Annotated in this window: 55 protein-coding genes, 4 pseudogenes and 1 riboswitch (1 of these 60 running past the window's edge); of the genes and pseudogenes, 30 read left to right on the plus strand and 29 right to left on the minus strand. The window is 68.3% G+C overall.

Annotated features, from left to right (window positions below):
• A partial coding sequence (locus J7I98_RS37125) for a helix-turn-helix transcriptional regulator (protein WP_214929487.1) occupies nt 1–300 on the plus strand: 300 nt, incomplete at its 5' end.
• A 66-nt stretch (nt 301–366) separates the two neighbouring features.
• Here J7I98_RS37125 and J7I98_RS37130 read toward each other — a convergent pair.
• The 3 genes from J7I98_RS37130 to J7I98_RS37140 all read right to left on the minus strand — a co-directional run bounded on the left by J7I98_RS37130 (nt 367) and on the right by J7I98_RS37140 (nt 2833).
• Nucleotides 367–873, minus strand: coding sequence for an SRPBCC family protein (locus J7I98_RS37130; protein ID WP_214929488.1), 507 nt, complete (start codon nt 871–873; stop codon nt 367–369).
• Entirely contained in the window at nt 861–1760 is a 900-nt protein-coding gene (locus J7I98_RS37135) for an RNA polymerase sigma-70 factor (RefSeq protein WP_214929489.1), read from the minus strand. Before J7I98_RS37135 ends, J7I98_RS37130 begins: the two co-directional genes overlap by 13 nt.
• Before the next feature lie 749 nt (nt 1761–2509).
• Entirely contained in the window at nt 2510–2833 is a 324-nt protein-coding gene (locus tag J7I98_RS37140) for a hypothetical protein (protein ID WP_214929490.1), read from the minus strand.
• Between the two features lie 203 nt (nt 2834–3036).
• On the opposite strand from J7I98_RS37140, the gene J7I98_RS37145 reads away from it, so the two are divergent.
• From J7I98_RS37145 to J7I98_RS37155, 3 genes are all read left to right on the plus strand, one after another.
• Complete coding sequence (locus tag J7I98_RS37145; protein ID WP_214929491.1) at nt 3037–3987, plus strand: zinc metalloprotease; 951 nt, start codon at nt 3037–3039, stop codon at nt 3985–3987.
• Between the two features lie 332 nt (nt 3988–4319).
• Nucleotides 4320–5738 (plus strand): hypothetical protein, encoded by a 1419-nt coding sequence (locus J7I98_RS37150; protein ID WP_214929492.1) that lies wholly within the window; start codon nt 4320–4322, stop codon nt 5736–5738.
• 371 nt (nt 5739–6109) lie between these two features.
• Entirely contained in the window at nt 6110–6766 is a 657-nt protein-coding gene (locus J7I98_RS37155; protein ID WP_214929493.1) for a bifunctional 2-polyprenyl-6-hydroxyphenol methylase/3-demethylubiquinol 3-O-methyltransferase UbiG, read from the plus strand.
• Nucleotides 6767–7068: 302 nt separating this feature from the next.
• Here the strand turns inward: J7I98_RS37155 and J7I98_RS37160 are convergent, their stop codons facing one another.
• From J7I98_RS37160 to J7I98_RS37180, 5 genes are all read right to left on the minus strand, one after another.
• A complete protein-coding gene (locus tag J7I98_RS37160) occupies nt 7069–7278 on the minus strand; it encodes a hypothetical protein (protein ID WP_214929494.1) in 210 nt (69 codons plus the stop codon).
• Between the two features lie 39 nt (nt 7279–7317).
• Nucleotides 7318–7977 carry an HNH endonuclease family protein gene (locus tag J7I98_RS37165; RefSeq protein WP_374225213.1) on the minus strand — a complete coding sequence of 220 codons (660 nt, stop codon included), beginning with the start codon at nt 7975–7977 and terminating at the stop codon, nt 7318–7320.
• Between the two features lie 87 nt (nt 7978–8064).
• Nucleotides 8065–8361 (minus strand): hypothetical protein, encoded by a 297-nt coding sequence (locus J7I98_RS37170; RefSeq protein WP_214929495.1) that lies wholly within the window; start codon nt 8359–8361, stop codon nt 8065–8067.
• A 69-nt stretch (nt 8362–8430) separates the two neighbouring features.
• Nucleotides 8431–9579, minus strand: coding sequence for an alkaline phosphatase PhoX (locus J7I98_RS37175; RefSeq protein ID WP_214929496.1), 1149 nt, complete (start codon nt 9577–9579; stop codon nt 8431–8433).
• Nucleotides 9580–10403: 824 nt separating this feature from the next.
• Nucleotides 10404–11138: a TioE family transcriptional regulator gene (locus J7I98_RS37180; protein ID WP_214929497.1), complete on the minus strand. Its 735-nt coding sequence runs from the start codon at nt 11136–11138 to the stop codon at nt 10404–10406.
• A gap of 58 nt (nt 11139–11196) precedes the next feature.
• Here J7I98_RS37180 and J7I98_RS37185 point away from each other — a divergent pair, with 58 nt between their 5' ends.
• Nucleotides 11197–12399, plus strand: a complete 1203-nt coding sequence (locus J7I98_RS37185) for an erythromycin esterase family protein (RefSeq protein WP_214929498.1) — start codon at nt 11197–11199, stop codon at nt 12397–12399.
• An 81-nt stretch (nt 12400–12480) separates the two neighbouring features.
• Here J7I98_RS37185 and J7I98_RS41810 read toward each other — a convergent pair.
• The 4 genes and pseudogenes from J7I98_RS41810 to J7I98_RS37200 form a co-directional block, all read right to left on the minus strand.
• A pseudogene (locus tag J7I98_RS41810) lies at nt 12481–12588 on the minus strand (site-specific integrase); the annotation flags it as partial.
• Nucleotides 12589–13234: 646 nt separating this feature from the next.
• Nucleotides 13235–14158 (minus strand): RNA polymerase sigma-70 factor, encoded by a 924-nt coding sequence (locus tag J7I98_RS37190; RefSeq protein ID WP_214929499.1) that lies wholly within the window; start codon nt 14156–14158, stop codon nt 13235–13237.
• 155 nt (nt 14159–14313) lie between these two features.
• Nucleotides 14314–14787: a carboxymuconolactone decarboxylase family protein gene (locus tag J7I98_RS37195; protein ID WP_214929500.1), complete on the minus strand. Its 474-nt coding sequence runs from the start codon at nt 14785–14787 to the stop codon at nt 14314–14316.
• 107 nt (nt 14788–14894) lie between these two features.
• The gene (locus tag J7I98_RS37200; RefSeq protein WP_214929501.1) at nt 14895–15230 is read right to left on the minus strand and encodes a hypothetical protein; all 336 of its coding nucleotides are present in this window, start codon (nt 15228–15230) and stop codon (nt 14895–14897) included.
• A gap of 442 nt (nt 15231–15672) precedes the next feature.
• On the opposite strand from J7I98_RS37200, the gene J7I98_RS37205 reads away from it, so the two are divergent.
• From J7I98_RS37205 to J7I98_RS37220, 4 genes and pseudogenes are all read left to right on the plus strand, one after another.
• Nucleotides 15673–16455, plus strand: a complete 783-nt coding sequence (locus tag J7I98_RS37205) for a calcium-binding protein (RefSeq protein ID WP_214929502.1) — start codon at nt 15673–15675, stop codon at nt 16453–16455.
• 67 nt (nt 16456–16522) lie between these two features.
• On the plus strand, nt 16523–17305 hold the full coding sequence (locus J7I98_RS37210; protein ID WP_214929503.1) for a calcium-binding protein: 783 nt from the start codon (nt 16523–16525) through the stop codon (nt 17303–17305).
• A gap of 202 nt (nt 17306–17507) precedes the next feature.
• Nucleotides 17508–17624 (plus strand): annotated as a pseudogene (locus tag J7I98_RS37215) (IS5/IS1182 family transposase); the annotation flags it as partial.
• 77 nt (nt 17625–17701) lie between these two features.
• A complete protein-coding gene (locus J7I98_RS37220) occupies nt 17702–18253 on the plus strand; it encodes a YciI family protein (RefSeq protein ID WP_214929536.1) in 552 nt (183 codons plus the stop codon).
• Between the two features lie 106 nt (nt 18254–18359).
• Here the strand turns inward: J7I98_RS37220 and J7I98_RS37225 are convergent, their stop codons facing one another.
• From J7I98_RS37225 to J7I98_RS37240, 4 genes are all read right to left on the minus strand, one after another.
• A complete protein-coding gene (locus J7I98_RS37225; protein WP_251021747.1) occupies nt 18360–18668 on the minus strand; it encodes a hypothetical protein in 309 nt (102 codons plus the stop codon).
• A gap of 271 nt (nt 18669–18939) precedes the next feature.
• Nucleotides 18940–20655 carry an ABC transporter ATP-binding protein gene (locus tag J7I98_RS37230; protein ID WP_214929504.1) on the minus strand — a complete coding sequence of 572 codons (1716 nt, stop codon included), beginning with the start codon at nt 20653–20655 and terminating at the stop codon, nt 18940–18942.
• A complete protein-coding gene (locus J7I98_RS37235) occupies nt 20652–22484 on the minus strand; it encodes an ABC transporter ATP-binding protein (protein WP_214929505.1) in 1833 nt (610 codons plus the stop codon). The genes J7I98_RS37230 and J7I98_RS37235 overlap by 4 nt, the downstream gene beginning before the upstream one ends.
• A 108-nt stretch (nt 22485–22592) precedes the next feature.
• Nucleotides 22593–23489, minus strand: a complete 897-nt coding sequence (locus J7I98_RS37240) for an alpha/beta hydrolase (RefSeq protein WP_214929537.1) — start codon at nt 23487–23489, stop codon at nt 22593–22595.
• Between the two features lie 107 nt (nt 23490–23596).
• On the opposite strand from J7I98_RS37240, the gene J7I98_RS37245 reads away from it, so the two are divergent.
• The 5 genes from J7I98_RS37245 (at nt 23597) to J7I98_RS37265 (ending at nt 28733) form a co-directional block, all read left to right on the plus strand.
• Nucleotides 23597–24649 carry a CdaR family transcriptional regulator gene (locus tag J7I98_RS37245; RefSeq protein ID WP_214929506.1) on the plus strand — a complete coding sequence of 351 codons (1053 nt, stop codon included), beginning with the start codon at nt 23597–23599 and terminating at the stop codon, nt 24647–24649.
• Nucleotides 24650–24993: 344 nt separating this feature from the next.
• Nucleotides 24994–25299: a hypothetical protein gene (locus J7I98_RS37250; protein WP_214929507.1), complete on the plus strand. Its 306-nt coding sequence runs from the start codon at nt 24994–24996 to the stop codon at nt 25297–25299.
• Nucleotides 25300–25404: 105 nt separating this feature from the next.
• Complete coding sequence (locus tag J7I98_RS41815; RefSeq protein WP_214929508.1) at nt 25405–25764, plus strand: helix-turn-helix transcriptional regulator; 360 nt, start codon at nt 25405–25407, stop codon at nt 25762–25764.
• A gap of 79 nt (nt 25765–25843) precedes the next feature.
• Nucleotides 25844–26737 (plus strand): sterol desaturase family protein, encoded by an 894-nt coding sequence (locus tag J7I98_RS37260; protein WP_214929509.1) that lies wholly within the window; start codon nt 25844–25846, stop codon nt 26735–26737.
• A gap of 289 nt (nt 26738–27026) precedes the next feature.
• Entirely contained in the window at nt 27027–28733 is a 1707-nt protein-coding gene (locus tag J7I98_RS37265; protein WP_214929510.1) for an RICIN domain-containing protein, read from the plus strand.
• 59 nt (nt 28734–28792) lie between these two features.
• Here J7I98_RS37265 and J7I98_RS41820 read toward each other — a convergent pair whose 3' ends face one another.
• A complete protein-coding gene (locus J7I98_RS41820; RefSeq protein ID WP_374225214.1) occupies nt 28793–29071 on the minus strand; it encodes a hypothetical protein in 279 nt (92 codons plus the stop codon).
• A gap of 106 nt (nt 29072–29177) precedes the next feature.
• Nucleotides 29178–29367: riboswitch (cobalamin riboswitch) on the plus strand.
• Nucleotides 29368–29617: 250 nt separating this feature from the next.
• Here J7I98_RS41820 and J7I98_RS41825 point away from each other — a divergent pair.
• The 7 genes from J7I98_RS41825 (at nt 29618) to J7I98_RS37300 (ending at nt 36670) form a co-directional block, all read left to right on the plus strand.
• Complete coding sequence (locus tag J7I98_RS41825; RefSeq protein WP_251021748.1) at nt 29618–30031, plus strand: hypothetical protein; 414 nt, start codon at nt 29618–29620, stop codon at nt 30029–30031.
• Between the two features lie 32 nt (nt 30032–30063).
• Nucleotides 30064–30861 carry an ABC transporter substrate-binding protein gene (locus tag J7I98_RS37275; RefSeq protein ID WP_308378067.1) on the plus strand — a complete coding sequence of 266 codons (798 nt, stop codon included), beginning with the start codon at nt 30064–30066 and terminating at the stop codon, nt 30859–30861.
• Nucleotides 30858–31952: an iron ABC transporter permease gene (locus tag J7I98_RS37280; protein WP_308378068.1), complete on the plus strand. Its 1095-nt coding sequence runs from the start codon at nt 30858–30860 to the stop codon at nt 31950–31952. Before J7I98_RS37275 ends, J7I98_RS37280 begins: the two co-directional genes overlap by 4 nt.
• Entirely contained in the window at nt 31949–33022 is a 1074-nt protein-coding gene (locus tag J7I98_RS37285; RefSeq protein WP_251021749.1) for an ABC transporter ATP-binding protein, read from the plus strand. The genes J7I98_RS37280 and J7I98_RS37285 overlap by 4 nt, the downstream gene beginning before the upstream one ends.
• Complete coding sequence (locus tag J7I98_RS37290; protein ID WP_214929511.1) at nt 33016–33729, plus strand: (2Fe-2S)-binding protein; 714 nt, start codon at nt 33016–33018, stop codon at nt 33727–33729. The genes J7I98_RS37285 and J7I98_RS37290 overlap by 7 nt, the downstream gene beginning before the upstream one ends.
• Nucleotides 33726–34286: a hypothetical protein gene (locus J7I98_RS37295; protein ID WP_214929512.1), complete on the plus strand. Its 561-nt coding sequence runs from the start codon at nt 33726–33728 to the stop codon at nt 34284–34286. Before J7I98_RS37290 ends, J7I98_RS37295 begins: the two co-directional genes overlap by 4 nt.
• A 437-nt stretch (nt 34287–34723) precedes the next feature.
• On the plus strand, nt 34724–36670 hold the full coding sequence (locus J7I98_RS37300) for a collagenase (protein WP_214929513.1): 1947 nt from the start codon (nt 34724–34726) through the stop codon (nt 36668–36670).
• Between the two features lie 124 nt (nt 36671–36794).
• Here J7I98_RS37300 and J7I98_RS37305 read toward each other — a convergent pair.
• The 3 genes and pseudogenes from J7I98_RS37305 to J7I98_RS41835 all read right to left on the minus strand — a co-directional run.
• Nucleotides 36795–36986: pseudogene (locus tag J7I98_RS37305) on the minus strand (DUF418 domain-containing protein); the annotation flags it as partial.
• A 477-nt stretch (nt 36987–37463) separates the two neighbouring features.
• Nucleotides 37464–37901, minus strand: coding sequence for a hypothetical protein (locus J7I98_RS41830; RefSeq protein WP_251021750.1), 438 nt, complete (start codon nt 37899–37901; stop codon nt 37464–37466).
• Entirely contained in the window at nt 37844–38368 is a 525-nt protein-coding gene (locus J7I98_RS41835) for a hypothetical protein (protein ID WP_251021751.1), read from the minus strand. The genes J7I98_RS41830 and J7I98_RS41835 overlap by 58 nt, the downstream gene beginning before the upstream one ends.
• 241 nt (nt 38369–38609) lie before the next feature.
• On the opposite strand from J7I98_RS41835, the gene J7I98_RS37315 reads away from it, so the two are divergent.
• The gene (locus J7I98_RS37315; RefSeq protein ID WP_214929540.1) at nt 38610–39143 is read left to right on the plus strand and encodes a hypothetical protein; all 534 of its coding nucleotides are present in this window, start codon (nt 38610–38612) and stop codon (nt 39141–39143) included.
• Nucleotides 39144–39251: 108 nt separating this feature from the next.
• Here J7I98_RS37315 and J7I98_RS37320 read toward each other — a convergent pair whose 3' ends face one another.
• The 4 genes from J7I98_RS37320 to J7I98_RS37335 all read right to left on the minus strand — a co-directional run bounded on the left by J7I98_RS37320 (nt 39252) and on the right by J7I98_RS37335 (nt 42434).
• A complete protein-coding gene (locus J7I98_RS37320; RefSeq protein WP_214929514.1) occupies nt 39252–39896 on the minus strand; it encodes a CBS domain-containing protein in 645 nt (214 codons plus the stop codon).
• A 607-nt stretch (nt 39897–40503) separates the two neighbouring features.
• On the minus strand, nt 40504–41007 hold the full coding sequence (locus J7I98_RS37325; protein WP_214929515.1) for a DUF4265 domain-containing protein: 504 nt from the start codon (nt 41005–41007) through the stop codon (nt 40504–40506).
• A 922-nt stretch (nt 41008–41929) separates the two neighbouring features.
• A complete protein-coding gene (locus J7I98_RS43170) occupies nt 41930–42115 on the minus strand; it encodes a transposase (RefSeq protein WP_214929516.1) in 186 nt (61 codons plus the stop codon).
• Between the two features lie 115 nt (nt 42116–42230).
• Entirely contained in the window at nt 42231–42434 is a 204-nt protein-coding gene (locus J7I98_RS37335; protein ID WP_100105551.1) for a cold-shock protein, read from the minus strand.
• An 811-nt stretch (nt 42435–43245) separates the two neighbouring features.
• Between J7I98_RS37335 and J7I98_RS37340 the strand changes: the two genes are divergently transcribed.
• The 3 genes from J7I98_RS37340 to J7I98_RS43175 are packed head-to-tail and all read left to right on the plus strand — an operon-like array spanning nt 43246 to nt 45562.
• The gene (locus tag J7I98_RS37340) at nt 43246–44994 is read left to right on the plus strand and encodes a hypothetical protein (RefSeq protein ID WP_214929517.1); all 1749 of its coding nucleotides are present in this window, start codon (nt 43246–43248) and stop codon (nt 44992–44994) included.
• Nucleotides 44939–45121, plus strand: a complete 183-nt coding sequence (locus J7I98_RS37345) for a hypothetical protein (protein WP_214929518.1) — start codon at nt 44939–44941, stop codon at nt 45119–45121. The genes J7I98_RS37340 and J7I98_RS37345 overlap by 56 nt, the downstream gene beginning before the upstream one ends.
• Before the next feature lie 33 nt (nt 45122–45154).
• Complete coding sequence (locus J7I98_RS43175) at nt 45155–45562, plus strand: dihydrodipicolinate synthase family protein (protein WP_374225215.1); 408 nt, start codon at nt 45155–45157, stop codon at nt 45560–45562.
• Between the two features lie 10 nt (nt 45563–45572).
• Here J7I98_RS43175 and J7I98_RS37355 read toward each other — a convergent pair whose 3' ends face one another.
• Both J7I98_RS37355 and J7I98_RS37360 read right to left on the minus strand, forming a co-directional pair.
• Nucleotides 45573–46988, minus strand: coding sequence for a polysaccharide pyruvyl transferase family protein (locus tag J7I98_RS37355; RefSeq protein WP_251021752.1), 1416 nt, complete (start codon nt 46986–46988; stop codon nt 45573–45575).
• A gap of 526 nt (nt 46989–47514) precedes the next feature.
• On the minus strand, nt 47515–48753 hold the full coding sequence (locus J7I98_RS37360; protein WP_214929521.1) for a glycosyltransferase: 1239 nt from the start codon (nt 48751–48753) through the stop codon (nt 47515–47517).
• Between the two features lie 759 nt (nt 48754–49512).
• Between J7I98_RS37360 and J7I98_RS37365 the strand changes: the two genes are divergently transcribed.
• Nucleotides 49513–50844 carry a cytochrome P450 gene (locus J7I98_RS37365; RefSeq protein WP_214929522.1) on the plus strand — a complete coding sequence of 444 codons (1332 nt, stop codon included), beginning with the start codon at nt 49513–49515 and terminating at the stop codon, nt 50842–50844.
• A gap of 59 nt (nt 50845–50903) precedes the next feature.
• Nucleotides 50904–51032, plus strand: a pseudogene (locus J7I98_RS41845) (transposase); the annotation flags it as partial.
• 56 nt (nt 51033–51088) lie between these two features.
• Here J7I98_RS41845 and J7I98_RS37370 read toward each other — a convergent pair.
• Entirely contained in the window at nt 51089–52165 is a 1077-nt protein-coding gene (locus J7I98_RS37370; RefSeq protein WP_214929523.1) for a PLP-dependent aminotransferase family protein, read from the minus strand.
• A 351-nt stretch (nt 52166–52516) separates the two neighbouring features.
• Between J7I98_RS37370 and J7I98_RS37375 the strand changes: the two genes are divergently transcribed.
• Both J7I98_RS37375 and J7I98_RS41850 read left to right on the plus strand, forming a co-directional pair.
• The gene (locus J7I98_RS37375; protein WP_214929524.1) at nt 52517–53383 is read left to right on the plus strand and encodes a GyrI-like domain-containing protein; all 867 of its coding nucleotides are present in this window, start codon (nt 52517–52519) and stop codon (nt 53381–53383) included.
• 86 nt (nt 53384–53469) lie between these two features.
• On the plus strand, nt 53470–53676 hold the full coding sequence (locus J7I98_RS41850; RefSeq protein WP_285438137.1) for a transposase: 207 nt from the start codon (nt 53470–53472) through the stop codon (nt 53674–53676).
• Between the two features lie 599 nt (nt 53677–54275).
• On the opposite strand, the gene J7I98_RS41855 is transcribed toward J7I98_RS41850, so the two are convergent.
• Nucleotides 54276–54833 carry a hypothetical protein gene (locus J7I98_RS41855; protein ID WP_251021754.1) on the minus strand — a complete coding sequence of 186 codons (558 nt, stop codon included), beginning with the start codon at nt 54831–54833 and terminating at the stop codon, nt 54276–54278.
• 332 nt (nt 54834–55165) lie between these two features.
• Here J7I98_RS41855 and J7I98_RS41860 point away from each other — a divergent pair, with 332 nt between their 5' ends.
• Complete coding sequence (locus J7I98_RS41860) at nt 55166–55465, plus strand: hypothetical protein (RefSeq protein ID WP_308378069.1); 300 nt, start codon at nt 55166–55168, stop codon at nt 55463–55465.
• 16 nt (nt 55466–55481) lie between these two features.
• Here J7I98_RS41860 and J7I98_RS37390 read toward each other — a convergent pair whose 3' ends face one another.
• Nucleotides 55482–55715 carry the end of a hypothetical protein gene (locus J7I98_RS37390; RefSeq protein WP_214929525.1) on the minus strand. The gene runs 240 nt beyond the window's last position, so only the last 234 of its 474 coding nucleotides appear in the window; its start codon lies beyond the right edge, outside the window — the gene reads right to left on this strand; the stop codon is at nt 55482–55484.

The following is a 55715-nucleotide window of genomic DNA, read 5'->3' on the forward strand; positions in this document are numbered from 1 at the left end:
CCCGAGAACTGGCCGCCACTCGTCCACTATCCGCTGACACCACCGTCGTCCCCCGCGTACACCGCATCCCCTGAACTCGCCCGCCTCCTCGGCCCCACACGGGCCGGCCTGCTCACAGCCCTGGCCACTCCTGCCAGCACCTCCGAACTGGCCGCACGCCACTACCTCAGCCCCGCAACCGTCTCGTACCACCTCGGCGTTCTACGCCGGTCCGGGCTCGTCACCCCCATCCGCGACGGACGCTACGTGCTGTATCGACGTACCGCACAGGGCACCCACCTCACCACCGACCGCCAGTAGACGGGCAAGCCCCCGTCGGTCGCCTTGCTCGATCCCGTTCTGAATGGTCGGTTCCGCCGGAGGCGGTCAACGGGACTCGTTTCCGCTCGTTGGCGCGTGCGCGGTCGGCTTGCTCGGTCCCGAGTGGGGGTGTTGGGCCAGTGCGGTGTTGGCGGCGTCGAGGATGCTTCCGAAGGAACGGGTGATCATCGGCCGCACGACGTGCCGGGTGAGGAGGGCACCGAGCAACGGCATGCGCATCTCGGCGCGGGTGGTCCAGCGCACCTGGGTGGCGCCGTCGGCCTCGGTGAACGTCATGCGGCCGAGTTCGTGCCGGGACGGCGGCAGACTGCGCTCGACGACGTACTCGGTGGCGTACGGCGGGTCGTAGTGGGTGATGCGTTCCCTGAGCCAACCGATCAGCCAGAGGTGACTGCGCACCGCGCCGACGCTGTAGGGCGCGGTCTCGCCGTGCCGGGTCAGGCGGCAGCGCAGCACCAGGGGTGAGCGCGTGTAGTTGGTGGTCGTGGTGAGCCAGGCGAACACCTCGTCGATCGGGGCGTTGATGGTGCGCTCGACGGTCATGGTTTCCATGGCTGGTGTTCTCCTCTGTCGAGTGGGCGCACCGCATCGGCGCGGTGCAGCTTGTCCGGGTTGCGCATGGCGTAGAGGCCGGTGATCCGTCCGCTGTGGATCTCGAAGGCGAGCAGCCAGTCGAGTTCACCGCCTGTGAGGCAGCGTGCCGCGGGCATGCCGTTGTAGGTGGCGTGCTCGATGTGGGTCGTAGCGGTGATGCTGGTGCGGGCCACGCCGAGGACGAACCGGGCGACGTCGTCGCGGCCGGTGATCGGGCGACGGGCGGCGGCCGCTTTCCCGCCGCCGTCGGAGATCTGTACGACATCGGGCGCCAGCAGGTCCATCAGCGCCTGGATTTCGCCGGTCGCCGTTGCGAGCAGGAACCGCTGGACGATCTCTCGGGCGGCGTCGGAGTCGGGCTCGAAGCGGCGACGCCGCGCGTGGACGTGCCGGCGTGCGCGGTGGGCGATCTGCCGGACGGTGACCTCGGTCTTGCCGATCGAGGCGGCAATCTCGCCGTGGGTGTAGCCGAACACGTCGTGCAGCACGAACACCGCGCGTTCGGTCGGGTTCAGCGTCTCCAGGACGAGCATCATGGCCATCGACACCGACTCGGCCAGGATCGCGTCCTCGCTCACCTCTGGTGCGGTGCGGATCGGCTCGGGCAGCCACGTGCCGACGTATTCCTCGCGCCGCGCCCTGACCGCGCGCAGGTGGTTGAGGGCCTGCCGCGTCACCACGCGGACCAGGTAGGCGCGCGGATGCTCGACCGCAGCCGGATCGACCGCGCTCCACCGCAGGTAGCTCTCCTGCAGCACGTCCTCGGCGTCGGTCGCGCTGCCCAGCATCTCGTAGGCGATGGTGAACAGCAGTGGACGGTGTTCGGTGAAGGCGTCCTCAGCCATGGCCGACCCCCACCCGTTCCCTGGTGCGGTGACCGGTGCGCAGTCGCCACACCGTGGACCGGCAGACCGGCTCCTTGGTCACCGCCGCGGTGCGTCCGGTGACTGGGCGCCCGACCGGAGTGTCGTTGGGCCACGAAGGCCGGATCGCACCGGCTCGGCGCCCCAGGCTGATGGCCTGTCCGACGCGTCGACACCCCGACACCACACCCGGCTCCTCTCCTTGGATGCCCATCGAGACACCCCACACCAGCAAACCGTGACAGTCCGCCACTGTGATTCACTTCACAAGGCGGTTGGGAAAGAGGCTGGAGCACTGGACCCTCCGACCCGACCCGGCCGACCGCTACCCGGCCCGTCGGCTGAAGCGTAGTTGGCGGGCGCTGACCAGGGAGGACGTCCATCGGATGTGGGCAGGTCGACGCGGCGGCGGCCAGCACGCGCAGCTCCCAGCAGTGCGCAGTCTGCGCGGCTGGTGGGGAACTGACGGAGCATGGGCTACGTTCCTTGGCCCATGAACCGTCAAGGGCACACCGCGCGTTCCACGCTTAAGCACGGCTTGAGGGTGAGCGGTGATGGCTGAACGGCAGGGATCGCGCCCGCGGGCGCCGCGCATCCGCACACGGCGTACCGCGCACCCTCGCCTTCCCCCTCGCCCACCGGCAGCGTCGGCGCGGGGACCGGCCTCCGGCTGCGGTTCGTAAGATCGATGACGACGAGGGACGGCGCCTGCTGCGGTTACGTCTGCGCGGTCATGCCGGCGCCGAGCGGATCTCCAGAACATCCTCGTCGCAGCGCAGGATCTCCAGTCCGCGATCCGGACGATCGTTCTCGGGAAACGAGACTGCCAGACGACGGTCCTCCGCCAGCCGCCATTGACCAGGCACCGCATCCGGGGCATCTCCGCGCCCCACTGGGTGGTCGATGAAGGTACCGTCCGGAGCGAACTCCAGCCCGCGACGACCGCGCGCTGGTGGGAACGGATAGTCGGCCGGCCGATAGACCGTCACTCCCTCGGTGTCGTCCTCGAAGGAATGCACCCAGTTTCGGAACAGACTGGGGGGGAGCTCGCTCATGGCCCGACCACCTCGCTTGTCACGCGCGTGCACCGTATTGCCCGATTCCTTACGTCTGCCTACGCTTATCAGTGTATGGGTCCTTGGCCAGTGCGCAGCGTCTGCACCGGGCCTGCGCCTCCCACCCCAGCAGCGCGATCCTCTTGCGTAAACCACACGCCGCATGAGGGGCATTCCGTAGACACCCCCGAGGAGGCACAGCCATGTCCGACGCGCAGTCATTCCTCCGCAGCACCTCTGCCGACTACAGCCGCTGGTGTGGAGCGATGGAGGTTCACCGCAGACTCCTCGACAGGAATCCCGAGTACGCCGGGAATCGCGCACTGATCGAGAACACGGCGTTCGCCTACGAACGAAGGGAGCGGATAGCGGCAAGGCAAGGCGTGATCGACATTCCCGTCGTCGTGCACGTCGTGCACAACACACCCCAACAGAACATCAGCGACGCCCAGATCCACAGTCAGATCGACGTCCTCAACCAGGACTTCCGCAGTCAGAACCCGGATGTCGGCAATGTGCCCGGGGTATGGCAGGAGCTCGTCGCCGATCCGCGCATCGAGTTCCATCTCGCCAGGACGGATCCGCTCGGGCGGCCCACGGACGGCATCACCCGCTCCCAGACCTCGAACGCGGACTTCGATACCGACGACATGGTCAAGTTCACGCTGAGCGGGGGCATGGACGCCTGGCCTGCGGACACCTACCTCAACGTCTGGGTATGCCTGCTGCGCCGCGGTCTGCTCGGCTACGCCCAGTTCCCGGGCGGCGCCGCCTCCACGGACGGCGTGGTCATCACCCATACCGGCTTCGGCACCAACGGCACCGCCACCGCGCCGTTCGACGGAGGCCGCACGACCACGCACGAGGTCGGGCACTGGCTCAACCTGCGGCACATCTGGGGCGACGACGACGAGGGGTGCAGCGGCAGCGACTTCGTGGCGGACACGCCCAACCAGGCCGGTCCCAATCTTGGAGCTCCCCGCTTCCCCCATGTGACATGTGGCAACGCACCGGACGGCGACATGTTCATGAACTACATGGACTACACCGATGACGCGGCCATGTTCATGTTCACGGAGGGTCAGGTGGCACGCATGGACGCCGCCCTCGACAACGCCCGCCAGTCGCTGACACGTCAAGCCGTTTCGGTGTGACAACTCCGAGTCCGTCGGTGTGACAACTCCGAGTCCGCTTGTCGGGCTCGGAGAAGGAAGAGGCCTGCAGGCGCCTGCATGTCGATGGCGAGCTCAGTGGGATTGATCAGCCCGTCGCACCACAGGCAGCCGGATCCCGGCAGTATGTCCAGCGCGGCGAAGGGTAAGTCCCGTACCGCGCGGGGTGCGTTGTGGTGGGGCGGTAAGGGATTCCCAGGGCTCCTTGGCCGGTGGCCGCATCGTGCGTCTATTGCTTCCGTCGCACCACTCGCAAGATCGACTTGTGGTCACGACGCACACGCCATGCCCAGCAGGGGCGGAACAACGGGGACATGAACAAGTACACAGTGATGGCCGCCGGCCTGGTCCTGTCGCTCGGACTCGTCACGGGCTGCGGCTCGTCCGAGGACAAGCAGCCCAACGATCGTACGGCCAAGGGCAGTTCGGCGCCCGGGCCCACGGAGGGCGAGAAGACGAAGGAGGGGCCGGCCTACGACGGTCCCGCGATACCCGGGCTGGCCGCGAAGCCGGCGTGGAGCGTGCCGGCCCGCGGCGCCGTCGACCTGGGCGAGACTCTGCTCTTCGTCAAGGACGCCAAGGGCACGTACGTCGGCGGAGGGCCCTTCGAGAACGATCCGGTCGACGGCACCACCGGCATCCTCCACACGGCCGACCAACCGGAGCCCCTTACGCTGGAGTTCCGCGATGTGAAGACCGGTGAGGTACGCAAGACGCTCAAGGTGACGGCGCAGCGGATCGCCGCCACCACCTGGCGCGACGGCGTGCGCGCCCTCGAAGTGCGTACCAGCGCCACCACGGAGTCCGACGGGCTGAGCGCGGAGAAGACCGCGGTGACGGTCACGGTCTACGGAAGCGACGGCGCGGAGCTGGGGACGGCCGAGCACGCGGCCGGCACCTTCCACGTCCACGAGGGTCATCTCGTCGAGCAGGACGGCGAGGCCGGACTGAAGCTCACGCCCGTCGGCGACGGCCAGGCTCGCACCGTGACCTGCACCGGTCCCCAGGCGATGTGCTCGTACGACCCGCGCAACAAGGACATCGACGGCGGGCAGCTGCACGCCCCACTGATCACCGGCGCCTACGCCTTCCACATGGCGAACGACTCCACCTACGCGGTCGAGCCCGCGGAGTTGGTCATGTCCGAGCTCGCCACCGGCAAGAAGGTGTGGTCAAGCGCGGACGTCACCGCGCCCAAGGGTGTGAAGCTCGACGACAAGGGGCAGCCGGCCAGCGGTGCGCTGCGGGTGCTGGACGTGCGCGAGGGCCGGATCCTCACCGCGTGGAACAGCAGCCCCGGGTCGGACACCTGGATCACCGCCACCTACGAGCTCGCCGGCGGCAAGCAGGTCGGCGGCTCCACCGCGTACTCCTACGACGACTACCCCGGTGACACGGTCAACACCGAGGGCTCGTCCGTGTTTTCCCCCGACCATGAGCTGGCCGCGGCCACCACGAAGACCGGCACCGCCGTCTGGCAGCTCGCCGACGGCAAGGAGGTGTGGGCGCAGCAGGAGGGTGAGAAGGCGATGACTCCGCTGCGGTTCTCGCCGGAGGGTGTGCTGTACGGCACCACCGGCGGGGAGGAGGCCCTCGCGGTCGACGCGCGGACGAAGAAGGTGCTCAGCAAGAGTCTGCCTATGGAGCAGCTGCCGCTGTTCTCCAAGCCGTCCGGCTACGGCATGGTCACCACGGACACGGGTTTCTTCGTGTTCGCCCCGTCGGCGCCCTGACGCACGGAGAAGGCGCCCCACGTGCGGCCCCGCTCCGCCCGATCGCGGGCGGGACGGGGCCGTCCTCGTGCCGGACGCCCGCTAGGAACCCGACATAGCCACCGGATCCAACGACAGCCCCGCAACCTTCTTCGGGCTCGTCGCACTCGTCCTCGGCACGGTCGCCCTGATCGCTGCAGTGTTCGCCGGCTGCATCGAAATCGCGATGCCGCTCCTGGCCGGCAGCCTCGCCGTCACCTTCGCCCATTCTCGGCCTGCCCCTCAGGCTCAACCGAGGCCAGTGCGCCATCGGCTTCGCCACCGGACCCCTGGGTGAGTGTTTGAGAACATACGGTGGGTCGCAGGGCGACCGAAGATGATGGGCTCCTGCCATGACGACACTGCTGTCCCGCGTTCTGCAGGCCCTTGACCGCTTCCACGCCGTCCACCCGTGGGACCACAACGCCCACTACCACCGGTGGATCCTGCGCCAGCTCCCCGGGCGCTTCGACAGGGCACTGGACGTCGGATCCGGCAGTGGTGATCTGGCCCGGCTCCTGGCCTCACGAGCCAAATCAGTTGAGGGTCTCGACGCCGATCCCATGATTGTTGCTCGGGCACGGGAGCTCACCGCGCCAGGTGTCCCCGTGACCTTCACCGTCGGGGACGCGCTGACCGAGATACCTCCTGGTTCCTACGACGTCATCACGTGCGTCGCCACCATCCACCATCTGGCGTTTTCCGAGGCTCTTACCCGCTTCCGCCAGCTCCTGGCGCCAGGCGGGACCCTGGTCGTCGTCGGCCTTGCCCGGGCCGAGTCACCCGGCGATCACCTCCTCGGGGCCGCCGCGATTCCGATGAATGTCGCCATGGCTTGGATCAAGAACAAGGGGCGCAAGGCATCACGGCCGGCGTCGATGACCGCCCCCACCCGACCAGCGACCATGAGCTTCACCGACATCGTGCATGATGCTCGCAGTGTTGTGCCCGGTGTCCGGCTGCGACGCCGTCTGTTCTGGCGCTACACGCTGGTCTGGCAGCAAAGCTGACGGGGTTCCACGAGCAGGCCATGCGAGGTTTCGCCCGCCGGTTGCGGGCTTCTTCGACCAGTCGGTACGAGGGCCTTTGCGGGTGAGTCGCCTGGTCATGAGGGTGATGAGGGCCCAGGTCAGATGAGCTTCGGAGTGCTGGGGCAAGCACTCGTAGCCGCGGACGTTGCGGCGGCTACCTCGCGGCCCAGGTGGATACGGACCTGCTCCCCCGCGCCGCGGAAACGCTCGACCGGGACGTGGTGGCACCCACGCCTGGCTGATCAGGGGAACCAGCCGGGCGTGGGTGTTGGTGGAATTGCTCAGATGCCTGGGTAGTGGAGCACGTTCACCAGCAACTCGTGCACGGGGTGGTGATCGCGCGGGTCGTGTAGTTGGGCGTGGCCCCCGCGGACGGTGTACCACTCCAGCGCGCCGGCGTAACGCACCCGCACGATGAGCAGTCCATCGTCGGCATAGATGGTGCGTAGTTCCAGCTCGCCGGTGATCGTGCCGACTTCGCCGGTCCACACCCCATCAGGCGGAGCGGTGCGGGGTGGACTGGAGTTCGGTCATGACGAGCAGGTGTTGAGCATGCTCTGCAGCTCAGTCTTCTCGGTGGACTGGAGGGTCAGGCCCCAGTGGTACTTGGACCGTATCCACATTTTGGAGTAGGTGCAGTAGTAGGAGGACAGCGGCGGCTTCCAGGCAGTCGGGTCCTTGTCGCCCTTGGAGGAGTTGACGTTGTCGGTCACCGCGATCAGTTGGGGGTAGGCGAGGTCGTTGGCGAAGTCCTCACGCTTACTGGTCGTCCACGAGCTGGCTCCGGAGCGCCACGCTTCGGCCAGCGGGACGACGTGGTCGATGTCGATGTCGGACGCGGCGTACTCGGTGATGCCGTCATACGGGCTGTACCAGCTGCCCGAGTCCGGGTAGCAGTCACTGCCGACCACCACGTTCGTCCCGTCCCGCTTGAGCACCGTCTCGCGGGTGTTGCAGGTTCCGGAGATGGTGATCCAATGAGGGAACAGGTCCCGTGAGTAGCCGGTCATGCTGCCTTCGGCCGTGACAGTCAGCGCGTTGAGCTCGGACTGGGCGGTGGATTTGCTGGGAATGTTGGGCGGGGTCGCCTGAGCTGGGGTTGTAGCCGTCGTCGACAGCGCGACGGCGGCCAGTGTCGCCGCGGTCAGGCCGAACCAGTGGCGGCGGGACAGGGCACGGGAATGAGACACGAGTCCTCCTGGGACAGGGGTGGTTGGGTCCTCTGGTGGCCCCGGCGAGGTGGGGCCACCAGAGGTCGTTGCTGCCTGAAATGCGGCTCAGGGAATGGTCAGGCGCGCGATCTGGGGAACGTGGTCCGTGGGGCGGGTGGTGAACTCGCTGTTGGTGTGCGCGACGTCGAAGGCGTAGCCGGCGGTGACCAGGGCCCGGGAGATCAGCCGGTGGTCGAGGACCTGGGAGTTGCCTTCGTAGATGTAGGTGTGGGTGTAGAGGTCGGAGTCGGCCAGGGTGGCCGGCAGGTCGGTCAGGCCGGCGGCGGCGAACTCGGCTTTGGCGTGCCTCGACAGGTGTGGGGGTGTGCTCGTCGTGCTGAGTGTGTGGTGGGGGCAGGGCAAGCTGCGGTGGAGTGTGGAGTATGGACTGCTCGCGATGCCCCGGTCACTGATCGATGTGGACGGTGTTGGTCACAGAGACGTGCGGAACGGGCCGGTGACCTCGTAGGTGATGCCGCCGCTTATGGAGCCGGAAGTGCCGCGCTGGGAGGAGAAGTACAGCCGGTTTCCTGCGGGGTTGAACGCCGGCCCGCAGATCTCCGACGAGCTTTGGCCGGTCACCCGCAGGAATGGGGCGACGATGTCGTCGGGGGTGATGATGCAGATCTCCATGTTGCCGCCGTCCTCGGCCACGTACAGGTCGCCGACGGTGGCTGCGATGACGTTGTCCACACCGGTCAGCGGGGCGCCGGAGACGTTGTCGTCGTACACCACGGCCAGGGTGTTGTTGGCGGCGTTGTAGGCCCAGACCCGGTTGTCGCCCTTGGTGGTGAAGTAGCAGATGTCGGACCGGTAGTAGCAGCCCTCCCCGCCGTTGAAGAGCTTGGCGCCCGAAACCTGGTCGCGGGTGGGGGTGGGCGAGCCGTCCGGGTCGGGCACGTTCGCCCAGGACAGCACGCCGGAGACCTCCTTGAGTACCTGCAAGGTGCCCGACGACAGGTCGCCCCAGGTGGTGGGCACGAACCGGTAGAAGCATCCGTCGGACTGATCCTCGGTCAGGTAGACAACGTTGCGGACCGGGTCGGTGGCTGCGGCCTCGTGGTTGAACCGGCCCATCGCATCCCGCCGGACCGCGGCATTCACCCCCCACGGGTCGGTCTCGTAGACGTAGCCGGTGCTGACCTCCTCGCAGGACAGCCAGGTGTTCCACGGGGTCGAGCCGCCGGCACAGTTGCGGTTGGTGCCGGACAGGATGGTGTATGCCCCGGTGATGGCGGCGCTGCTGTTGAACTTCACGGCGCTGACCCCGCCCCCGCCGCTGCCGACCTCGGCGTTGGAGACGTAGATCCAGCCGGTTCCGTCGGCGAAGCACTCGCCGCCGTCCGGGGCCTTGTGCCAGGCGTGGTTGGTGCCGGACACGGTCTGGGTGGAGCGTGCGATCACCCGGCTGGTGAAGTTCGCCGGGAGCATGATGCCGTTGGCATCAGCCGACTGCAGGTCTCCGTACGGGCTGGGGCCGGCCAGAGCGGGATAGGCGGCGGCCTGCCGCCACAGCGAACCGGAGAAGGCTGCCGCGCCGACGCCTACTGCGGCGGCGCGAAGAAGACTACGGCGTTCCATAGCTGCTCCCTTGTCGATGAAGAGCGAATGGTTCGTGTTGAGCGCCGCCGACTGGTCACCAGGGACAGTAGGACCGGCCTGGTCGGCCGGTAAGGCTCCCCAAAGCGAACTGTTGCCGGCCAACCGGTGAGTAGATTTCATGCAGAAACGATCAGGCACGTCACAACTGAACGAGAGTGGAATTTCCTCACATCATGTGATGGACGCCTGATCGGGCTCCTCGGCCGTTCCAGTGCAGGCTGCCAACTGCCAGGTACCGTAGGTCGTTTGAGAGTTCGAAATCCGGCACGACCAAGGTCTGGCGTTTGAGCATCTTTGATCCGGCCAGGCCAGCGCCTCCGCAATCTTGGGATCGCTCAGGAGAGAGAGCCGTAGCCCTATGGCGGCCGAACCGGTCCGGTTGTCGCGCACCTCGACTGACATGCTCACCTGACCCCCAGCCGGCTGTTGGTTTCCCTGACTGCGTACCTCACGGCTGAATCTCCAGCTGCACTCTGCCTCCAGCTCGCTGAAGCCCCTCGGGCGTCAGGCAGGCCGTCGGAAGCGAGCTGGGCAAAACAGCGATGGTACGGCTGGCTTCGCTGCCCTTGGCGCGTCCCTCGATGACCGTGCCGCGCAGTGTGACGATGCTGACCCCGGCGACCCGGACTGCGGATGCGCTGGTGTAGGAGATCTCCGATTGCCTGCCGTCCCCGCTGGTAGGAGCTGCGGGATACCTTGCCCTCTACCTTCGGCAGGACCCGGCGACCGGACCGGAAGAAACGTGGCATCGGTACGGCGTACGCCGTCCGTGTCCCGCCGCCCGGCCAGCAGCGGCCGAAGTCTCATCCGCGCTCGCGGAGGTACGCCTCCAGCTCGGCGGCCCCGGTCAGCATCGCCCGCCCGCGGGCGGACAGCCGGCCACGCCAGTCGCACAGTGCGGCCTCCAGCGGCTCCAGTCCGCCGGCCGCCCGCACCTGGGCGATCAGCGGGGCGATCTGCTCCAGCAAGTAGCCGCCCCGCCTGAGCTGGTGGGCCAGCCGGGCGTCCCGTACGTCGGCCTCGTCGTAGACGCGGTACCCGGTCAGCGGGTCGCGGCGCGGGCGCACCAGCCCGGCGCGCTCCCATTTGCGCAGCGTCGCGGGCCGGATTCCGAGCTCTCTTGCCATCGGCCCGATGAACGTGCCGCCCGGCCCGGTCACCGTCGCGTCGGGTTCGGACGCCGTAGTGGGCGCCAGGTCGCGGAGGGCGCTCTCCACGGCCTGGAGTGTCCGCCGGTCGTCTAGCAACTGGGCGTGGCTCTCGTCGATGAGACGGAACGCCTCATCGACCGCGCCCTGGTTCACGGCCCGCATGATCGACGTCGCCGTCCGGTGGCTGTGGCCGGGCACCAGGGCGAGGAACGCGCCCAGGGCTCGCGCGTGCAGCGCGGTATAGGTGCGGTAACCGTGGGGTGTGCGACCGGCGGCCGGAAGGATGCCGGCCTCCTCGTAGTTCCTGATGGCCTGCGTGGACAGACCGTGCCCGCGCGCCAGGTCAACCGGCCTGAGCTGTTCACCGCTTTGAAGGTTTCGTGCCACGGGCCTGACGATATCGCGGGAAAGTTTCAACCGCAGGTTCAACGATAGCGTTTAAGGCATGGCTACTGACATCAAGGACACCGCCCATACCGTCGAGGCCGCCGCCGTCATGAAGCTGCTCCCGGCCCGGCCGCGGCTGCTCGCCCTGGGCGAGCCCACCCACGGCGAGGACACTCTGCTCGACCTGCGCAACGAGCTCTTCCGGCAGCTCGTCGAGCAGGAGGGCTACCGGACGATCGCGATCGAGAGCGACTGCATGATGGGCCTGGTCGTGGACGACTACGTCACCTCGGGCACGGGCACTCTCGACGAGGTCATGGAGCGCGGATTCAGCCACGGCTGGGGCACCTCCGCGGCCAACCGCGAACTCGTGTGCTGGATACGGGCGTACAACGACAGTCGGCCCGCGTCCGAGCGGCTCCGCTTCGCCGGTATCGACGGCCCGCTGGAGATCACCGGCGCCGCGAGCCCCCGGCAGGCCCTCACCGCACTCCACGGCTACCTCACGGTCCGGGTGGACGCGGACCTGCTCCCCTGCACCGCGGAAACGCTCGACCGCCTGCTCTGCGCCGACGACCGGTGGAACAATCCCGCCGCGATGATGGACCCGTCCCAGTCCGTGGGGCAGTCGGCCGAGGCCAAGGAACTGCGGCTGCTCGCCGACGATCTGGTGGCGCTGCTCGACGCGCAGACGCCGTACCTGATCACGGCGACCTCGCGGGACGACTGGGACCGGGCGCGACTGTACGGTCGCACCGCCCTCGGTCTGCTGCGCTACCACTACTGGATGGCCGACACCTCACCGGCCCGCATGGCCCGGCTGGTGGGCGTGCGGGACCAGATCATGGCCCACAACCTCCTCGCCGTCGCCGCTCGGGGCCCGGCACTCATCCACGCCCACAACTCCCATCTCCAGCGGGAGAAGAGCACGATGCGGATGGGCGGGATGCCGCTGGAGTGGTGGAGCGCCGGTGCGCTGGTGAGCGCCCAGCTCGGTGAGGGGTACGCCTTCGTGGCCATGGCCCTCGGCACGATCCGGCACCAGGGAGTGGACACGCCGCCGCCGGACACCGTCGAAGGACTCCTGTACGCGCTCCCGGAGGACCGCTGCGTCATCGACGCCCCGCGGCTGGCCACCGCCCTCGGCGACACCCGGCCCGCGCCCCGCGTATCCCCCTGGTTCGGCTACTCCCCGCTTGACCCGGCCCACCTGGGGGACAGCGACGGCATCGTGTTCGTCAAGGACGTCCCGCAGAGCTAGTGCCACCATCAGCAGTCCGGCCTGTCGGGGCGCCTCGGATGCGCGGGAGACGTCCCGGCCGTCAACGGCGAACACGACCGCTCAGCGCCTGTCGACCCCGGGTGCGGGCAGGCTGGTGACCTCCGCGATGGCCTCCGGTGACGGCTTGAAGTACCGCTTCACGTTTTCCGGCTTGCGATGCCTCGACTGGCCATGAGCATCAGCCGAGGAAGACGTCGGCGGCTGCCCGGACCGTCAGCGCCTTCCCGGTCGGGAGCTGGATGACGATGGGCACCGCTTCCTCCTTGCCACAGATAACGGGGCAACGGCTGCGCACTGGGGCAGCTTCGCGTGGCGGCCGGGGACGTCGCCGCAGGTGGCGAATCCCGGTGCCGCAGATAATCGGGCGTTATCTGTGCAACGACTTCAGCCGGCCCGGCGGCCGGCGCCCCGTCAGCCGCCCACCAGCGACGTCGAACGCGTAGCGCACGATCTGACACCGATGTTCCTCAACCCCCGTGTCGGCGCGGCCTGGACAAGGGGCGGACTGTTCGCCCGTTTCGATGTCACTCAATCGTCGCGTAGCCGGATCATGCGGCCGCGACCCGGCTCGTCCGGACTGACTGCCCCGTGCCTGCCGCAGCGATCGAGGGCCGTGGGGGCCGTCGAGCGCTGCACGACCGGCCGCTTGGGTGACCTCGGTTCTCTCAGCCCGACTGCGGCTGGGGAACGCCCACGGAGTGTGGGCGTTCCCCAGCCGTCGTCCTTGCCTCAGCCCCCGGGATGGCGAAGTGCCCTTGCAGGTAAAGGTGTTGAGCTGCCAGCAGGGGGTTCGAGGTGCGGTCGGCTGTTGCGGCTATTCCGTGGGCCGGCGTGCCTGTCGTACTTCGCGGTGGATTGCCCAGGCGTCCGCTACGGGTCCCACGTGCCCGAGCTTGTCGGGGTTGATCACCGAGCGGATCGTCTGGATCTGCCCGTCGAGTACATCGAGCACCAGGGTGTGGAGCACCTTGCCGTCCCGGTCGCGGAAGATCGCGCCCGGCTGGCCGTTGACCTCGTGCGGCTCGAACGTCACCCTGATCCGGGCCAGCAGGGGGAAGAAGGAGGCAAGCAGCCGGGCCACGTTCTCGGCGCCGATGACGGCCCTGGCCAGCTGCGGGGCCTTGCCGCCGCCGTCGCCGACCATCGATACGTCGGCGGCGAGCAGTTCCTGCAGGCCGGCGACGTCGCCTTCGCGCAGGGCGTCGAAGAACCGCGACGCCAGCTCCTCCCGCTCTTGCCGGGCCGCTTCGAAGCGCGGCCGCCCGGCCTCCATATGCCGCCGCGCCCGCACCAGCAGCTGTCGGCACGCCGCCTCCGACCGCCCCACCGCCGCGGCGACCTCGTCGAACCCGAAGCCGAACACCTCCCGCAGCACAAACACCGCCCGCTCCAGAGGGCTGAGCCGCTCCAGCAGCAGCAGCGCCGCCATCGACACCGAGTCGGCCAGCTCCGCCGACCGCACCGGATCCTCATAAGGGTCGGAGAGCAGCGGCTCGGGAAACCACGGGCCCACGTACTCCTCCCGCCGCACCCGTGCAGAGCGCAGCACATCGATCGAGATCCGTGTCACCGCGGCCGACAGAAAAGCCTTGGTCGACGTGGGCCGGGTCGCCGAACCGTCAAAGCGCAGCCATGTCTCCTGCACCGCGTCCTCGGCCTCACCCACACTGCCCAGAATCCGATAGGCAATCGAAAACAGCAGCGGCCGCAGCTCCTGGAACTCCTCGACCTTGCTCACGCCAACTCCCCTCCCCTTGAAGCCCTGCCACCCGGCCGTTCTCGCCGGCGCAGGCAGCTTCTGGTGATCATCCGGATCACCGGCGGGCCAGAGTAACGCCCCCGGCCCGGGGCTCGGAGCCCGCAGCCGGACCCCGAGCCAGTTGCTGATGCCGTTCAGTGGAACTGCCCGGGCTCGTAGTCGCCGGCCGGCTGCTGGGTGATGATGTTCAGCCGGTTCGCCAAGTTCATGAAGGAGACCAGCAACACCAGAGCGGTGAGCTGCTCCTGGTCGTAGTGCTTGGCGGCATACGCCCACACCGCATCACTGACCCCACCGGCCGCATCCGCGACCCGGGTCCCCTCCTCCGCCAGCTCCAGCGCGGCACGCTCGGCCTCGGTGTAGACCGTGGCCTCCCGCCACGCCGCCACCAGGTTCAGCCGCACCGAGGTCTCGCCGGCAGCGGCGGCCTCCTTGGTGTGCATGTCGATGCAGACGGCGCAGCCGTTGATCTGACTCACGCGAAGCGCCACCAGCTCCTGCGTCGCGGCCGGCAGCGGCGAGTCCTTGAGCGCCTTGCCCGCCGACATCAAGTGCTTGAGGACCTTGCCGGCGGCCGGGTCGGCGAGGAAGTTCAGTCGCGCGTCCATGGTGTGCTCCTCTGTGATCGAAAGTGGCTACACCTCCTGAGACGAGGTAGCCCGACCCCCTGTGACACGGACGAATGTGACCTGCGTCTCCCGGCCGTCGGTGCACATCAGCCGACGAATTCGGCGACACCCGCCTCACCCTCTACCGACACCTCGACAAGACCCCGCCCCAGCAGCACGGGCCCCGGCGTGAACAGAGCAGGAAGCATTCTGAAGGAGCAGCGGCCCGAGGCCGAGAAGGATGGGGCGGCGCCCATGGGGGCGGTCTCGGCAATCAGCCAGCCACGGTTGGGCAGGAAGCGGCGAAATGCGCGGTTCGGGGTGACAAAAGTGAAGTCGACGTTACCACCGGCCGGTCGCCTTCGGCCCGCTCGCGCCGCAGCCTGGCCAGTGCGCTCACCGCAGAGTTTCAAGTCACGGTACGAACCGTTGCGCATCAGCACGCACTCGGGGTGTGCCGGAAATTACCCCCTTGCGGAGACCCCTTGCAATGGCGCTAAACCCCCTCCTCCACAAGTTCTCCACACGGCATGCTTGGGTCCGGCATCCAAGGAGGTGCCTGGCGTCATCCGATGTGTAGCAACGTTTCCGACAATGCGCGCCCAGTTCTGCTGTGAGCCACCGCGCACTGCCGTACTGCCGTACTGCCCTCATGAACGCCGGAAAGGCGAACACCCGTAAGGGGCCGTTTCCGGCGGGCAAAATTTCGCTGTCCCTGTACCAAGGTGACGACCAACGATTCACGGGCCCGCGAAACCGCCCAACGCACCCGAGAGGCAACGCCGTTTCAGGCAGGGCGGTGGCGCCGCTGCGCTATGTCACCACCGGTCCACGCAAGCATTTCGAGCTGAGTAACGATCCCGCACGCTTTCCAGGAGGCAAGTCATGGACAAGGCGCTTCATCGCACCGTTGCGCTCCTGACAACGGTGTTCGGCTTCACGCTGTGCCTCACCGGCCCGGCGAGTGCGACCCCCGGTACCCAGCCGCCCGGATCCGCTATGGCCGGCACGCTGGTGAGCAAGAACGGCACGGCGGTCACCGTCACAGCCGCTGTGGGCCTGGGCAACACCATCTCCGTGTGGCAGGTCGGCGACACGATCCGGGTGAGGGACACCGGTGACACCATCGTGGCCTTCGGCGGGTGCACCGCGGTCAGCGCCACAGAGGCCGTCTGTCCGGGGGCCGGCAGCCTCACCGAGTTCGTCGTCAACGCTGGTGACCAGGCGGACAACGTCACATCCTCCCTGGCGAGTCCGGGGGTAACCCTCGTCGGTGGCGCGGGTGACGACAGCCTCCAGGGCGGCAGCGCCAACGACACCCTGGAAGGCGACGAAGGCTCCGACTTCCTCTCCGGCGGAGGCGGCAACGACACGCTCACCGGCGCCAGCGGCGCGGACCGGATCTTCGGCGGCGCCGGCAACGACTCGATCGAGGGCCGGGCCAGCTCCGACATCATCAACGCAGGCGCCGGGAACGACGTGGTGAGCGCAGGCACCGGCCACGACCAGGTGGTGGCCGGCACCGGCAACGACTTCGTGGAAGGGGGCGTGGGACGGGACGGCATCAACGCCGTCGACGAGGTCAGCGGCAACGACTACGTCCAGGGGGGCACGGAGGCCGACAGCTGCACGGCCGACCTGGGCGACAGTGTCACAGAGTGCCCGTGACCGGCGAGCGCGAACAGAGCGACAGGCCCCCAGTGCGACCGGGACACGACGAAGGAGACGTACAACCATGACAGCGCGACGTATCTACGTGATCCTGTCGGCCGGAGCGCTCCTCTGCGCTGCGCTGACCGGCACCTCGGCCTCGGCGGCCCCGCTCACCGCCGAGCCCCGGCACTTCGCGGGCGCCACGGTGGTCGAGATGGCCGGCGGCACCCTGCTCGTCACGGCGGATCAGGGCGTGGCCAATGACATCACCGTCCGCCGTCAGGGCAGCGTCGTCCTCGTGTCGGACAACGCGGACGAGGTGCGCGCCGTCGCTCCCTGCGAGACACGGTCGGAGAACACCGCGGTGTGCCCGCTCCCCACGGCCGTTCAGGTCAACGGCCAGGACGCCGATGATGACATCACGGTCTCCCCGAATCTGGATGTTCCCGCCACTCTCTACGGAGGTGTCGGCAAGGACCAGCTCAACGGCGGGCCCCGCGCGGATCATCTTGTCGGCGACGACCCGACCGGGGTCTTCGGCATCACGGCAGCGACTCCGGGCAACGACACCATCAACGGTGGGCCTGGGAACGACACCATCTCGGGGCTGGGAGGGAACGACACCATCAACGGCAACGCCGGAAACGACACCCTCAACGGCAACGAGGGCAATGACACCCTCAACGGGAACACCGGCAACGACACCCTGGCCGGAGGAAGCGGCAACGACACCTTGAGCGGCAACGAGGGCAACGACACCCTCAACGCCACCGACGGCGTCAACGCCAACGACAGTCTCGACGGCGGTCTCGCCTTCGACTCCTGCACCCGCGACATCGGCGACTCAATGGTCAACTGTCCGTGATGCCAAGTCCGGTGCGTATGTTCGTGGCTGAGCGCGCGTGAAGCTGCCGACCGGGGCGCGGCCCGTTTCTCCTCGCCCCGGCCGGCGATCTCCCTCAGCACGCACCCGGCAATCACGGTCTCGGCCAGGGGCGGACGGCCACATCGTGCCGAAGGCCCGGCCCGCTCGAACTCTCATCCACAGGCCCCTGCGGCCCGGGAAGCGGCACCGACGGGTGGTTGAGCGAACCTTCGCCTGGCTCCACGGCTTCAAACGCCTCACAATCCGCTGGAAACGACGAGCCGACATCCACGAAGCCTTCCTCGAACTGGCCTGCTGACTCATCACCCACCGCCAACTCAACTCATTGTGTGAGCCGTTGCAAGAGCGTTGCGCAAGATGATGAAGACTGTGGGCATGGAATTCTTCTGCTACCACCGCGATCGGCCCGGCTCCCTGGCGCTGCGTAAAGAGCTGCTGGAAGAGCACTGGTCCTACATGGACCGGTACGCGACCGAGATGATCGCCCGCGGCCCGACCCTCACCAGCGACGGCGAGGCGCCCACCGGCAGCGTGCACATCGTCGACCTGCCAGATCCCGCCGCCGCCCGCGCGTTCGCCTTCGGCGAGCCCGGCTACCAGGCAGGCGTGTACCGCGACGTGCTGTTGCGCCGGTGGCACAACACGCTGGGGCGCACAATGTGGGACTTCCCCGGTGGCCGGACCGGTGGCAACCGCTACCTCGTACTCGGCCTCGGCACGGGGCAGGCCGCCGACCTCGCCGTCCCGCCCGACCAGGACGAATTGATCGCGTACGGGCCGCTACTCTCTGACGACGGCGCCACCTGGCTGGGTACGGCGGTGCTGATGCGGGCGCCGGACCCGGACACGGCACGCGCCGTCCTGACCCCGGACCGGTACGCCGACATCGAGGTTCACCACTGGCAGTTCGGCGGGCGGCCGTCATGAACCGAGGTGGTTCTGTAAGTGAGAACCAGCAACGCTCCATGTCTGTTTCTGAGCCCTGATCAGGGCGGCAGCTGACACGGATATAGAAGTGTTTCCTCGCTGGAATTCAGGCGGCTGACTCCTTCAACGCGGCTTCTGGGTGTGTCTGCTGAGCGTGCTGGCGACGTTGTGCCCAGCGGACGGCGAGGAGCGCTGCCAGGCCCGTCAGGGCGAACAGAGCTCCTACGACGTACCACCCGGGACGGCCCCAGGTGATGCAGAGCGCGATGAGTAAGCCTGGTCCCAGGGCTTCGGCCAGGCCGGCGCCCAAGCCGAACACGCCCAGGTACTGGCCGGTGGCGTGTTGCGGGGTGAGGGCGAAGGACACCTCGAAGCCTGCGGCGGAGACGCCGGATTCCGAGATCCGCCTGTGCAAGCAGATCGTACGCACCGTCAACCAACTCACTTCGCACAATCGGCAATTGCTCAACGTTGTGGCCCAGCCCGGCTCGATCAGTGCGGTGAGCCGGGCCCTGGCCTCTGATTCGATACTGTCCGCCGTCGCTGCCGTCGACTGCCGTCTGGCCGACGACGCCGAGCGCACCCGCTACGACGAGCCCGCATCGACTACCAAACGCGGTGACGGCCCCACGCAGTGCCCGAACAGAATGGTCGGAAGCGGCGCCCGTCGTGTGGCAACTGCCAGCTCATTCACTCGCTGCCTGTGTCAGGGAGCTATTCCAGAAATCGGCGTAACGGCCACCGCGGAGCAGCAGTTCATCGTGGCTGCCTTCCTCCACGATCCGGCCGCCGTCCAGAAAGACGATGCGATCGGCGCGTCGGACGGTCCGCATCCGATGCGCGACCATCACCACCGTCCGGCCCGCCATCAGGCGCTCGATGCCCTCGTGGACGGCCGCCTCATTCACCGGGTCCAGTGCGGAGGTCACCTCGTCCAACAGCACGATGGGCGCATTCTTCAGCAGCGCTCGCGCGATCGAGACACGCTGGCGCTCACCACCCGACAGCAGTGCGCCGCCCTCGCCGACATTCGTCGCCCATCCGCCGGGCAGTCGCTCGATCACCTCGTCCAACCGCGCCGCGGTGGCTGCCGCCCGGACCTCGGCCTCGTCGGCGTCGGGACGACCGAGACGCACGTTCTCCTCGATCGTGCCGTCGAAGAGATAGACGTCCTGGAAGACGATGGCGATCTGCGCCATCAGCACGTCGGTGTTGATGGCGCGCACGTCCACACGTCCCACGCGCACCGCGCCCGCGTCCACGTCGTAGAACCGCGCGAGCAATTGCAGCAAGGTGCTCTTGCCCGCACCCGACGGTCCGACAACGGCAAGCCGCTGTCCCTCTGGCACGGACAACGACGCGTCGTCGACCACCATGCGGTCGCCGTGCCGGAAGGTGACGGACTCGAACTCCAGGTCATGGCGTTCCGGCCGGATCGGTTCGCGAGGTTCCGGCAGCGGCTCGGTGCGCAAGACCGCGTCGAGTCTCGCCAGCTCGGAACGTGCGCCGCGGAGTTGGCCACCGATGTCCGACAGCGCCAGCAGCGGATCCGCGCAGCGGGCGGCCAGCACCAGGATTGCCAGAACCTCCGCCGCACCGATGTTCCCGCCGAGCGCGAGGTAGGCGCCCATGGCCAGCACAACGGTGAACATCGTCTGCACCGCGAGGGTCAAACCCACCACGCCGGGCAGCGCCGACAGCGTGGAACGGCGGGACGCGCGCTGGACTTCTTGCAATGAGTCGTCGAGCACCCGGAAGCGTTCGACGGTCCTGCCGCCGGCGCGCAGCACCGGCTGGGCCTGCAGATATTCGATGACTCGCCCGGTGGCCTCGTGGTCGCGTTCGTGGCGCTCCGCGTCGGTGGCGGCCATCGAGCGTCCCGTCCGGATCTGGATCGCCGCCACGATCGGTACGGCGGCCAACGCGGCCAGACCCATCTGCCAATTGAAGGCAAGCATCACGACAACGATCGTCAAAGGAGTCACACAGGCGGAGATGAACGGCGCCAGCAGATGCGCGATCACGCTCATCGCCTGGAGGACGCCGCGGCTGGCCAGGACGGACACCTCCCCGAGGCGGCCTGCGTTGTACCAGCCGATGGGCAGTCGGGCCAGATGATCGCCGAGACGGTGATACGTGCCGCGCAACAGCGTGGTCCCGGCCCGGAAACCGGACAGATCGCTGACGTAACGCAGTACCGCGTAGACCGCGACCGCGGCCCCGAACGCGATCAGCCAGGGCCGGGCGTCTTCGGGCGTGCTCCCGAACAGTGCCCGCAGCACTGGAACCAGCAGTGCGTAGGACAAACCCTCGACCACCGCGGTCGTCGTCATCAGGGCCACGGTGCGACGCACCGGCTGGGCGTACTCGTGGCCCAACACGCGCAGCAGCATTCGAATCATCGGGGCTCGCCTCCTTGCAGTACGCCACTGGGGGTTTCGGTCCGGTCGGCAATCGCCGATCGTTGGGATTGCCAGAACGCGGCGAACTTTCCGTTCTGTGCCAGCAGCTCGGCGGGCTTGCCGCACTCGACGATCGACCCGTTGTCCAGCATCACGACGGTGTCGGCGTCGGCGATCGTCTCCAGGCGATGGGCTATGACCAGGATCGTCCGGTCCCCCTCCAGCATCGCCAGTGCCCGGCGCACCGCCCGTTCGGTCTGCGGGTCGGCGAAGGCGGTCGCCTCGTCGAGCACGAGAACGGGCGCGTCGGCGAGCAGTGCGCGTGCGATCGAGATCCGCTGTGCCTCGCCACCCGACAGTCCGGCCTCTTCATTGATCACCGTTTCGTATCCGCGCGGCAGCTCGAGGATTCGATCGTGAATATTCGCCAGCCGGGCGGCGCGCACCACGTCGTCGAAGCCGGCATGCGGTACTGCCAGCGCGATATTGTCCGCGACCGACGCGCGCAGCAGCCGGACGTCCTGGAAGACGAAGGAGACCGTCCGGTAGAGCTCCCGGCTGCTGAGCTCGCGCAGGTCGACACCGCCAAGGGCGACCGAACCGTCGGTCGGATCGAAGAACCGCGGCAACAGCTGGACCAGCGTGGACTTTCCGCTTCCCGACGGCCCGACGATCGCGGTGACCGTCCCCGGCTCCAGCACCAGGTCGATCCCGCGCAGCACCTCGTGATCGGCTTCGTAGCCGAATCGAACGCCACGCAGTTCCACCCGGTGCCCCTGTGGTGCGACGGGGTGCGCAGGCTCCGGTAGCGACTGCACCTCGAGCACGTCCCGGATCCGGCCGACCGCGCGCCGGGCGGCCTGCATATCGTCGAAGCCGTGGCCGAGGGCCGCCACGGGGGCGGTCAGGCCCAGTCCGAGCAGCAGGAAGGGCAGCAGGTCGGCCGGGGCCATGCCACCAGTGGTGATCAGAGCCGTACCGCAGATCAGCACGACCAGCAGCACGAACGGCGGCGACAGCGCCACCTGCATCCCAGCGGCGATCCCGGAGAGACCGCGCACCATCCGGAAGAAGCTGCTGGTGAAATCGTCTACGGCCGTGAGGAATTTACGGTGGACGCGCTCACTTCCGCCGAACGCCTTGACCACCGAGATGCCCTGTACGAACTCGACGACCGAACTTGCGATCCGCCCCATGGCCGCATCGAACTCCTCCTGCTCGCGCAGCCGGGTCGGGGTCATCATCAGGGGAACCAGCGCCACTGCCAGCACCACCGGTACCAGCGTGATCAGTGTGAGCCGCCAGTCGATGGTGAACAGGTAGATCAGCGACGCCAGCGGAACCACGAATGCGGAGACGAGCTCGCCGGGGGTGTGGGCGATGAACGGGTGCACGGCACTGACGTCCTCCCCCACCACCTTTGCCAGCTCGCCGGTCCGGCGCCGGGAGAACCAGCCGATCGGTACGCGCCCCAGCTGCGCGGCCAGTTGCCGGCGAAACGTCAGTTGCACCTGGCCGTCGAGAATGTGTCCGATTCCGGATGACGCGGCTGTGAAAAGCAGTCGGACCAACATGCCGGCCACACCCGCGATCACGACGATCCGGATATGACCGTGATCGATCGGGCCGGGCGCCAGCAGAGTGCGCCCCAGTTCGACGACCGCAAGGAGCGGCGCCAGACCCGCGACGGCGCCGATCACCTGCAGGATCGCAACGGCCGCGAAACTCCGGTAATAAGGGCGCAGCAGCCCTGCCAGGTTCTGTCCCGGCGCGAGCTCGGCAGCCGGTGTGGGCTGCTCCCTCGCGTGGGCAAGGTCGGTGGTGGTCATCGCTCTCCCGTATTCGTCAGTCTTGTCGTGACCGGGCACATGGCTTGTCGTGACCGGACACGTGAGCTGTGACCGTGGCCGGTCTGGCCGGCCACGGTCACGACGACCTCATTCGGCCAGGGCGCGGCGCAGGGTGGCGCCGAGTTCGACGTTCTGCCGCTGCGAGACATCGGCGGACAGGATCGCCTGCGATCCGTGAAAGGTGCCGGGCCACTGGTGGAGCTCGACCGACACGCCCGCCTGCATCAGGCGCAGCGCGTATTCGATGCCCTCGTCGCGGTTCGGACAGAACTCCGCGGTGGCGATGTAGGCCGGTGGCAGGCCGGACAGATCGGCGGCCCGTGCGGGAGCGGCGTACGGTGTGGCGGGCTGGGAGCCCAGGTAGTGCCGCCACGCTGCGGTGGCCTTGTCGCGATTGAACCAGGGCGTATCGGTGAAGTTCCGCGCCGACCACGCCTCCTGCCGGTCGTCGAGTCCCGGCTGGTTGAGCAGTTGGAACCGGATCGACGGCCCCTGCTCGTCACGCGCCCGCAACGCCACCGCGGCCGCGATGCTCGCGCCGGCACTGTGGCCTCCGACCGCGATCCGCGCCGGGTCGATGCCGAGTTCGTCCGCGTGCTCGGCCGTCCAGGTCAGTACGGCGTAGGCGTCGCCCAGGGCGGCCGGGAACCGGTGCTCGGGCGCCAGGCGGTAGCCCACCGAGATCACCACCGCCCCGGAGAGGTCCGCGATCCGGGCGGCCCAAGGATGCTCGGTGTCCAGGTCACCGAAGACTCCGCCGCCGCCGTGCAGCCAAACGATGGCGCCTTGTGCCTGGTGCGGGCGATAGACCCGCACCGCCACGTCCGGATCGGCGGACACCGTGCGGTCCTCGACCTTCATGTTCGAGGTGTCCGGTGCCGGCGCCGCAGCGGCACGCTCGGCGAAGTTCTTGCGCGCGGTGACCGGGTCATTCATGTCGACGTGCGGGAGAAACGGTATGAATGCTTCGAGTTCGGGATCCATGACGACCATCCTCACGGTCGTCACCCAGGGGGTCATCCGCCATCCGTCGCGCATCCCGCCCCGATCACGCACCACTCGGCGCACCCCTGTCCTTCTATCCTTCTGCCATGGAAGCACTGGCCGTTCGGCTGTCGGGACTGGATCCGTACGTCGACGGCGTGATTCGCGTCGTCGCGTTCTACGACACGCTGATGCGCCGGCGGGTGGATCTCCCGGCGCTCGCCCGGGCCTCGGCAGGCCTGGCCGAGTGCGTGGCCGGGATTCAACTCCACGGCACGGGGCGGGCGATCCGCGTCTCGCCCGACGGCAGGCACGCGTCCACCCCGCCGACACCCCCGTCCACCACCGCGCCGATCACACTCGACGAGGAGGAGATCGGCACAGTGTGGCTGGAACGCCCCGGCCCGCCGAACCAGCTCGACGAAGCACTGCTCGACCGGCTCGCCATCGCCGCCGCGGCCATCGCCGAGCGATACGGCCCGGCCCGCACCACCATGGCCGACCCCGCCCTCGTCGAACTGGCCATCAGCACCGACAGCGACGAGGCGTCCAGAGCACGGGCGCTACGACTCCTGGGCTTCGCCGCCGACCTACCGGTCCACGTCATCGCCGTACGCTCGCAGCTCCCGCTCGACCAAATCGGCAGCCTGGTCTGCCCGACCCGCCCGGTGAAGGCGGCACCGCTCGCCGACGTCGGCGTCGTCCTGGCCACCACCATCGACCAGACCCGCTTTCCAGCAGGCGTACGCGCAGGCATCGGCGCCGCCGCAAGCCCCGACCAATCCTGGCAGCAAGCCCGCACCGCCCTCCGCTTCACCACCCCACGCCAACCCCTCATCCCCTACGACGACTTGGGCGCGCTCGCGCTCCTGGCCGAGATACCCCAGGACGCCGCGCGAGACAACGCCGACGTGGCAGCAATCGCCCGAATCGCCGACAACCCAGAAGATCTGCAAACTCTGGACGCCTACTGCGCCACCGGCTCCCTACGCCAAGCCGCCGACCTCCTCCACCTGCACCACAGCAGCATCGCCCGCCGACTCGAACACCTCGCAAAGAGCCTGGGCATCGACCTCACCGCCCCCACCGGACTGACACGGACCAGGCTCGCCCTCACCACATGGCGGCTACTCAACGACTCAGGACAGAACCGTGGTTGACGCTGAGCTTGATCATCGCTCCGTAGCATCGGACATCAGGCGCAAGGTAGCGGCCGAGGCCGGGTGAAGGTGGCTATGCCTTCCCTGCTACTGCGGCCTGTTCGTCGTGCTCGCGCGGCATCCGCATCACGGTCGCCTGGGATGGGTGATGGCCTGAATCTTGCCAGTGGTGATGATCAGGCGCTTGGCGATGTCGCGCAGTGACTGCAAAGGGGAGACCGGGGAGAAACCTGGGATGCCCGGATCAGTACAAGTCAGCGATACCCGTTGGTTTTTCGGCCCGTATCACTGGGACCCCAGACGCCCCCCGGACAGCGATGCCCCGGCCTGATGACCCCGATCGGATGATCACGGCCGACGGGTGGCGCGGCACGACCCTGCTACGACCCGGTTGGCTGGCATTCACCGGCGCGGCCGGCGCCACCGACCCGCACGCCCACGCCGCCGTGCAGGTCCTGATCGTCACCGACGGCGTAGTGGAGCTGACCGACCCCCACCAAGTGCGCCGCCCGGTCCAGGCCGCGATCATCCCCACCCGCGTCCGGCACGCCCTGCACGCCGGCCCGGGCGCGCGAGCCACCATGCTCTACCTCGACCCCGCCAGCGGCGCGGGCCGCCGTCTGACCGCCCACCTGACCGGCCCGCACTAGGACCGCCTCGAACAATGGGCGGCGGCCGCCCGCGCCCTGCTCCCACCCGCCGGCCTCCGCGCGGCCGACCCGCCCGGCGATCCGGCGCGAGACCCGGCCGCGCTGGTGCGTGGCTGGAGCACTCCCGCTCGCGGTGGGCACCCAGCGCTGCAACACGCCCTGCAGGCGCTGCCGCAGCTGCTGCACGGCCCGGTACGGCTCACCGACCTGGCCGACGCGGCCGGGATCTCGGCCAGCCGCCTGGGCCACCTGTTCGCCGCCGAGCTCGCCTTGCCGTTCCCCGCCTACCTGCGCTGGGCCCGGCTACGCCGCGCCATCGAACTGGCAGCGGGCGGTGCCGGCCTCACTCGGGCCGCACACGCCGCCGGCTTCGCCGACAGCTCCCACCTGACCCGCGTCACCCGGGAGATGTTCGGCCTGGCCCCCTCACACCTGCTCGCCGCCCTGCCCTCCGCCAGGCCCTGAGCGCAACCGGGCACTGCACCCGGCAAGGTCAGCGGATCCGTCCAAGACTGCCCGCCCCATCTTCGCCAGCCTGGACGGCATGCATCGCACCTCGATCCGTTACGGCTACGTGCCGTTCATGCTCCTCGGCGTCAACGGCGCCGGCATCGCCCTGGCCGCCGCCGGCGCCTCCAAGCTCTGGCTGCTCGGCCTGCTGCTCCTGGCCATCGGCTGCTCGTTCGCCGCCGAACGCCTGCTGCCCTATGAGGAAGTCTGGAACACCCCGCTGTCCAGGGACGGTCGACGCGACGTCGCGCACGCCTTCGTCAACGAAAGCCTGCTACTCATCAGCGTGGCCGCCATCCCGCTGCTGGCCCCTCTGGTCACCGTGGCCGACCTGTGGCCCCACTCCTGGCCATTCGCCGTACAGGTGCTGGCCGCCGTACTCATCGCGGATCTGGGGATCACCCTGGTCCACTACGCCAGCCACAAGATCGGCGCGCTGTGGCGCTTCCACGCCGTCCACCACTCCGTCAAACGCTTCTACGGCCTCAACGGGCTGATGAAACACCCCCTGCACCAAACCCTGGAGATGGGTGCCGGGGTCACCCCGCTGCTGTTGATCGGTCTGCCCGTCGACGTGGCCTCCGCGCTCGCCCTGGCCGTGGCCGTGCAGCTGCTGCTGCAGCACTCCAACGCCGACTACCGCATCGGAGCGCTCAAGCACGTACTGGCCCTGAACGAAGGCCATCGCTTCCACCACCTCAAATGGGCCGGCATCGGGGATGGCAACTTCGGCCTGTTCACCCTCATCTGGGACCACCTGCTCGGCACCTTCTCCTACGACCCCACCCGCCGCTTTTCCTCCGACCAACTCGGCATGGCCGCCAAACCGAACTACCCCACCGCCTACCTGGACCAGCTGGCCGAACCCTTCCGCACCTCGGGCGCCTGCAACTCCGAGCCGCCCCAGCCTGAGCCCGACCTCGGTTGATCTGCCTGCCGATGCCGCTCAAGGGACTCGCAGTAGCGTCCAGAGAAAGGCGGCGATGAGCGCGGTACGGACGTCGTCGGCGAGCCACAGCAGGGCTCCGGTATGGGTGCCTCTACCTCACCGGTGCTCTCCGAGCGGCGCGGATTCGGCCTGCCCACTGCGCAACTACCCGACCTGGGGCCGGTATTGCCCGGGAATTACTGTTCACCTTGTGGACTTAAATATACGAACACGCCGCAGGGGTCGGCTCGGAGCGGCACTGGTCGCACTGTCCTCCCTGGCGGCCATCATGACGGGCACTCAGCAGGCCGCCGCCGCCCCGGACGGCGGAACTTTCGCGAAGGTGGACGCGTCCGATTTCGTCCTGCATCCACGTGAGATACCGGGAGTCGACCCCGGACCGAACGGGGACCAGACGGCCAGGTCGGTGATCGAGAGCGCGGAGGCGACGAGAGCCGTCTCCAAGGCCTCACCGCTGAGCGTCGCCCAGTCACGGCAGCACACCGGCCGGAGCCTGTGCCACACGACCGGTATCAACGGCGCCCTCAAGTACAACGGGTTCTGCTGGGACGAGACGGACGACAACACCAGCGCTTATAAGAACGGCTGGCATCCGCAGGGCATGACGGCCTCGCACGAGGCCTACGAGAGCGGCACGGCGGACGGCCACCACCTGTACATGCAGGCCTGGTACTACGGCGTGAACAAGGATGACCGGGACAAGAAGGCCCGCGTCTCCATCCTCGAGTCCACCGGCAAGGACTGGAGCTACGGGCACGTGCTGCTCGTCAAGCCCAAGGGCAGCCGGGACAAGCCCGACTTCACGGCGGTCGACCAGGTTCACGCCGACGGCATGGTGTGGTACGGAAACAGGCTGTTCGTGGCCAACGGCGGCGAGCTGCAGATCTACGACCTGAACCACCTGTGGAAGATGAAGTCCGTCTCCGAGCGCGTGGGAATCGAGAACGGTGTCTCGTCGGCCGGCCATCATCAGTGGGCCCTGCCCATGGTCGCCCGCTACACAACGCGCACCAAGGCCCAGGAAGACGCGTCCGAGAACAAGAGCCCCCGGTTCTGCGGCGACCCCGACGACCGCTACCTCATCGGCTGCCTGAGCTCCCTGAGCCTGGACCGCAGCAGTGGGAGCCTGGTGTCCGGGGAGTACCGGAGCAACTCCGATCAACTGCAATACGAGAATCCGCCGAAGGCCATCGACAAGCGCCCGGCGCGCGTGATCACCTGGCCCCTCAAGTACATCGGCGAAGGAGGCACGTCGCCGGTCAGGGCCACATCCGCCCATGTCGCCCCGGTCCGCCAGCTCCAGGGCGTGGCCACCGACGGCGACTACTTCTACCTGTCCGCCGAGTGCCCGGTCGACGACATGGGAGACGCCAGGCCCGGAGACACCAGCAGCTACTCCTGCATCTGGCAGGCCAAGCCGGGCGACCGGACATCGGTGCTGACCCGCACACCACCGCTCACCCAGGACCTGAACTACGCGCCCAAGTCGGGCCGTCTGTGGGGCAGTAACGAACAGACCGGCAAACGCGTCGTCTTCTCGCTGCAGCCCCGGCGGCTCGACAGCGCCGTCTACCTCAGCAATGACTACAGCGCGCTCTGCGCCGGTGCGGGCAACAAGATCACCAACGGTTCGAAGGTCATCCAGTGGGGATGCACCAACGCCCAGGACGAGCGCTGGGTGTTCGAGGACACCACCGACTCCAACGGCAAACCCGCCTACGTCCTGCAGAACGCGTACTCGGGCAAGTGCATGGGCCCCGCGTCGAGCCTCGCCAACGGCGCGGGCATGATCCAGTACACGTGCAACGGCGCGGTCGACCAGAAGTGGTGGTACGACCCCGGCACGCATGAACTGCGCAACGTCTACTCCGGCAAGTGCCTCGGCCTCGGCTCCAACGCGACCAAGGGATCCCAGCTGATCCAGTGGACCTGCAACGGCGCAGCGGACGAGAAATGGTCCAAGACGGCGCGCTGAACCAAGCAGCCGACCGACGTCGGAGGCACCAGGGCCACCGGCCCTGGTGCCTCCACGGGCTAGGCAGTTCTTCCAGATCGTGTCCCGGTGAACCCGGGGGCGAGGTCGACCTCCTTCGGGTTGGCCTTGAGCCATCGCCCCTCCGCCCGACGGGCGCGCGCCACCTCAGCCGCGCGGCGTCGAAGGGCAGCCCTGCGGGCAGCCGACTGTCCGGTGACGGAAGCCACCGTCTCAAGGCCGACGTGCTCGTTGCCGAAGAAGCGGTAGCGGACCAGGTCGATGCTGCATCGATGCTCGCGCACAGCATGGACGTCGTATCGAGTGAAGTCGCCAGCCACGCGGCGCGACCTCCGACTCGCTGAGGCGCAAAACATGGTGGGAGACGGCACGGGGATGTGTCGCACAGCTCCTGTGGTTTGTGGCACAGCCCAAGGGCAGGCGCGGTCATGTGCCGTCTGGGATGCTTCCGTTCGGCAAGCGACGGCGGAACGAGGAAGCCGGTGAGATTCCGGCACGGTACCGCCACTGTGTAGGGGGAGCGACTCCGCCGCAGCCACCGCCCCGTCGGGGTGGGAAGGCCGGAGAAGCGTCGATCCCGAGTCAGGAGACTCACGCCGTCGCACCTCGCCATACCGGGGCGGATTTCCCCGAGAGAGGACGGTGGCACTCGTGTGCCCACGTGCTTGTGTGAAGTCTCCGCTCCTGGCTGCCCGTAGAGGACGGACGCGACGGCTTGTCGCTCCGGCCCTGTCGTCGGAGCGCTGAAGGGCCTCCCGACGCTCGGCGTCCCATTCCCGTAATGCCTGTGCGACCGCAGCCTCTCGGTCGTTCCTTTCCCGCGCACCCGGATGACCGGTGCGCTTCGACGCATGCCAGGAGCTCTTGTGTCCGTACGACCAGTCCCGCCTCTTCGACGCCCCGCCGCCGCAGCGGCGCTGATCGTCGCCCTGAGTGTCACGCTCGCCGCGTGCGCCGACGGCGACTCTGCCCGGCCCGCGGGTTCCCGGGCCTCCGGGTCCGCAGGTGACAGCTGCATCTCCGACTTCGATCCGGCCAAGGACTACTTCCTCGTCAAGTCCACGGTGGAGCACGCGAAGAACTTCACCCTGCGGTACGAGAAGAGCTATCAGGTCCTCACGGTCAAGGAGCCGTACCCCAAGGGCAAGCCCGAGTCGTACGTCCTGGTCAAGTGCGGGGCCCCCAAGCCCAAGCTCACCGGCGACCTGGCCAAGGCCCAGCAGATCACCACCCGGTCAAGAGCCTGTACTCCGCCTCGACCACGCACCTACCGCTGCTGACTGAGACCGGCACGCTCGATGTCCTCACCGGAGTGGCGAGCGGTGCGCTCGTCAGCTCGGCCGAGGTCCGTGACCGGGTGAAGTCGGGCAAGGTCGCCGAGTACGCCAAGGACAACACCCTCAACGCCGAGAAGGTCATCGGCGCCAAGCCCGACGTCCTGATGACCCAGGGCACCGACGACCCGCAGTACCCGAAGCTCCGTCAGGCGGGCATCGCAGTCGTCGCCAACGCCGAGTGGCTGGAGCCCAGCCCGCTCGGCCGCGCCGAGTGGGTCAAGGCCATGGCCGCACTCACCGGCGCCGAGAAGCGCGCAGGCGAGGTGTTCGACACCGTCAAGAGCGACTACGGCAAGGTCGCCGCCAAGGCAGCCAAGACCGTCTCGGCGGGCAAGCCCGTCAAGGTGCTGCCCGGGACGATGTACCAGGGCACCTGGAGCATGGCCTCCGGCGGCAGCTACGTCGGGAAGCTGCTCAAGGACGCGGGCGGCACCTACCCCTGGGCGGGCGACAAGGGAACCGGCAACCTCCAGCTGAACTTCGAGGCCGTCTACGCCAAGGGCGGTGACGCGCCCACCTGGCTGGTGGGTGAGCAGTGGAAGTCGACCGCGGACGCGGTCAAGGCCGACCGCCGCTACGGCAAGTTGAACGCTGTGACCGCAGGCAAGGTCTGGACGAACACCAAGGCCCTGGGCCCCGGCGGCGGTAACGACTTCTACGAGCGCGGCGTACTACGTCCGGACCTCGTCCTCGCCGACCTGTTCGCGATCCTTCACCCCGACCAGGCACCCGGCCACACCTTCACCTTCTATGCCAAGGTGCCCCGCGCGTGACCACGCAGACAGCCATGACGCCTGCCCCGGCCCCGGCAAACCCGGTGCCGGGGGGCCGGCGCCTCGTCGTGGTCGGCGCGCTGGCCACTGGCACGGCAGTCCTCTTCGTGCTCACGATCGCCGTCGGCTCCTATCAAGTGCCGATCGTGGATGTGATGCGCGTCTTGTTCGGTGACGCGGGTGCCGATCCCCGATGGACCGTGATCGTCGAAGAGGTGCGGCTGCCGCGTGCCCTGACCGCCACTGCCGTGGGCGCTGCCCTCGCCGTGGCCGGCGTGCAGATGCAAACGCTGTTCCGCAACGCACTGGCCGACCCCTTCTCGCTCGGGGTGAGTTCGGGAGCGAGCATGGGTGTCGCGGCTGTGGTGGTGAGCACGGGCGGCGTGGCCGGGAGCTTCACCGGTGACCTGGCGGGGCTGGGACGCATCGGTGTGGTCCTCGCCGCGTCCCTCGGCGCCGGGTGTGTGCTGGCGCTGGTGCTGCTGCTGTCGCGCTGGGTCCGCTCGGCGGTTACCCTGCTGGTCATCGGCGTGATGATCGGCTCGGCGGCGACGGCCGTGGTCAGCGTCGTGCTGGTGTACGCCCGGCCCGAGCGCGCCCAGCAGTTCGTGATGTGGGGGCTGGGCAGTTTCAGCGCCACCACCTGGCCCGACCTCGCGGTGATGCTGCCGGTGATCGGCGCCGGGCTGGCGGCGGCCCTGCTGACCACCAAGCGCCTCAACGCGCTGCTGCTCGGCGAGGACTACGCCCGCACCATGGGCCTGAACGTCCGCAGAAGCCGCGACCTCGCCCTGCTCGGCACCTCCCTGCTGGCCGGGGCCGCCACCGCATTCTGCGGCCCGGTCGCCTTCCTCGGCCTGGCCGTACCGCATCTGACCCGTGTCGCTCTGGGGACCTCCGACCACCGGGTGCTCGTGCCCGCGTCCATGCTCGCCGGGGCCTTCCTCGCCCTGGCCTGCGCGCTGCTCAGCCAGCCACCGGGCATGGACGCCGTACTGCCGCTGAACGCGATCACCTCGCTGTTCGGCGCCCCCGTCGTCATCACGTTCCTGGTCCGCAGCCGACGCGGCCTGCAAGGGGTGACCTCATGACGGACGTGACAGTAGTGACCAGCCCTGGGCCGGACATGTCCTCGCGGCCGACACCCGGCTCCGGCGGTCTCAGCACCGACGGTCTCACCGTCGGCTACCGGACCCGCGCCGCCTTCGGACGCGGCACCCGACGCGCGGTCCTGGAGGGCCTGAACCTGGAGGCCCGCGCCGGTGAACTGACCGTACTGCTCGGCCCCAACGGCGCCGGCAAGTCCACCCTGCTGCGCACCCTGTGCGGACTTCTGCCACCGCTCGCCGGTGGCGTACGCATCGGCGGCCGGCCCATCGCCGAAGAGTCCCCCGCGGCGCTCGCCAGGAGACTGGCGGTCGTGCTCACCGACCGCGTCGACGCGGGGCTTCTTTCGGCACGGGAGTTGGTGGCCCTGGGCCGCCATCCCCACACCGGGTTCACCGGGCGCCTGACACCGGCCGACCACAACGCCGTCCAATGGGCTCTGAAGGCGGTGGCCGCCGCTCATCTCGCCCACCGGCCGGCCGTCGAACTGTCCGACGGCGAACGCCAGCGGGTCCTCACCGCTCGGGCGCTCGCCCAGGAGCCCGACGTCATCCTGCTCGACGAGCCGACCGCATTCCTGGACGTGCCCTCGCGGGTGGCGCTCACCGTGCTGCTGCGCGATCTGGCCCGTGACAAGGGCCTCACCGTTGTGGTCAGTACGCACGACCTGGAACTGGCTCTGCGTGTCGCCGATACCGTCTGGCTGGTCGACCGCTCTTCCCACGTGCACACCGGAGCCCCCGAAGACCTGATCAGCGCGGGAGCCGTGGCCGCGGCCTTCGACGCCGACCATCTGGCCTTCGACCCGCTCTCAGGCAGCTTCGGGCTGCGCCGGGCAGCCCGCGCCACGGTGGCCTTGGATGCACCGTCGGGCCTGCGGCCACTACTGGAACGCGCCCTCGCACGCGAGGGACTGGACGTCCGGCACGCCACGACAAGCCACGCTGCCCAAGTCAGCGCCGACGATGACGGCAACCTCACCCTGCGCCGCGCGGACACCGTCGTACGCACCCGGTCCTTCCACGAGCTGACCCGAACGGTACGCACATGGTGAACACCACAACCAGCACTTTGGAGCAGGTAACGGCCATCGGCCCGTACTTCGCCGTGAGGTGCGGTCAGCAGCCGGACGCCGACGGGTTCCGGCCGCTGACCGAGTTGTACGCCGATGCGGCCGCGCTGAAGGGATACGTACAGTCCGTGGGGCGGCGGCTGGGCACCGACCAGGTACGCGTGGCCGCCTCCACCCTCCATCTCGGTACGGCCTCGCGACTCTGGTCGATCGCGCTCGCCTCCGCCGCACTGACCGGACGCGTCCCTGATCTGCGCCCTGAGCACTTGTGGTGGCGCCCGGCCCCCTCCGGCCCTGTCGAGCTGTGGCTCCCCGCACCGCGCGAGCTGCCCCTGGACACAGCCGCCGCTCTGCACGACACCGTCGCCATACAGAACCTGCGTCCGCTCGCCGACGCCGTCCATCGCGTGTGCGGTGTGTCCCCGCAGGTCCTGCGCGGCAATGCCGCCTCGGCACTCGTCGGCGCCCTGCGTGTCCTCCGCGCCCGCGCGTCGCATGCCCCACATCCGGTTGTCCCCCTCGGCCGCGACCTCCTCGGCCGCGAACCGCTCACCGGCGCCGGCGCCTTCGACGCCGGTACGAATGGATCCATCACCTTCCGCCGCCGCAGCTGTTGTCTCTACTACCGCGTCCCCGGCGCAGGCACCTGCGGCGACTGCGTCCTGAAGCCCAAGGAGAGAACCGAATGACCACCACAGAACCGGTCGTCGTCGAGACCCCGAGCGGAGGGACCCAGCACGTCTGGGCGCTGCCGGCAGACGAGACCACCCTCCTCGACCTCATCACCACCGTCTTCACCGACTACTGGCAGCAGATCAACTTCGGCCCCATCATCGAAGGCGCCGCATGGGAGGTCGGCGCCCCGTGCGCCCCGACCGCCATCACCATGAACGACGGCTACGTCACCGTCGACTTCGGCGCCTGGCACTTCCACCTCTGCATCGGCGAGCACACCGCCTCCGGCCCCAAGCTCGGCCGCATCCGCCGCTGCTCCCGCGCCGAGCTCTACCGCAGCATCGGCTCCGACGGCGCCCCCGTCAGCTGGGGGCTGCGCCTCTTCAACGGCCGCGACGAACAGATGATGACCGTCCTGCTGCCCAACCCATTCCTCACCGACCAGCAAGGTATCCGGGACACCCCCGACTTCGAGCGCCTTGCCGCCTGGGACGCTTTGCGTGCCCGCTTCCTCTCCCTGCCCGCCGACCCGCTCGACCGCACGGGGAAGGGATTCGCGCACAGCGCCTGATAACGAGGAGGGCAGCAGCAAGGGATCACGCGACACAGCGGACGCGCAGTGACCTCAGTTCCTCAACTCGCCATATCGGGAGATCACCCGTCCCGTCGTCGATTACGTCCGCCACATCGGCGGGAGGGCCGCGATGTGGACGGCGCCCTCATCCCTGAGTACGTCGTCGGCCACTGGGTGAACCGCGCACCCGGCGTTGCGTAAAGCCGGCCTGAGCAGCCCGAAGCGGCGCCCCTCTCATATCTGTTGACAGATCGTCAGTACAAAGATTACCCACAGCCCCCTTCCATTGCCATGTGAAGTATGAAATTTTACACGTCACACTTTCCGTGGGCATGACAGTCATGGGAATGTCCGACTCCCGCTGTCTCCACGGTTCGCGGACCCCCCACAGCCGCGCCCGCGCGCGGCTGCCGACCGGCCTGGAGGCCACTGTCATGCGCAGTTCCCCCACAACGAGAGACTTCGCTCGCTTACTGATAGCCACCCTGATCGTCTGTCTTGGACTCGCCCTGCTCACCCCCACCGGGCAGGCCACCGCGGCCGGGACCAAGGGCCCCGAGCCGAGGTCGGGCCCTGCCCCGCAGCCCGCCACCCCCACCTCGGACGCCGCCGAGCTCGCCCCCGACGCGGCGCGTGCGACCAGCCAGACCGCGGACGAGGCGCAGCGCCCCCCGCTGCGCAGCACCAAGGATGCCGTCCGGCGCACACGTACCCACGACGTACCAAAGTCCGCGGCGGGCTGCGACGTAAGCGACTTCGTTTCGAAGACCGGCAGTGCCCTGGTCCAGCAGATCAAGGGCTCGGAAACCTCCTGCATCAACACGCTGTTCGGGGTGACCGGCACGAACGCCAAGGATCTCTTCCGTGAGGAACAGATGGTCACGGTGGCGAACGCACTGCGCGACACAGCCGCCAACTACCCTGGCAACAACAGCACTTCGGCCGCCCAGGTGGTGCTCTACCTGCGTGCCGGGTACTACGTGCAGTGGAATCAGCCGGAGACCGTCGGCGACTACGGCCCGGCGCTGAAGAGCGCCATCCAGGGCGGCCTGGACGCCTTCTACGCCTCGCCCCGCGCCTTCGACGTCAACGAGGGCAACGGAGCCGTCCTGTCCGAGGCGGTCATCCTGGTTGACAGTGCCGGGGAGAACGCCCGGTTCCTCAACATGGTGAAGCGTCTGCTGACCGACTACGACTCCTCGTACGACGGTTCCTGGTCGATGGTCGCGGCGGTCAACAACACGTACACCATCCTGTTCCGCGGCCACCAGCTGCCGGAGTTCGTGTCCGCCGTGCAGGCCGACCCGGGCATCCTCACCGTGCTGCGCGACTTCGCCGTCGCCCACGACGACCTGCTCGGCACCGACAAGGCCTACCTGACCAGCAACGCCGGGCGTGAACTGGGACGCTTCCTCAAGCACTCGGCGCTCCAGGCCACCGTCAGCCCGCTGGTCAAGGAGCTGCTCGGCCGCAGCGCCATCACCGGCCGCACCGCCCCGCTCTGGGTGGGCCTGGCCGAGATGACAGACGAGTTCGACAAGGCCAACTGCTCCTCCTACGGCACCTGCGACCTGCAGAATCGGGTGCGCGACGCCGTACTGAAGATCAAGCACACCTGCGGTCCGAGCCTGCGGATCGTCGCACAGCAGATGAGCGACGCCGAACTGTCGGGCGCCTGCGACAGCCTCCTCAAGCAGGACGCCTACTTCCACGGCATCGCCAAGGACAACGGGCCGGTCAAGGACGACAACAACACCACCCTCGAAGTGGTCGCCTTCGACTCCAGCACCGACTACAAGACCTATGCCGGCGTCGTGTTCGGCATCTCCACCGACAACGGCGGAATGTACCTGGAGGGCGACCCTGCCAAGGCCGGGAACCTGCCGCGCTTCATCGCCCACGAGGCGGAGTGGCTGCGCCCCGACTTCCAGATCTGGAACCTCAACCACGAGTACACCCACTACCTCGACGGCCGCTTCGACATGTACGGCGACTTCGAAGCGGGGATGACCACCCCGACCGTGATGTGGGTGGAGGGCTTTGCCGAGTACATCTCCTACTCGTACCGCAACGTCACCTACGACAAGGCGATCGCCGAGGCGGGCAAGAACACCTACAAGCTCAGCCAGCTCTTCGACACCACCTACGACAACTCCGACACCACCCGGATCTACCAGTGGGGCTACCTGGCCGTCCGCTACCTGATCCAGTCCCATCCGCAAGACGTGACCACCCTGCTCGGCCACTACCGCACCGGCGACTGGAACGCCGCCCGCACACTGCTCACCAGCACCATCGGCACCAATTACGACGCCGACTTCGCGAGCTGGCTGAGCAAGTGCGCCGCCGGCGACTGCGGCTCGGTCACGACCGAGCACTGACGCAGGCGCTCCCGGTACCCCATTCGCGAACAGCGGACTAGGGCTTGTCCGACGATTCGAGCCACGGATCCGTCGGACAAGCCCTAGCGGGTTCCGCCCCGGAGGGGGCGGGGCAGCTGCGCCACTACCGGTACATCAGCCGCCGCAGCACCACCTCCACCGGGCCCCGCCACCCCCGGCGCTCAAGCGCGTACGCCCCGGCCACTGTCACCAGCCACACCCCCACCGCGAACAGGGCCATCGTGACGCTGGTCAGATGGGCGCCGAGGCCTAGGGCCCAGGCCGCGAGCAGCGGGGCGAAGAGCAGCGAGTGCGGCGCAGCAGCGGCAGGTTGCGGCTGACCGTCATGCGTCGACGCTAGGGAGACAGCCGGCAGTTGAGCGTCCGTCTTCCGTCTATGAGTGGGTGACCTCCGTCTAGGAGTGCGCGGCCTTCCGTCTAGAGAGTGTCCGTCGAGTCATGGGCGGAGCCAGAGGCGTACGGCGGCGACGGTGCCGTGGAAGACATACGCCCCGCTAATGGATCCTGCTGGAAGCCACCGGGATCGTTTGGGCCGTAGCAACCGCGCTCGTCGTATATCGGTCCCCGGCATACGAAACCACCTGGCAGCGCCCGTCAGAACGCGCCTGAGACCGATTCAGGCTTCTATGAAGGCTGCATATTTCCTAGAACGACAATGTCGGTCTCCACGACCCCAACCGGGTCCTGGAGACCGACGTCATGTCACGCGAGCCCCCGAATCAACCAACAGCGTCCACATGTTCAGGGGCTGAGTTGCGTACGGCGACCGGGGTCAGGCTCTGCAGAACCGCATGTTCCGCACGTACCCGCCAAGGTTCTCGTCGTCGGTGCCCAGGAGGGCATCGGCGGACCCAGGCAGACACTCCACCCCCTCAACCTTGTACCGCGGGAACGTCCCGAGCACAGTCGGGGACGCCGCGAGCGTGACCCGTACCCGGCCGGCAGCCGACACGCTCACCCGGCCCGCGTCGCTCACCGCGGAGTCGAACGGGCCGTCGTCACCGGCGTCCGCCGCCGAACTCACGATGATCCGGCCGGAGCCGGTCACCGAGATGTCGGAGATGTGCCGCGTGCCGTCGTCGGTCGGGTACGCCGCCCGGTAGGCCCGGCGCGTCACAGCGCCGAACTGCGGCTGCCCCCAGGGGGCGAACGTCAGGGGCGCCGCGTACAGCGTGGCCGGACGATCCGCGCCGGCTCCCCGGTCGCCCACAGGGCGGCGAGCTTCCCGTTCTGCGCGACGAGCGCGAAGCTCTCGAAGTCGTCGCCCTCGCCGATCGCCGGCAGCGGCGAGTAGTCGACGACCGTCGCCGTAGAGCCGGTGACCTTCAGGCGGTAGACGATGCCGCGACCGGTGAGCGCCAGGTACTCCCCCGGCATCCCGGGGATGGCTTCGATGGCCTCCAGGTCGACGGGTTCCGGCCCGTCCCAGGTGATCGGGGAGATGCCGTCTGAGCCCTCCCAATGGGTGATCCGGGACAGACGCTGCTGCCCGGACCGCTTGTTGTCGTGCACGACCAGCACATGCACCCCGGCTCCGTCTCCGGTACGGCCCTCGTACGCGAGCCCGCTGACACCGCTGCGGGCGTCGCCGCCGACCTTCTGCCATTCGTCGGCCGCACCGGCCGGGGCGGTGCCGAGCATCGTGAGCAGCGCGGTCGCCGCGGTGAGCCAGACCATGCGCTGCAACATCGGGAGTTTCACTGGGGTCGCTCGCCTTCCCTGTCCGACAGACGCGAGGTCACGCGCCAGGCGTCAGATTATTGATCACGGTGAGCGCCCAACGACGCTTATGCCATTGGCCCGAGCGCGAAGTCGGACTCGGCGCGCACGCGCCGCACAGCCGAACGCCGCGGCCCCCGTCCTCCCAGGACCCGGTTGGGGTCGTGGAGACCGATGTTGACGTTCGGGATGGGTACGGGTGTCGATACAGCTGAGAGAGCCGGGTGGGATCCCGGCGGAGACGGTGCGGGTGGCGCGGGCCATGTTCCCGAAGGAGAGTCTGGCGATCCGGGTCCGGGATGAGCTGGGGCTGAAGTCGCCGTTTCGCGAGGGCTTCGGTAACGACCAGCGCGAACGGCATTTCACCCAAGAGTGGTATCCCGCGTGCGGTGTTCCGGTCCTGCCGTGCGGGCCTTCTGCGCTGCTCTTCAACCGTCGGCGAGGGCCCGCAACGCCCCGGCCGTGCCACCGCGTTGCGGGCCTCTCCCGCCCGGCCGTCGCCGACGACGCGCTCTGTCGGCTCAGTAGTGCTCGCCGCGGGAGCGATGCGCAGGAATTCCTGGACTGCGGGCCGGGTGACGATGTCGGTGTGGTCCATGTCGAGGCTGACTGCAACCGCGCCGGTGAAAAAGCAGTCGGGACCATCGCTCTGGCCGTCCAGGCGCACGGTTGGCAGTTGGGCATCCGCTCCGGCTGTCTGCCAGACGTACTACTGCGCGCTCCGCAGCAGTAGGCCGCACATCGGCAGCAATTGTCCTGCGTGGTGGACTGTGGCCGTCGGTCCGCCCAAGTCCGGTTAACCGATCTTCCTGGGGAAGCCACGTAATCTGTGGGACAGGCCTTAGCCCGCCCGGGCGGCGGCGAGGTGGGCGTCCACGGCGACGACACCGTCGAGGCCCTGGCAGAGGCCCACGACCACCGGGACGAGACGCGGGTCCGGGACGTGACCCCGCAGGGTGACGACCCCGTCCCGTACCTCGACCACGACGGTGCCCTCGTCCAGGCCGAGGATGCGCCCCAGGACGTCCTGCTCGGCCTCTCCGCGGATCTCGGCGTCGGAGCGGATGAAGGCGTCGAGCAGGTCGCTGCGGCTGACGATGCCGGTGAGAAGCCCGTCGTCGCCGACCACCGGCAGCTGCTTGACGTGCCGCCTGCGGAGTTCCCGAGCGGCCCGGGGGATCGTCCAGTCGGCGCGGGCGGTGAAGACGGGGCTGCTCATGAGCGCGCCGGCGGTCCGGGCCTGGGCCTTGCCCCAGGCGCGCTCGTCGTTCCCGTCCTGCCCCTGCGGATCGGGCATGCCGGTCTCGTGCCGCAGCACATCGGACGCGGACACGACGCCGACGGGCACGCCGTCGGCGTCGACAACCGGGGCCGCGACGATGTCGTTCGCGTCCAGCAGGGCGGCGACCTGCTGGACCGGTGTGTCGGGGCGGAGGGTGATGACCTCCTCGGTCATCACGTCACCGACCGTACGGCGGTGCAGCATGGCGTTGGCCTCCTCCGCTGTGCGACGGGGCGGCCGCGGTCGGACCGCCCGGGCGGACAACGCGCGGCACGCCGGCCTCCGCGGCCCTGCCGGCCCGTCCACGCCGTCTCCCCTACCCATGACAGCACCACGCCGCTCCGGCGACCAGTGACGTTCGGCCTGGCGGGGAGGGTCGGCGGTCCCACGGCCAGGAGTGCGGCCGAGCGCGCGGTAGATGCTGGCGACGCCGGGCGCCTGGCCCGTGCGCTTGTCGATGGGGATGATCAGGTCGACCCCCCTGACCGCTCACTCAGCGTCGTTGAGCTGTGGGCTTCAGTCGCGAATACGCGACACCTCAACATGCGACCTCACCAGTCTCAGCTCCCGGCATCGGGGAAGTGCGTTCTCTCTCCCCCCGAAGCGCGGCACCGCTCACACCCGTCCCCAAGCGATCGCTGCTGTTCAGGCCACCTCGTACATCCAGGCGATGCGCTACGTGATTCGCGGTGCCTACGTCTGGGGCAGGGGGACGGCCCGCTACGACCCCAAAGGCGCCGAACTGGCCGTCGCCACCGGATACGAAGACCCACCGCGACCATGACTGGTCCATGCCACCGATCTGTGGCGGCTACGCGTCTCGCCAGGCATCGGTGACACAGCCCGCTTCGAAGTGCCACCAGCCGTCCTCTTGCCCGCGGAGAAGCAGTTCCTTGATCCCAACGAGGTCGGCGTCAGCCGGCACAGTTATGGCCACCAGCGGCAGTTCCGCGCTGAAGACCTCGCCTCCCAAACCGAAAGGCGCGAATTGCTCGTGCACGGCCTGCGGGCTTCGGCCGAGAGGCCCGCTGGGGACGGGCAGGACTCGGACCGTGCAGTTTCCGGACGCCTCTACCCGCTCCTTGGCCCAGTGAAGGCCGTCGGTATCTGTGCTGAACCGTATGGTCTCCCCTTCGGCCACGCCGTCCCGCAGGAAGGGAACGCTGGCCACACGCGCGGTGTCGTGGGTCAGCCGTATGGCCCACAGGCCCTCGGTGTCGTACGGTAGCCAGCCCTCTCGCGGTACGAACCGGAACCAGACCTTGATCTGATCGGGTGCGGCAGGGGCAGGCCCCGGCGCCGGTATGGAAGTCATCAACCCATGATCGTGCACCGTGCCAGTGGCCCCCGCCCGCCCTGCAAGCCAGCCATGCCCCCCGCACCCTCGCCCAGGACTTGTCCGGTCGATCACGGTCTCGACGGCCCCGGGACTTGAGTCGCCCGGTCCAGCGGTCGCCTGCTGACCAAGCGATGGCAGGTCTTACGATCAGTCCGTGATTGGTACTCCGACGCATTGGACCGTGCGCCATTTCTCGCAGGCCAACCCCGCTGGCCCGGGTTGCGACAGCGTTCCGGCCCTCTTGCGGCGGCTGGCGGACGCCATCGAGTCGTTGGGCCCTGTTGAGATCCAGGACGTCGTGATCGAGTCAGAGACGACCGAGCACGGCCCTTGGCGGTCGGGGACCGTCTACTTCCACCTGCCTGAAGACGGATGAGGACTGATCCCGGCGCTCACGAGCGGAGCCAGATCACCAGTGCCGCGGCGGTGGCGGTGGCGGTGGCGGTGGCGGTGGCGGTGGCAAGGTAGACGTAGCGGCGCCTGTCGTAGCGGGTGGCCACGGCCCGGTGCTGCCCCTTGGAACTGCGTGCAGTCCGCCCGCTGTCCCGGCGTGACGACCAGGGACAATCGGCGGCAGGGGCCGTCCGCACGCAGGTGCAGCCTGGTGGTGAACCCGCCGCGCGAGCGGACCAGTCCCTCACTTCCCGCACCACCTCCACCAGGTGGGCGACGAGATCTGCCACGCCGCCCCGCCCTGATGTTCGTGTGGTTCGGCCACCTTTGAAGCGGGAGCGGGCGGTGGATTGGCGCGGGCGCCGACCGCGTGCTGGTGCGCGCGGACGATGGTGGAACCGACCGAGACATCCCAGTCGATCTCGCCCGCCTCGTCGGCCGCGGACTGGACCTGCTGGAGCAGACGCTCCCAGATTCCGTCCGCCGACCACAGCCGACGGCATTCCTAGACCGTCTTCCACGGCCCGAACCGTTCAGGCAGGTCACGCCACTGCACGCCGGACCGCACCCGGTGCAGAAGCCCGCCGATTACCTGCCGATGATCCCGCCACCGCCCACAACGACCGTTACTGACCGGCAGGAACAGCCGCAGCCGTTCCCACTCGGCGTCCGTCAGATCACCCCGCCCCATGTCCACACCAACTACCCAGCCACGAGGCAGTCACATGGTCGGCCGGACAAGTCCTATAGGGTCACGACGCCCGCCCCGGCCGTCCGTACTGGGGCGGGCATCGCGCGAGGTGCGGCTAGGCGGGAGTGATGTTCTCCGCCTGCGGGCCCTTCTGCCCCTGGACGACATCGAAGTTCACCTTCTGGCCTTCCTGGAGCTCACGGAAGCCCGAGCTGGCGATGTTCGAGTAGTGCGCGAAGACGTCCGGGCCGCCCCCATCCTGCTCAATGAAGCCGAAACCCTTTTCCGAGTTGAACCACTTGACGGTTCCGCTGGCCATTTTGTCCTCCAAGGGACTCGAAATCGGCTCCCGCACCACGCGGCAACCGGAGGTGATCGCCCTGGCCCTCAGAGACTCTGAACAGCAAAACGCCCGTGAACTCGCGCTCACGGGCGACCGGTACTTCGGAACCATGACAGCTATCCCCGACGCTACACGGACTCCTTTACCCTCACCACGACAACGCCCATGCCGTATGGGCCAGATGGGCAGATCGTCGTTGAGCGCCTGCCGCCGCAAGTCGGGCTCCTGTGCGAGGCGGGTCGGTGGCGTCGCTGGTGTCCCAGCACTCGACAGGGAACGGCTGGGCCATCCTGAACACACGCGCCCAGGCCACGATTCAGCGCATCGGCGGCATCCGAGAGGGCGTGGTGCGCCGCCACCCTCGACGCGCTGATGACACCTGGCGTGACAGCGTCTACTACTCGACGCTCGTCACGGAGTGGCCCGCAGCCAAGCAACTTTCTGTCCCAGCGGTCGATGTCCGTCCGACGCAGGCTGACGCGGACTCGGCCCGGCGCTGGGCGGAGACCATCCTGGGTGGGCGTCGATACGCTGGGCAGCACCAGGCAAAGGCGCATAGCGAAAGAGCCTCCGGCTCACTCCTTTCGACCAGTTCAGCGCGCCACACGGGCCCGGATATCCGAGACTGACAGTGCCGGGTCGTAACTCAGCGTGTCCATTTCCCGTCCTCAGGTGACACAGCGGGTTTCCGCCGGCATTCCCATCCCTCCGCGCCGTTGGGCGCGGTTGCGGTGCTCGCGCGGCTTCCGCGCTCGCTCCGCTTCGTGCAGCGAGGAGTCCCACCCTCATGACGGATGACACCATCCGTACACCGCAGGTTTCGCAGTTTCCGTTCGGCGCTGACGGCGAGAGCTGGCAGCAGATGCTGGATTCGCACGGCCTGTCCAACGGGCAAATCAGCCTGGTCAGCGGCCCCACCGGGGATCCGCAGTCCATGTACCCGGTCGAGCCGGGCCTCACGACCCGTGACTTCGAGATCCCCATCGGCGGCCTGAGCCATGCCAATCGCCGCAAGGCCCTGAGCTCGATCGAGCTCTACCTGGCCGAGCGGCGCGACCACATGCTCGGATACCAGGCCAACCAGGACATGAACGGCTACCCCACCGACCTGTCCCGCTTCATGGAGGGCCACCTCAACAACATCGGAGATCCGTTCCAGAGCGGCGGCTACAAGCCGAACACGAAGGTCGTCGAGCGGGCCGTGCTGGACTACTACGCCGCGCTGTGGCACGCGAAGTGGCCGCACAACCCGGCCGATCCCGAGTCGTACTGGGGCTACATGCTGTCCATGGGCTCGACCGAGGGCAACATGTACGCCCTGTGGAACGCCCGGGACTACCTCGGCGGCAAGGCGCTGCTCAGCTCTGATCAGCCGGGGCCGTTCGGTGCCATGCGCTTCGTCCAGGCGGCCCCGCACGTTGACAACCCCAACGCCTTCAAGCCGGTCGCGTTCTACTCCGAGGACACGCACTACTCGCTCGCCAAGGCCGTACGGGTCATGGGCGTCGACACCTTCCACGCCGCCGGCGAGGCCATGTACCGGGGCCGATGTCCGCTCAAGGACGCCGACGGCAATCCGCTCGCGCACTGGCCGACCGAGGTCCCGTCCCGCAGGGGCCCCTCGGGCCATTCGGCGGACGGCCCGGGGGACATCGACATCGACGCCCTGGAGACCCTGGTCAGGTTCTTCGCCGGGAACGGCCACCCGATCATGATCGTGCTCAACTACGGCAGCACATTCAAAGGCGCTCACGACGACGTCCGGAAGGTCTGCGAGCGCCTGCTGCCGATCTTCGAGGACAACGGGCTGGTGGACCGCCGCGTCCACTACGGCAAGGATCCCAAGACCGGCGAGGACCTGGTCGACTTCCGCCGCGGGTTCTGGATCCACGTCGACGGTGCTCTGGGCGCCGGCTACGGGCCATTCCAGCGGATGGCCTACCGGGACCCCCGCTTCGGCTGGACACCCGAGGTCAACCTCCCCGAATTCGACTTCGGCCTCAAGATGAGCAGCAAGAGCCACGGCGAGATCGACATGGTCTGCTCGATCGCCATTGAGCGGTCACAAGTGGCCCGGCGCTCCATGGCCGTGCGGTCTGTTCATGACCAAGGTCAAATACCAGCTGATGCCACCGTCGCTCCCGGAGTACATCGGCTCCCCCGACACCACCTTCGCCGGCTCCCGCAACGGCTTCTCGCCCCTGGTCCTCTGGGACCACCTGGCCCGCCACTCCTACCAGGACCACGTCAACATGCTACGTACGGCACAGGGGCTGGCGGTCTACCTCGAAGAGCGGTTGCGCGACCTGGAGAAGAAGCACGGCGTGCAGCTGTGGCCGGCCCGCACGCAAGGTGCCCTCACCGTCCGCTTCCGCCGCCCCAGCGACCAACTGGTGGCGAAGTGGTCATTGTCAACGGAGGGCCTGCTCATGAAGCCTGGCAAACCGGAGACTGTGCGCCGCTACGCGCACATCTTCATGATGACTTCTGCCACGCGCGAGAAGATCGATGCCTTCCTCACCGATCTCGACCGTGAGTGCGCCGCGAGCCTGCTGCCCCCGATCGAGATGGCGGTGCCCATGGCCGCCGAGCCCGCACCGGCGATGGCAGACGAAGCCCTGTCCCTGGCGGCGGTCCCCGCGATCGGACGCGGCTTCCAGTAGCGGCGGCTCCCGTTGGTCCCACGGCAGGAAGCCGTGGGACCAACACCCGAGGAAACAGCGGGCCGAGTGCCGATCATGGCCGGTATCGGAGCGGTGACCACGCAGGAGGTGCTACCGCTCGCAACCGACGTGCGGCAGGCCGGAGTCGACGGAGCGCTGCTCGCCCCCGTCGACTACATCAGGCATCGGCGACATCAGCCAGCAGACACGCTCCGAAACGCCGACCGCCCCGTTCCGTCGGCGGTGACGACGAGCCTGGAACGTGAACCAATTGGCTGCACAGCGGGCTCATCGTCCCAGCAGAGAAGGCACTTTCGCGTTCCGGCCAACACAGAAACGAACAGCAGGCTGCAGGCCGCTCGTGCAGGCCCGGCGGTGACGGCTGTGGCGGCAGAGCCGTCGTCGCAGCTCGGGGTGAGCAACGGTGGATGGTGTTGCTGAGGCAACCGGGTTATCGGGAAGAGATGTTCTTGCTGGACCGGCGGAGGCGGCGGCGGAGGGCGGGGCCGATACGGACGAGTAGGCGTCTGTTGATGCCGGTCACCTTCTTCTCCGTAGTGGTCAGGCGGGTCTCGGCTTTGGCGAGCCGCTTCTCGAGCACGCCAAGGTGCTGACCGAGTGCGGCGTTCTTCTTCTCGGAGGCAACGAGCCTCTTGTTCAGGGCGTCGTTTTTTTGGATGGCGCGGTCAATGCGCCGATCGGCTGCTGCCTGCTGTTCGCGCAGGCGGCTGATTCGGTAGCGCATGTTGCCGTCGTCGTGTCCGTCCCACAGTCGCAGTGAAGGCGGCAAGGTCTGCTCAGCCATCCGGGCGTCGAAGGAAGCGCCGCCGTCGCCGTGGTCGTACGTGTTCTCCAGGTCGTTCTTGTCGAGGAACGCCGCCATACGGGCGAAACGCTCTCGGTGCCCCTTGAGCATGGAGCTGAAATCGGCCTCTGCGTACAGCTCTTCCGGGCGGGTGCGGGCAGGCAGATCAGGCAGCATTCGGTGGGGAAGGTCGAAGTATCGGCACAACTCCAGCGTGCGTGAGTCGTGCGCGAGGACGACGGCGGGCGTTCCGGCAAGCAGGGCGGCGATGTTGCCGTGGATGCGGGTTCCATAGGCAAAGTCGTAGCCGGCCAGTTCGTCGATCCAGGTCTTCGGATCGAGAGGAACGGCGACCTTCTCCTGACGGAACAGCGGGTGGCTCAGCTGCAGCGGGAAGGAGTCCTCGTGGCCGGCCTCCCTGGAGGTGTCGCCCCAGAAAAGCAGCTCGGCATCGACCAAGTTCTGTGCGTAGTACGTCACGTTCTCGAAATTCTGCTGGGCATGCGCCGCGATCCCGGCGACGTCTCCAACAGGAATCGCGTCGGGCGAGAGGTTAAGCGCTATTCGTGAGTCCGGAGCGAATATTCCTGGCTCGCGCAGCTCGGGGAATGTGTCTCCGTACAGGAACATCGACGGGCAGCCGATGATGTCCACGTCCCGGAATCCCAGGCCGTTGAGGTAGGAGGCGGTCAACTCACCCCGTACTCCGATGGAGGCCGATTTCTCCAGCACCGCGGAGGCGAACCGCTTGACGGAGTCGGCCATGGGCAGCAGCGCGTCGGTGTCGTAGTCTGCCCCCACCTGGGCGCCGACGCCCAACACCACCACCGGGATGGTGAGCTGCTCGATCAGCCGGGACAGCCTGTCCAAAGAAGCGCGAAAATCAGGGCGGAAGGCATTGGCGAGCGGTGCGACGAACACATCGTACTCTTCGTTGATCTGCCCCGCTCGCTCGGCCGACGGGTTCGTTTTGATGCCGTTGGACGTGATTGTGCTGCACGGGGTCGAGAGCAGTTTGTGTACGGAGTCACTGAAGAGCAGATTGCCGCTGTTGGTGCCCATCAGGTCCTGGTGCAGGTACTCGGCTGATTCGGCCGCACGGAAAGGGCTCTTGCCGGATCGTAGAAGTATGCGCTTCATGTGCTCGTCCGCCTTTCGCAGCTGAATGAGCAGGGAATGGGCACGCGCCCTGCACCCCTGAAGGCAGGGGACATACCAGGACAACCCCGACCATGATAATCCTCGCACTAGTGCGCGAATTCGCGGAAGTTCTCCCCGCGGCCGAATACGTCGGATTCGCCACTCCCGACCCGGTCGCCGCTGTCAACGCCATGCGTCCCACTGCCGACTCCGTGGCCAGGTTTCATCGACCGGCTGCAGTCCCGGGGCAAAGCAGGGCCGTTGCTGCCCACGGGTGTCGGACTGAACGTCAATCACCGACTGCACGGACTCCGGCTTGCTCGCCGGTGCTACGACGTCGGGCTGCTGCCACGGAACTTCGCGGAGTATGCCGGTCTCTTCGGACATGCCGAGTTGGCGGTGCAGCCCGGCGCCGGGCACTGTCCCTGGCTCGACGATCCGGCGTGGTTCACGCAGGCACGGGCGGCCTTTCTCGGCTGACCGTGTCGAGCAGCAGCTTCGCGGCCACCGTCGACCCGTCGGTGCGGATCGTGCCGGCCACGGCGGTCGCTCGTGCGCGGGTCTCAGGGGTCAGGGCCGTCCTGAGCGCGGCCGACAGGGACTCGAAGGTCGGAGTCGGACCGTTGTGTGCCGCGCCGATGCCCAACTCGGCCACGCGGCCTCCCCAGTACGGCTGGTCCGCCCCCTGGGGTACCACCACTTGAGGCACGCCCGCCCGGGTGGCGGTCGTCGTCGTGCCCGCGCTGCCGTGGTGTACGACGGCGGCCACCCGGCGGAACAGTGCCTGCTGGTTGACCTCGCCGACGACGAAGCAGTCGTCCTGGTCGTCGATCAGGCCCAGGTCGGCCCAGCCGCGGGAGACGAGTACGCGGCGGCCCTGCGCGCGGATCGCCTCGACGGCCACCCGGGCGACGTCCTTCAGGGAGCCCATGGGCATGCTGCCGAAGCCCACGTACACCGGCAGTTCGCCGGCGTCGAGGAACGCCATCAACTCGGCAGGGAGCGGGCGTTCGTCGGTCAGGATCCACGCGCCGGTCTGCACGACGTCGAGGTCCGTCGGCTGCCACGGGTCCAAGGTCGGGTCCGTGGCCAGCCACGGCCGGTCGGTGAAGGCGTAGTCGCGGACGTTGTCCACCGGTGGCAGGCCGACCGACGCCCGTTGGGTGTTGAGCTCCTCGCCGAACATCGCGTTCGCGATCTGGGCGTCCAGGTCCCACAGCACCCGGTTGTCGGTCACGTCCGGTGGCAACGGCTGGCCCCGCCGCGCGGGCGGCCGGCGGTACGGCGACGGCAGAACGGCCGGCTGGTGACTCACGTGCACGTAGCGGATCCCCAGCTTCTCGGCCACCGACCGCGCGCCGGCCGTGGCCGGCAAGGGGCCGGTCGCCACCAGCGCATCACATCCCTCGGCCGCCGCGGCGACCGTGTCGAACTGTGCGGCCATCAACTCGGCCGCACGCTGCGCCAGGCCCACCGCCGACCCCGGCGTCACCGAGGTCACGAGCGGGCGCACCGGTCGGCCGGTCGGCACCAGCGGCACACCGACCCCGGCCAGCAGGTCCGCGAATTCCTCGTCCGGCGGAGCGCACACCCGCACCTCCGCGCCGAGTTCCCGCAACTGCACCGCGAGTCCCGCTATCGGTTCGACGCTCCCGCGCGACCCGTACGTCGACAACACCACACGCATTTCGCGACTCTCATTTCCGCAGGTTCTGGCTTCGTCCGGTGATTCTGCGGCACGACCCCGGTCTTGCCGCAAGCCCCCCGGAGCGCTATACGTTGAGAGTGGCAGGAGTGAGTACTCCCCCCTTGCCCTTCATGGTCCGCTGTGGACAGACAACCTCCTCGCGAAGCGGCAGCGCCGCGTACGGCGGCAGCGCCGCCCAGGAGAACCTCCGATACATCACACGCCGTCTCAAGAACTCCCGTCGCAGTGAGTTCAGGCGACGCCAGCAGATCAGTGCGCATCCCCAGGGTGAGGAACGCTTCGTGGATGTCGTCGCGTCTCTCCCCGGGTTCCCGGGGCAGATGTTCCCAGGCGATCCCGGTGTGCAGCACCAACAAGATGCCCTGGAACACCAAGCGGTCCGGATGTGGTCTTGGTGATCCCTGGTTTCACTAACAGTTCGAGGAGACCAAGCGAAGGGGTATGCCCGCCGGGGGAGCCTGCGGTCGTGGAGCGGTCATCCAGTGTGTCGGCTGGAGGAGGTACGCGCAGCAGCCCGGTCACGGCTTCGACAGCTTCCGATCCTGGCAGCCGACCGCTGCCTCCACCACCGCCTCTCCGCCCGGGTCCGGCTGCCCGGCGCAGGGCGGCGGGATCCGGGCCATGTCCGGACAGGGGGCCCGCCGAGGCGGACTGTCACCGGATGTGCCCACTCCCGTACAGTCCGTGGTGCCGACGCTCCGTCACGGCCAAGCCCAGCGGTTGACCAGGAGAGGAAACATGGACACCGAAGCCAGTCTCGACTCCCTTCCGTACGTTCCCGGAACGGGGCGGCCGGTCCCCGAAGCCGAGCCTGGACTTGTGGACCGGTGGCGCTCGGGTGGAGGCGAACTGGTCGAGCTGCTGTCCCAGGTGCGCGAGCGGTTCGGCGGCATCGCCGCGTTCCGACTCGGGCCGGCACCCACCGTTCTCGTCACCGACCCGCAGGCGGTCCAGCACGTACTCGCCCGGTACCCGGAGCGGTACGTCAAGCGCTCCCACCGCGCCCGTGTGCTGATCGGCGACGGTGTCCTCGCCGCCACCGGTGCTGCATGGAAGCGGCAACGCCGCTTGTTGCAGTCCCAGTTCACCGGTACCGGGATGCGCCGCTACGAACAGCGGATCACCGAGGCTGCCCGGACCACCGCCGAGCGCTGGGGCGAGTACGCCCGTACCGGGCAGACCCTCGATGTCGGGCGGGAGATGCGCCGCTTCGCCCTGGACGCCATCTGGCGCTCTCTTACCGGGCACCCCCTCGATGACGGGACCGAGCGCGAACTGGCCGCCGTGGGAGCCGTGGCAGCCGCCCTTCCGACTCTGCCCGCTGATGTCACCGACGCCCAGGACGCCGTTGCCGCCGATCTCGCCCGGATCGACGCGGTCGCCCGGCACGTCATCGAGGCCGCCCGCAGCGGGGCGGCCGGCCCCGACGGCCCGGGCCTGCTGCACGTCCTGATCGACGCCGCCACCGAGCGCCCCGAGTACACCGACCGGCTGATCCGCGACGAGCTGGTCACGTTGCTCGTGGCCGGGCACGAGACCACCGCCACCACCCTGACCTGGCTCTACCTGCTCCTCGACCGGTACCCCGCCGCCCGCGAACAAGCTCTCGCCGTCGGCGGCGAAGGATCGGTGCAACGCCGCCAGGCCATCCAGGCTCTGGTCCACGAGACGCTCCGGCTCTACCCGTCCGCCTGGATCCTGCCCCGCCACGCCACCGAGGACGACACGCTTGCCGGCTACGCCGTCGAGGCGGGCACCGACATCCTGGTCTGCCCGTACCTCACGCACCGCGATCCCGAACTGTGGCCAGACCCAGAGCACTTCGCCCCCCGGCGCTTCATCACCCCGGACGGCCGACCTTCCCACCCGGGCGCCTACTTCCCCTTCGGCATCGGCCCCCGTGCCTGCCTCGGTCTGCAATTCGCGCTCCGCGAATCGACCGTCCTGCTCGAACATCTGCTGCCGGTCCACACCCTGGCCTTCTCCTCCACCCCCACGAAGGCGGTCTACGGCATCACCGTCCGCCCCGACGGCCCCGCCCACGCAACCTTGGTACCGCCGCTCACCTGAAGCGGGCCATCCTGGGAACGGTCCGGAGGACAGACAGCGCATACTCAGAAGAGATCGGGAGAGCCCGGCGAGGCATCGATTCCAGCGAACGTCTCGGCCGCCGAAGGTGGGTCATCGAGCGGACGATGTCGTGGCTGACCGGCTACCACCGACTCAACCACCGCTACTGCCGTGACCGGCACGTCGCCTGCCAGGGTTGCGATTTTCCTGGCCGCCGCCGTCGTCAGACGTTCTGTCACACGCTTCAGTCGGCCATTTCTGCCCATGCAGCGTGCAGTCGACCTACAAGATCGTCGATACGGGTGGCAAGGAGGGCGAACGGCACTCGGATGTGGTCGTCGTGGTCGCCGCTCGGGTCGGTTGCGGAGCCGGGGACCACTTCGATGCCGTGCCGGAGTGCTATTTGGGCGAAGACCCCGGCATTGGTGGCGTCGGGGAGGCGGGCCCACAATGCCGAACCACCTGTGGGCGTCTGCCAGGTCCAGCCCGGCAGCCGGTCGGCGAGCAGCCTCTCGAGGCGGGTGAGGCCGGCCAGCAGACCAGAGGCCCTGGTGCGCTTGATGTCGATAAGGCGTGGCAGTAGACGGGTCGCGAGCGCCTGGTCGAGCACCGGCGTCCCCATGTCCGCATGTGCCTTGAGGCGAGCGAGCCGCTCCACCGTGTCGGCCGGACCGCGCAGCCAGCCGATGCGCAGACCGCCCCAGACCGCCTTGGACAGGGAACCGATGGTGAGAACCTCGGCGTCGGGAGTGGAGAACGCAGCGACGGGCGGGGGCTCTGGTACGTCGGTGAGACGGGTGTCGTAGGCGAAGTCTTCAATGACCGGGACCCGGTGCCGGTAGGCCAGTTCGGCGATACGGCGGCGTCGGGCGGTGGACATGAGGGTGCCGGTGGGATTGTGGAAGGTTGGGGTGACACACAGCAGTGCGGCCCCGGGGAGTGCCCCGGTCAGCCCGTCGACGCGGATGCCCTCCTCGTCGAGCGCTACCCGGCGGGGCCGGGCACCCGCCGCCAGAAGGACGTCCAGGCAACCGGGCCAGCTCGGGGTCTCGACGACGACAGGTGAGGCTCTCCGTACATACAACTGAGCAGTCAGGGACAGCGCCTGAGTAGCGCCCGTGGTGATCAAGATCTGCTCGGGCGTAGTAGGGAGACCTAGCCCGGTGTAATGGCTGGCGACTGCCTCGCGCAGAGCCGGCAGCCCGCTCGGGTGGTAGCCGGTCTCGGTAAGGAGGGTGTCAAGGTCGTCCCTCATCACATCGTCGAGCGCCTCGCGGAGTTGAGGCACGGCACCCGGCGAGGCCACGGCAAGTGAAATCATGTCGCCGGGACCGTCTACCAGCCGCTGCACGAGAGCCGTCGCACCACCGCCCGGCACCCGACCGTTGGCACTCCGCGCAGGCCCGGTCCCAGGAGTGACCCGGGTCCCACTCCCTCGCAGGCTGTCCACGGTTCCCACGCCGCGCAGTTGGTCGTAGGCGGCGACCACGGTGGCTCGGCTGACCGTGCTTGAGATGCAATCACGGCGCCTGTGTCCCTCGTTGTGGTTGACGCAGGTGTGGTGTGCGCGGCTTGTCGGGAGGGGCGTACCCGACCCGACCGGGCACAGGATGTCGGGTCCGGCAGGCTGGGTCCTTCCTAACGTGGTTGATCGAAAGGGAAGGAGGCCGGGGTGCTGGAGCGGCTGAACCAGGCCATGGAGCACATCGAGTGCCGCCTTAATCAGCGGATCGAGGTGGCCGACCTGGCGCGGATCGCGGTGACGTCGGAGTACCACTTCCGGCGGATGTTCTCCGCGCTGGCGGGGATTCCGCTGTCGGAGTACGTCCGGCGCAGGCGGCTCACGGTTGCGGGTGCCGAGGTGCTGGCCGGCAATCGGACGCTGCTGGAGGTCGCGGTGCGTTACGGCTACACCTCGGGTGAGGCGTTCGCGCGTGCGTTCCGCGCCATGCACGGCGTCGGTCCCGGCGAGGCCAGGCGGGTCGGTGCGAGTCTGCAGTCCCAGCCACGGATGTCCTTCCGCCTCATCGTCGAAGGGAGTAGCAGCATGCGATACCGCGTTGTGGAGAAGGACGAGTTCCGTGTGGTGGGCAAGAAGGTACGCGTCCCCCTCGTGCACGAGGGGGTGAACCCGGCCATCGCCGCTTTCATCCGGGGCATCGGCCAGGAGACGCTGCAGCGCATTCAGCGTCTGTCCGATCAGGAGCCGGAGGGGATCGTAGGGGTGAGTGAGAACCTCGACCCGAGCCGGGCGGAGGGAACCGAACTCGACTACTGCCACGGGGTGGTGACCCGCGCCGCCGTGCCCGAGGACATGGACGCGCTCACCGTCCCGGCCGGGACGTGGGCCGTTTTCGAGAGCTCCGGGCCGTTTCCGCAGGCGCTCCAGTACCTGTGGCGGGATGTGTTCACGCAGTGGTTCCCGTCCAATCCCTACCGGAGCCGGCCGGGACCCGAGATCCTGCGGACCCGGCTTTCGCAGGACGCGGCACAGGCGGACGCGGAACTCTGGATCCCCGTGGAGCGGACAGCAGTCTGAGCAGTAGCGCGCGGCGGCCCCAGGTCGCCGCGCGCTGGAGACGTTGATCAAAATCGTGGAACGATCTCGGGATAACTCCCGGCGATCTGACGGACGAACAATGGGCGCTGCTACAGCCGCTGTTGCCGCAGACGGCGAGGATGGGCCGGCCGCCGAGGGACCGACGGCAGGTCTTCGACGAGACCTGGCGGCGGGCGCGAACCGGCTCACCATGGCGGGATGTGCCCGAGCGGTACGGACCCTGGCAGACCGCGTACACGATGTTCCGGCGTTGGCAGATCGATGGCACCTGAGGCACGGTCTTGAAGAACCTCCAGGTCAAAGCTGATGCGGCCGGGCACATCGAGTGGGAGGTCTCGGTCGACTCCACCATCTGCCGGGCCCATCAGCACTCTGCTGGGGCCCGCAAACTGGGACTGCTGAGCCGGGCCGGACGCCTCTTGACGGGCTGGCGACCGAGCCGGACCATCACGCGATTGGGCTCTCCCCCGGCGGCCTGACCACCAAGCTCCGCCTCGTCGTGGTCGCCTCCTTCCAGGTCGTGGCCACCGTGGTCACCGCCGGACAGCGAGCAGACGCCCCCTTGTTCGCCTGTTCGCCGAGTTCATGGAACGCATCCGTGTTCCCAGGATGGGCGGCGGACGCCCCCGCGTCCGCCCGGGCCATGTCCTTGCCGACCGTGCGTACTCCTCCTGGAAGATCCGCGCGACAGGCACAGGCACAAAGTCGAGTGCTGGATCGGTCTCTTGAAGCAGGCCCGAGCCGTCGCGACTCGGTACGACAGACCCTGCGGCCAACGGGCAGGCGGGGACTTTGCGTCTGGCAGCGCTCGCTCCGCTGTGGTTCCGAGCCGCTTACCCATTGCCCGTTTCTGTCAACACCTTCGTCCAAGTCACGGTCTTTCCAGCGATATGGATGGTGGCCGCGACAACGATCGTGCCACCCAGCAGGACGAGCGGACTCCAGTTGGATGGATCGTAGCCACAGAGTCGCGCAATGGCGTGCTCGGGAGAGACAGCACCCCGATCAGAAAGCCGGCCGACGCCGCGAGCACCTCGGCCCAGGGAAATCGGAAGGGGGCAGAGGCGTTCGCTTCCTTCTGCTTGCGGTAGCTGAGCCCGATCGCCAGGGCGATGGTGAGGACGAAGAGTCCTAGGAGCCACCACCAGCGCGCCCCGAAGCCGGCCTGGCACACCAGGCCGCCGGTCGGCGCCTTGGGCTCCCCGAGAGCCGTCTCGACTGCGACGTAGAAGATCAGCGTCTCGGTCGGGATGAGGGTAACGAGCTGGGCCAGCGCGGAGGCCCCGCCGCTGGGTGGTGCGGCGGCATGACCCGCCTGCTTGCCCGCCTCGATCGCCGTTGTTGCATCCGCGACCGCCGCGACCGCATCCACGGCGGCTGTTGCCGCGCTTCCACCACGACGGGGGCCGTGGACCGCTCCAAGAGCCATCGCTCAGCTGTGGCTCATCTCAAGCTATGCGCCGCATTGGCCGCTACCGGCATGACCGTGCCGCTGAGCCCCCCGGATGGCTGTCCCGCCGACGTCGTCTGCGCTGGGCACGGTATGTGTCACCCCAAGGCACGTGGCGAGACAGCTTTTGCCGCTCGTTGTCATCGTGCGTGCGGGTGTCGGCGTACACCCGCACGTGCACCGGTCGGTCCGAATCAAAGCGCACAACCGGGCGCCGACGCGAACCGAATGACCGCCGATCGCTGGGGCTTCATCTCCAACAACTACTCCGGGACGCCACGCAGGACCTCCGCGCCCTGCGCGGCGTACCGGTGCTGCTGACCCTCGCAGGCCATGACTTCTACGTGGACACCGCCGACACGGAGCGCATCTACCGCAAGGTGCTGGACGCAGGCGGTGCATTGACGGTCAAGCGTCACCCGGATGCGGCCCATTCATTGCTCAAGCAGTCCATCGAGCAGTCGGACCTCAAGACCACGCTCACCGCGCTCTTCTCTCCCCCCGCTCGCTCTTCGCGGACGGATTCCTGGACGGCCAACGACAGTTCCTCAAGGATCTCGGCCGAGGCAGCCGTGCCACTCCATGGCACTCCCGCGTCAGAGGAACAATGACCGCCATGCATCACGGTCACTGCCCGCGCGCGCTCCCCCCGGCTCCGGGTCGGGCCAAATCGCGCTTCGTCACGTCGTGCAAGAGGTGTTCCAGGGTGGGGAGGTCGTTGAGGGAGCCATTGCCGTCCGGCAGGACGAGCCATCGCAGGCGTCCGCGTGTCGGCCGTGGCCATGGGGTGGCGATCCAGGTGCCCTTGCCGGCGCAGCGGATACCGGAGGCGAGCCAGCAGGTGGTGGCGCCGGGAGGTAC

The sequence above is a fragment of the Streptomyces sp. ISL-98 genome (assembly GCF_018614055.1).
GTDB classification, from domain to species: domain Bacteria; phylum Actinomycetota; class Actinomycetes; order Streptomycetales; family Streptomycetaceae; genus Streptomyces; species Streptomyces spiramyceticus.

What these genes read in the sequence shown, in the direction of transcription:
- J7I98_RS37265 (WP_214929510.1), top strand. Translation starts at nt 27,027, where the DNA reads ATGACGGGCACTCAGCAGGCCGCCGCCGCCCCGGACGGCGGAACTTTC.
- J7I98_RS37150 (WP_214929492.1), top strand. Translation starts at nt 4,320, where the DNA reads ATGAACAAGTACACAGTGATGGCCGCCGGCCTGGTCCTGTCGCTCGGA.
- J7I98_RS37155 (WP_214929493.1), top strand. Translation starts at nt 6,110, where the DNA reads ATGACGACACTGCTGTCCCGCGTTCTGCAGGCCCTTGACCGCTTCCAC.
- J7I98_RS37260 (WP_214929509.1), top strand. Translation starts at nt 25,844, where the DNA reads ATGCATCGCACCTCGATCCGTTACGGCTACGTGCCGTTCATGCTCCTC.
- J7I98_RS41855 (WP_251021754.1), bottom strand. Translation starts at nt 54,833, where the DNA reads ATGGCTCTTGGAGCGGTCCACGGCCCCCGTCGTGGTGGAAGCGCGGCA.
- J7I98_RS37140 (WP_214929490.1), bottom strand. Translation starts at nt 2,833, where the DNA reads ATGAGCGAGCTCCCCCCCAGTCTGTTCCGAAACTGGGTGCATTCCTTC.
- J7I98_RS37370 (WP_214929523.1), bottom strand. Translation starts at nt 52,165, where the DNA reads ATGATTTCACTTGCCGTGGCCTCGCCGGGTGCCGTGCCTCAACTCCGC.
- J7I98_RS37335 (WP_100105551.1), bottom strand. Translation starts at nt 42,434, where the DNA reads ATGGCCAGCGGAACCGTCAAGTGGTTCAACTCGGAAAAGGGTTTCGGC.
- J7I98_RS37345 (WP_214929518.1), top strand. Translation starts at nt 44,939, where the DNA reads ATGACTTCTGCCACGCGCGAGAAGATCGATGCCTTCCTCACCGATCTC.
- J7I98_RS37290 (WP_214929511.1), top strand. Translation starts at nt 33,016, where the DNA reads ATGGTGAACACCACAACCAGCACTTTGGAGCAGGTAACGGCCATCGGC.
- J7I98_RS37340 (WP_214929517.1), top strand. Translation starts at nt 43,246, where the DNA reads ATGACGGATGACACCATCCGTACACCGCAGGTTTCGCAGTTTCCGTTC.
- J7I98_RS37135 (WP_214929489.1), bottom strand. Translation starts at nt 1,760, where the DNA reads ATGGCTGAGGACGCCTTCACCGAACACCGTCCACTGCTGTTCACCATC.
- J7I98_RS37230 (WP_214929504.1), bottom strand. Translation starts at nt 20,655, where the DNA reads ATGATTCGAATGCTGCTGCGCGTGTTGGGCCACGAGTACGCCCAGCCG.
- J7I98_RS37205 (WP_214929502.1), top strand. Translation starts at nt 15,673, where the DNA reads ATGGACAAGGCGCTTCATCGCACCGTTGCGCTCCTGACAACGGTGTTC.
- J7I98_RS37175 (WP_214929496.1), bottom strand. Translation starts at nt 9,579, where the DNA reads ATGGAACGCCGTAGTCTTCTTCGCGCCGCCGCAGTAGGCGTCGGCGCG.
- J7I98_RS37145 (WP_214929491.1), top strand. Translation starts at nt 3,037, where the DNA reads ATGTCCGACGCGCAGTCATTCCTCCGCAGCACCTCTGCCGACTACAGC.
- J7I98_RS37285 (WP_251021749.1), top strand. Translation starts at nt 31,949, where the DNA reads ATGACGGACGTGACAGTAGTGACCAGCCCTGGGCCGGACATGTCCTCG.
- J7I98_RS37295 (WP_214929512.1), top strand. Translation starts at nt 33,726, where the DNA reads ATGACCACCACAGAACCGGTCGTCGTCGAGACCCCGAGCGGAGGGACC.
- J7I98_RS37245 (WP_214929506.1), top strand. Translation starts at nt 23,597, where the DNA reads ATGGAAGCACTGGCCGTTCGGCTGTCGGGACTGGATCCGTACGTCGAC.
- J7I98_RS37360 (WP_214929521.1), bottom strand. Translation starts at nt 48,753, where the DNA reads ATGCGTGTGGTGTTGTCGACGTACGGGTCGCGCGGGAGCGTCGAACCG.
- J7I98_RS37185 (WP_214929498.1), top strand. Translation starts at nt 11,197, where the DNA reads ATGGCTACTGACATCAAGGACACCGCCCATACCGTCGAGGCCGCCGCC.
- J7I98_RS41835 (WP_251021751.1), bottom strand. Translation starts at nt 38,368, where the DNA reads ATGGTCTGGCTCACCGCGGCGACCGCGCTGCTCACGATGCTCGGCACC.
- J7I98_RS43170 (WP_214929516.1), bottom strand. Translation starts at nt 42,115, where the DNA reads ATGGGGCGGGGTGATCTGACGGACGCCGAGTGGGAACGGCTGCGGCTG.
- J7I98_RS37320 (WP_214929514.1), bottom strand. Translation starts at nt 39,896, where the DNA reads ATGCTGCACCGCCGTACGGTCGGTGACGTGATGACCGAGGAGGTCATC.
- J7I98_RS37355 (WP_251021752.1), bottom strand. Translation starts at nt 46,988, where the DNA reads ATGGGCACCAACAGCGGCAATCTGCTCTTCAGTGACTCCGTACACAAA.
- J7I98_RS37300 (WP_214929513.1), top strand. Translation starts at nt 34,724, where the DNA reads ATGCGCAGTTCCCCCACAACGAGAGACTTCGCTCGCTTACTGATAGCC.
- J7I98_RS37235 (WP_214929505.1), bottom strand. Translation starts at nt 22,484, where the DNA reads ATGACCACCACCGACCTTGCCCACGCGAGGGAGCAGCCCACACCGGCT.
- J7I98_RS37220 (WP_214929536.1), top strand. Translation starts at nt 17,702, where the DNA reads ATGGAATTCTTCTGCTACCACCGCGATCGGCCCGGCTCCCTGGCGCTG.
- J7I98_RS37325 (WP_214929515.1), bottom strand. Translation starts at nt 41,007, where the DNA reads ATGACTTCCATACCGGCGCCGGGGCCTGCCCCTGCCGCACCCGATCAG.
- J7I98_RS37250 (WP_214929507.1), top strand. Translation starts at nt 24,994, where the DNA reads ATGATCACGGCCGACGGGTGGCGCGGCACGACCCTGCTACGACCCGGT.
- J7I98_RS37210 (WP_214929503.1), top strand. Translation starts at nt 16,523, where the DNA reads ATGACAGCGCGACGTATCTACGTGATCCTGTCGGCCGGAGCGCTCCTC.
- J7I98_RS37195 (WP_214929500.1), bottom strand. Translation starts at nt 14,787, where the DNA reads ATGGACGCGCGACTGAACTTCCTCGCCGACCCGGCCGCCGGCAAGGTC.
- J7I98_RS37240 (WP_214929537.1), bottom strand. Translation starts at nt 23,489, where the DNA reads ATGGATCCCGAACTCGAAGCATTCATACCGTTTCTCCCGCACGTCGAC.
- J7I98_RS37365 (WP_214929522.1), top strand. Translation starts at nt 49,513, where the DNA reads ATGGACACCGAAGCCAGTCTCGACTCCCTTCCGTACGTTCCCGGAACG.
- J7I98_RS37130 (WP_214929488.1), bottom strand. Translation starts at nt 873, where the DNA reads ATGGAAACCATGACCGTCGAGCGCACCATCAACGCCCCGATCGACGAG.